Annotated in this window: 56 protein-coding genes (2 of these 56 only partly in view); 26 read left to right on the top strand and 30 right to left on the bottom strand. The window is 73.1% G+C overall.

Annotated features, from left to right (window positions below; translation table 11 throughout):
• Nucleotides 1–794, bottom strand: partial view of a phosphatidylinositol mannoside acyltransferase gene (locus ACGFIW_RS06260; protein ID WP_393311198.1) — the 5' portion only. Its footprint begins 139 nt before the window's first position; only the first 794 of its 933 coding nucleotides appear in the window; its start codon is at nt 792–794; its stop codon lies beyond the left edge, outside the window.
• A gap of 46 nt (nt 795–840) precedes the next feature.
• A complete protein-coding gene (pgsA, locus tag ACGFIW_RS06255) occupies nt 841–1,470 on the bottom strand; it encodes a phosphatidylinositol phosphate synthase (protein WP_393311197.1) in 630 nt (209 codons plus the stop codon).
• 249 nt (nt 1,471–1,719) lie between these two features.
• Between pgsA and ACGFIW_RS06250 the strand changes: the two genes are divergently transcribed.
• Nucleotides 1,720–3,876: an elongation factor G-like protein EF-G2 gene (locus ACGFIW_RS06250; protein ID WP_393311196.1), complete on the top strand. Its 2,157-nt coding sequence runs from the start codon at nt 1,720–1,722 to the stop codon at nt 3,874–3,876.
• A 457-nt stretch (nt 3,877–4,333) separates the two neighbouring features.
• Here ACGFIW_RS06250 and ACGFIW_RS06245 read toward each other — a convergent pair whose 3' ends face one another.
• Nucleotides 4,334–5,392: an aldo/keto reductase gene (locus tag ACGFIW_RS06245; protein WP_393311194.1), complete on the bottom strand. Its 1,059-nt coding sequence runs from the start codon at nt 5,390–5,392 to the stop codon at nt 4,334–4,336.
• 98 nt (nt 5,393–5,490) lie between these two features.
• Here ACGFIW_RS06245 and ACGFIW_RS06240 point away from each other — a divergent pair, with 98 nt between their 5' ends.
• Nucleotides 5,491–5,973, top strand: coding sequence for a hypothetical protein (locus tag ACGFIW_RS06240; protein WP_393311193.1), 483 nt, complete (start codon nt 5,491–5,493; stop codon nt 5,971–5,973).
• A 91-nt stretch (nt 5,974–6,064) separates the two neighbouring features.
• Here the strand turns inward: ACGFIW_RS06240 and ACGFIW_RS06235 are convergent, their stop codons facing one another.
• Entirely contained in the window at nt 6,065–6,577 is a 513-nt protein-coding gene (locus ACGFIW_RS06235; protein ID WP_172862178.1) for an HIT domain-containing protein, read from the bottom strand.
• Nucleotides 6,578–6,754: 177 nt separating this feature from the next.
• Between ACGFIW_RS06235 and ACGFIW_RS06230 the strand changes: the two genes are divergently transcribed.
• A complete protein-coding gene (locus ACGFIW_RS06230) occupies nt 6,755–7,483 on the top strand; it encodes a D-Ala-D-Ala carboxypeptidase family metallohydrolase (RefSeq protein WP_393311192.1) in 729 nt (242 codons plus the stop codon).
• Between the two features lie 140 nt (nt 7,484–7,623).
• Here ACGFIW_RS06230 and thrS read toward each other — a convergent pair whose 3' ends face one another.
• Nucleotides 7,624–9,633, bottom strand: a complete 2,010-nt coding sequence (gene thrS, locus ACGFIW_RS06225) for a threonine--tRNA ligase (RefSeq protein ID WP_393311191.1) — start codon at nt 9,631–9,633, stop codon at nt 7,624–7,626.
• A 189-nt stretch (nt 9,634–9,822) separates the two neighbouring features.
• Between thrS and ACGFIW_RS06220 the strand changes: the two genes are divergently transcribed.
• Nucleotides 9,823–10,845, top strand: coding sequence for a DUF1775 domain-containing protein (locus ACGFIW_RS06220; protein ID WP_393311190.1), 1,023 nt, complete (start codon nt 9,823–9,825; stop codon nt 10,843–10,845).
• 195 nt (nt 10,846–11,040) lie between these two features.
• On the opposite strand, the gene ACGFIW_RS06215 is transcribed toward ACGFIW_RS06220, so the two are convergent.
• Nucleotides 11,041–11,961, bottom strand: coding sequence for an ADP-ribosylglycohydrolase family protein (locus tag ACGFIW_RS06215; RefSeq protein ID WP_393311189.1), 921 nt, complete (start codon nt 11,959–11,961; stop codon nt 11,041–11,043).
• Nucleotides 11,962–12,034: 73 nt separating this feature from the next.
• On the opposite strand from ACGFIW_RS06215, the gene ACGFIW_RS06210 reads away from it, so the two are divergent.
• Nucleotides 12,035–12,724 carry a response regulator transcription factor gene (locus ACGFIW_RS06210; RefSeq protein ID WP_030489108.1) on the top strand — a complete coding sequence of 230 codons (690 nt, stop codon included), beginning with the start codon at nt 12,035–12,037 and terminating at the stop codon, nt 12,722–12,724.
• Between the two features lie 29 nt (nt 12,725–12,753).
• Nucleotides 12,754–14,157 carry an ATP-binding protein gene (locus ACGFIW_RS06205; protein WP_393311188.1) on the top strand — a complete coding sequence of 468 codons (1,404 nt, stop codon included), beginning with the start codon at nt 12,754–12,756 and terminating at the stop codon, nt 14,155–14,157.
• Between the two features lie 207 nt (nt 14,158–14,364).
• Here ACGFIW_RS06205 and ACGFIW_RS06200 read toward each other — a convergent pair whose 3' ends face one another.
• Both ACGFIW_RS06200 and ACGFIW_RS06195 read right to left on the bottom strand, forming a co-directional pair.
• Complete coding sequence (locus ACGFIW_RS06200; protein ID WP_393311187.1) at nt 14,365–15,387, bottom strand: adenosine deaminase; 1,023 nt, start codon at nt 15,385–15,387, stop codon at nt 14,365–14,367.
• Nucleotides 15,384–16,178 carry a trans-aconitate 2-methyltransferase gene (locus tag ACGFIW_RS06195; RefSeq protein ID WP_393311186.1) on the bottom strand — a complete coding sequence of 265 codons (795 nt, stop codon included), beginning with the start codon at nt 16,176–16,178 and terminating at the stop codon, nt 15,384–15,386. The genes ACGFIW_RS06200 and ACGFIW_RS06195 overlap by 4 nt, the downstream gene beginning before the upstream one ends.
• An 82-nt stretch (nt 16,179–16,260) precedes the next feature.
• On the opposite strand from ACGFIW_RS06195, the gene ACGFIW_RS06190 reads away from it, so the two are divergent.
• Both ACGFIW_RS06190 and ACGFIW_RS06185 read left to right on the top strand, forming a co-directional pair.
• Complete coding sequence (locus tag ACGFIW_RS06190; protein ID WP_393311185.1) at nt 16,261–17,244, top strand: aldo/keto reductase; 984 nt, start codon at nt 16,261–16,263, stop codon at nt 17,242–17,244.
• A gap of 82 nt (nt 17,245–17,326) precedes the next feature.
• Complete coding sequence (locus ACGFIW_RS06185) at nt 17,327–17,521, top strand: hypothetical protein (protein WP_393311184.1); 195 nt, start codon at nt 17,327–17,329, stop codon at nt 17,519–17,521.
• Between the two features lie 122 nt (nt 17,522–17,643).
• On the opposite strand, the gene ACGFIW_RS06180 is transcribed toward ACGFIW_RS06185, so the two are convergent.
• The 7 genes from ACGFIW_RS06180 to ACGFIW_RS06150 all read right to left on the bottom strand — a co-directional run bounded on the left by ACGFIW_RS06180 (nt 17,644) and on the right by ACGFIW_RS06150 (nt 22,196).
• Nucleotides 17,644–17,847, bottom strand: a complete 204-nt coding sequence (locus tag ACGFIW_RS06180) for a cold-shock protein (protein ID WP_030338233.1) — start codon at nt 17,845–17,847, stop codon at nt 17,644–17,646.
• A 286-nt stretch (nt 17,848–18,133) separates the two neighbouring features.
• Nucleotides 18,134–18,406 carry a DUF4235 domain-containing protein gene (locus ACGFIW_RS06175; RefSeq protein ID WP_393245841.1) on the bottom strand — a complete coding sequence of 91 codons (273 nt, stop codon included), beginning with the start codon at nt 18,404–18,406 and terminating at the stop codon, nt 18,134–18,136.
• Complete coding sequence (locus ACGFIW_RS06170; RefSeq protein WP_393311183.1) at nt 18,403–18,777, bottom strand: DUF3618 domain-containing protein; 375 nt, start codon at nt 18,775–18,777, stop codon at nt 18,403–18,405. Before ACGFIW_RS06170 ends, ACGFIW_RS06175 begins: the two co-directional genes overlap by 4 nt.
• Entirely contained in the window at nt 18,774–19,208 is a 435-nt protein-coding gene (locus ACGFIW_RS06165) for a phage holin family protein (RefSeq protein ID WP_393311182.1), read from the bottom strand. The genes ACGFIW_RS06170 and ACGFIW_RS06165 overlap by 4 nt, the downstream gene beginning before the upstream one ends.
• A 472-nt stretch (nt 19,209–19,680) precedes the next feature.
• Complete coding sequence (locus tag ACGFIW_RS06160; protein ID WP_393311288.1) at nt 19,681–20,865, bottom strand: mechanosensitive ion channel family protein; 1,185 nt, start codon at nt 20,863–20,865, stop codon at nt 19,681–19,683.
• A gap of 83 nt (nt 20,866–20,948) precedes the next feature.
• Nucleotides 20,949–21,770: a DUF1206 domain-containing protein gene (locus ACGFIW_RS06155; protein WP_393311181.1), complete on the bottom strand. Its 822-nt coding sequence runs from the start codon at nt 21,768–21,770 to the stop codon at nt 20,949–20,951.
• Between the two features lie 60 nt (nt 21,771–21,830).
• Nucleotides 21,831–22,196, bottom strand: coding sequence for a hypothetical protein (locus ACGFIW_RS06150; RefSeq protein WP_393311180.1), 366 nt, complete (start codon nt 22,194–22,196; stop codon nt 21,831–21,833).
• A 96-nt stretch (nt 22,197–22,292) separates the two neighbouring features.
• Between ACGFIW_RS06150 and ACGFIW_RS06145 the strand changes: the two genes are divergently transcribed.
• Together ACGFIW_RS06145 and ACGFIW_RS06140 are read left to right on the top strand one after the other, a co-directional pair.
• A complete protein-coding gene (locus ACGFIW_RS06145; protein ID WP_393311179.1) occupies nt 22,293–23,519 on the top strand; it encodes a cysteine desulfurase-like protein in 1,227 nt (408 codons plus the stop codon).
• Complete coding sequence (locus tag ACGFIW_RS06140; protein WP_393311177.1) at nt 23,516–23,803, top strand: GNAT family N-acetyltransferase; 288 nt, start codon at nt 23,516–23,518, stop codon at nt 23,801–23,803. Before ACGFIW_RS06145 ends, ACGFIW_RS06140 begins: the two co-directional genes overlap by 4 nt.
• Before the next feature lie 9 nt (nt 23,804–23,812).
• On the opposite strand, the gene ACGFIW_RS06135 is transcribed toward ACGFIW_RS06140, so the two are convergent.
• Nucleotides 23,813–25,303, bottom strand: coding sequence for a glycoside hydrolase family 3 protein (locus ACGFIW_RS06135; RefSeq protein WP_393311176.1), 1,491 nt, complete (start codon nt 25,301–25,303; stop codon nt 23,813–23,815).
• Nucleotides 25,304–25,519: 216 nt separating this feature from the next.
• Here ACGFIW_RS06135 and ACGFIW_RS06130 point away from each other — a divergent pair, with 216 nt between their 5' ends.
• The 4 genes from ACGFIW_RS06130 (at nt 25,520) to ACGFIW_RS06115 (ending at nt 28,981) form a co-directional block, all read left to right on the top strand.
• A complete protein-coding gene (locus ACGFIW_RS06130; protein WP_255421242.1) occupies nt 25,520–25,645 on the top strand; it encodes a hypothetical protein in 126 nt (41 codons plus the stop codon).
• Between the two features lie 88 nt (nt 25,646–25,733).
• Complete coding sequence (locus tag ACGFIW_RS06125; RefSeq protein WP_393311175.1) at nt 25,734–26,684, top strand: TIGR03557 family F420-dependent LLM class oxidoreductase; 951 nt, start codon at nt 25,734–25,736, stop codon at nt 26,682–26,684.
• 73 nt (nt 26,685–26,757) lie between these two features.
• The gene (locus ACGFIW_RS06120; protein ID WP_393311286.1) at nt 26,758–28,389 is read left to right on the top strand and encodes a RecQ family ATP-dependent DNA helicase; all 1,632 of its coding nucleotides are present in this window, start codon (nt 26,758–26,760) and stop codon (nt 28,387–28,389) included.
• 88 nt (nt 28,390–28,477) lie between these two features.
• On the top strand, nt 28,478–28,981 hold the full coding sequence (locus ACGFIW_RS06115; RefSeq protein ID WP_357069092.1) for a hypothetical protein: 504 nt from the start codon (nt 28,478–28,480) through the stop codon (nt 28,979–28,981).
• Nucleotides 28,982–29,121: 140 nt separating this feature from the next.
• Here the strand turns inward: ACGFIW_RS06115 and ACGFIW_RS06110 are convergent, their stop codons facing one another.
• Entirely contained in the window at nt 29,122–30,783 is a 1,662-nt protein-coding gene (locus ACGFIW_RS06110) for an MFS transporter (protein WP_393311174.1), read from the bottom strand.
• A gap of 82 nt (nt 30,784–30,865) precedes the next feature.
• Between ACGFIW_RS06110 and ACGFIW_RS06105 the strand changes: the two genes are divergently transcribed.
• Complete coding sequence (locus ACGFIW_RS06105; protein ID WP_393311173.1) at nt 30,866–31,630, top strand: TetR/AcrR family transcriptional regulator; 765 nt, start codon at nt 30,866–30,868, stop codon at nt 31,628–31,630.
• Nucleotides 31,631–31,643: 13 nt separating this feature from the next.
• Here ACGFIW_RS06105 and ACGFIW_RS06100 read toward each other — a convergent pair whose 3' ends face one another.
• The 8 genes from ACGFIW_RS06100 to ACGFIW_RS06065 are packed head-to-tail and all read right to left on the bottom strand — an operon-like array spanning nt 31,644 to nt 40,217.
• Nucleotides 31,644–32,627 (bottom strand): DNA topoisomerase IB, encoded by a 984-nt coding sequence (locus ACGFIW_RS06100; RefSeq protein WP_393311172.1) that lies wholly within the window; start codon nt 32,625–32,627, stop codon nt 31,644–31,646.
• Nucleotides 32,611–33,564 carry a glycosyltransferase family 9 protein gene (locus tag ACGFIW_RS06095; RefSeq protein WP_393311171.1) on the bottom strand — a complete coding sequence of 318 codons (954 nt, stop codon included), beginning with the start codon at nt 33,562–33,564 and terminating at the stop codon, nt 32,611–32,613. The genes ACGFIW_RS06100 and ACGFIW_RS06095 overlap by 17 nt, the downstream gene beginning before the upstream one ends.
• Nucleotides 33,561–34,262 carry an SDR family oxidoreductase gene (locus tag ACGFIW_RS06090; RefSeq protein ID WP_393311170.1) on the bottom strand — a complete coding sequence of 234 codons (702 nt, stop codon included), beginning with the start codon at nt 34,260–34,262 and terminating at the stop codon, nt 33,561–33,563. Before ACGFIW_RS06090 ends, ACGFIW_RS06095 begins: the two co-directional genes overlap by 4 nt.
• Nucleotides 34,259–35,683: a PfkB family carbohydrate kinase gene (locus tag ACGFIW_RS06085; protein WP_393311169.1), complete on the bottom strand. Its 1,425-nt coding sequence runs from the start codon at nt 35,681–35,683 to the stop codon at nt 34,259–34,261. The genes ACGFIW_RS06090 and ACGFIW_RS06085 overlap by 4 nt, the downstream gene beginning before the upstream one ends.
• 16 nt (nt 35,684–35,699) lie before the next feature.
• Nucleotides 35,700–36,371, bottom strand: a complete 672-nt coding sequence (locus ACGFIW_RS06080) for an SIS domain-containing protein (RefSeq protein ID WP_393311284.1) — start codon at nt 36,369–36,371, stop codon at nt 35,700–35,702.
• Nucleotides 36,368–37,585, bottom strand: coding sequence for a glycosyltransferase (locus ACGFIW_RS06075; RefSeq protein WP_393311168.1), 1,218 nt, complete (start codon nt 37,583–37,585; stop codon nt 36,368–36,370). The genes ACGFIW_RS06080 and ACGFIW_RS06075 overlap by 4 nt, the downstream gene beginning before the upstream one ends.
• Nucleotides 37,570–38,544, bottom strand: a complete 975-nt coding sequence (locus tag ACGFIW_RS06070) for a glycosyltransferase (protein WP_393311167.1) — start codon at nt 38,542–38,544, stop codon at nt 37,570–37,572. Before ACGFIW_RS06070 ends, ACGFIW_RS06075 begins: the two co-directional genes overlap by 16 nt.
• Nucleotides 38,544–40,217, bottom strand: coding sequence for an HAD-IIIA family hydrolase (locus ACGFIW_RS06065; protein ID WP_393311166.1), 1,674 nt, complete (start codon nt 40,215–40,217; stop codon nt 38,544–38,546). Before ACGFIW_RS06065 ends, ACGFIW_RS06070 begins: the two co-directional genes overlap by 1 nt.
• A 170-nt stretch (nt 40,218–40,387) precedes the next feature.
• On the opposite strand from ACGFIW_RS06065, the gene ACGFIW_RS06060 reads away from it, so the two are divergent.
• From ACGFIW_RS06060 to ACGFIW_RS06050, 3 genes are all read left to right on the top strand, one after another.
• Nucleotides 40,388–40,816, top strand: coding sequence for an SRPBCC family protein (locus tag ACGFIW_RS06060; RefSeq protein ID WP_393311165.1), 429 nt, complete (start codon nt 40,388–40,390; stop codon nt 40,814–40,816).
• Nucleotides 40,813–41,814, top strand: a complete 1,002-nt coding sequence (locus tag ACGFIW_RS06055; RefSeq protein ID WP_393311164.1) for an SDR family oxidoreductase — start codon at nt 40,813–40,815, stop codon at nt 41,812–41,814. The genes ACGFIW_RS06060 and ACGFIW_RS06055 overlap by 4 nt, the downstream gene beginning before the upstream one ends.
• Nucleotides 41,815–42,037: 223 nt before the next feature.
• A complete protein-coding gene (locus ACGFIW_RS06050; protein WP_393311163.1) occupies nt 42,038–42,805 on the top strand; it encodes a polyprenol monophosphomannose synthase in 768 nt (255 codons plus the stop codon).
• 161 nt (nt 42,806–42,966) lie between these two features.
• Here ACGFIW_RS06050 and ACGFIW_RS06045 read toward each other — a convergent pair whose 3' ends face one another.
• Complete coding sequence (locus ACGFIW_RS06045; RefSeq protein WP_393311162.1) at nt 42,967–44,574, bottom strand: phytoene desaturase family protein; 1,608 nt, start codon at nt 44,572–44,574, stop codon at nt 42,967–42,969.
• 72 nt (nt 44,575–44,646) lie between these two features.
• Between ACGFIW_RS06045 and ACGFIW_RS06040 the strand changes: the two genes are divergently transcribed.
• Nucleotides 44,647–46,080 (top strand): aldehyde dehydrogenase family protein, encoded by a 1,434-nt coding sequence (locus ACGFIW_RS06040; RefSeq protein WP_393311161.1) that lies wholly within the window; start codon nt 44,647–44,649, stop codon nt 46,078–46,080.
• 70 nt (nt 46,081–46,150) lie between these two features.
• Here the strand turns inward: ACGFIW_RS06040 and ACGFIW_RS06035 are convergent, their stop codons facing one another.
• Nucleotides 46,151–46,552, bottom strand: coding sequence for a ChaB family protein (locus ACGFIW_RS06035; RefSeq protein WP_393311282.1), 402 nt, complete (start codon nt 46,550–46,552; stop codon nt 46,151–46,153).
• A 178-nt stretch (nt 46,553–46,730) separates the two neighbouring features.
• On the opposite strand from ACGFIW_RS06035, the gene ACGFIW_RS06030 reads away from it, so the two are divergent.
• The 4 genes from ACGFIW_RS06030 (at nt 46,731) to ACGFIW_RS06015 (ending at nt 49,113) form a co-directional block, all read left to right on the top strand.
• Nucleotides 46,731–47,717: a YihY/virulence factor BrkB family protein gene (locus tag ACGFIW_RS06030; protein WP_393311160.1), complete on the top strand. Its 987-nt coding sequence runs from the start codon at nt 46,731–46,733 to the stop codon at nt 47,715–47,717.
• 99 nt (nt 47,718–47,816) lie between these two features.
• On the top strand, nt 47,817–48,233 hold the full coding sequence (locus ACGFIW_RS06025; RefSeq protein WP_110564927.1) for a DUF2795 domain-containing protein: 417 nt from the start codon (nt 47,817–47,819) through the stop codon (nt 48,231–48,233).
• Between the two features lie 54 nt (nt 48,234–48,287).
• Complete coding sequence (locus tag ACGFIW_RS06020) at nt 48,288–48,749, top strand: SRPBCC family protein (RefSeq protein ID WP_393311159.1); 462 nt, start codon at nt 48,288–48,290, stop codon at nt 48,747–48,749.
• A 103-nt stretch (nt 48,750–48,852) separates the two neighbouring features.
• A complete protein-coding gene (locus tag ACGFIW_RS06015) occupies nt 48,853–49,113 on the top strand; it encodes a hypothetical protein (RefSeq protein ID WP_393311158.1) in 261 nt (86 codons plus the stop codon).
• On the opposite strand, the gene ACGFIW_RS06010 is transcribed toward ACGFIW_RS06015, so the two are convergent.
• Nucleotides 49,071–50,654, bottom strand: coding sequence for an MFS transporter (locus ACGFIW_RS06010; RefSeq protein ID WP_393311157.1), 1,584 nt, complete (start codon nt 50,652–50,654; stop codon nt 49,071–49,073). The genes ACGFIW_RS06015 and ACGFIW_RS06010 overlap by 43 nt on opposite strands.
• 158 nt (nt 50,655–50,812) lie before the next feature.
• Between ACGFIW_RS06010 and ACGFIW_RS06005 the strand changes: the two genes are divergently transcribed.
• The gene (locus ACGFIW_RS06005; RefSeq protein WP_357556766.1) at nt 50,813–51,022 is read left to right on the top strand and encodes a hypothetical protein; all 210 of its coding nucleotides are present in this window, start codon (nt 50,813–50,815) and stop codon (nt 51,020–51,022) included.
• On the opposite strand, the gene ACGFIW_RS06000 is transcribed toward ACGFIW_RS06005, so the two are convergent.
• The gene (locus ACGFIW_RS06000) at nt 51,019–51,468 is read right to left on the bottom strand and encodes a hypothetical protein (RefSeq protein WP_393311156.1); all 450 of its coding nucleotides are present in this window, start codon (nt 51,466–51,468) and stop codon (nt 51,019–51,021) included. The two genes, ACGFIW_RS06005 and ACGFIW_RS06000, sit on opposite strands and share 4 nt — an antisense overlap.
• 162 nt (nt 51,469–51,630) lie before the next feature.
• Here ACGFIW_RS06000 and ACGFIW_RS05995 point away from each other — a divergent pair, with 162 nt between their 5' ends.
• Nucleotides 51,631–51,984 carry a DUF6401 family natural product biosynthesis protein gene (locus ACGFIW_RS05995; RefSeq protein ID WP_393311155.1) on the top strand — a complete coding sequence of 118 codons (354 nt, stop codon included), beginning with the start codon at nt 51,631–51,633 and terminating at the stop codon, nt 51,982–51,984.
• Nucleotides 51,985–52,056: 72 nt separating this feature from the next.
• Here ACGFIW_RS05995 and ACGFIW_RS05990 read toward each other — a convergent pair whose 3' ends face one another.
• Nucleotides 52,057–52,869 carry a hypothetical protein gene (locus ACGFIW_RS05990; RefSeq protein WP_357556768.1) on the bottom strand — a complete coding sequence of 271 codons (813 nt, stop codon included), beginning with the start codon at nt 52,867–52,869 and terminating at the stop codon, nt 52,057–52,059.
• Nucleotides 52,870–53,068: 199 nt separating this feature from the next.
• Here ACGFIW_RS05990 and ACGFIW_RS05985 point away from each other — a divergent pair, with 199 nt between their 5' ends.
• Nucleotides 53,069–54,644, top strand: partial view of a SpoIIE family protein phosphatase gene (locus ACGFIW_RS05985; RefSeq protein WP_393311154.1) — the 5' portion only. It continues 563 nt past the right edge of the window; only the first 1,576 of its 2,139 coding nucleotides appear in the window; the start codon lies at nt 53,069–53,071; the stop codon falls past the right edge of the window.

Raw genomic sequence — 54,644 nt, 5'->3', positions numbered from 1 at the left:
GTCAGCGAACGGACCCGCTGGTCAAGTGGCCCCGCGTCGGGCCCCGGCACCGGCAGCGGGCCGGCGAGCGACGCGCACGCCGCATCCGATTCGTACCACATCGAGGCCACGTAGAGCGGCGCACCGGTGTGCAGGGCGAGCAGCGCCGGCCCGCCCGGCATCCGGGTCTTCCCGCCGAAGAAGTCCACGTCCACGCCCCGGGCGGAGAGGTCCCGGTCGGCGAGCAACGGCACCACCGCACCGGCACGCAGGCGCTCCAGCAGCACGTCGAACGCCGGACGCGGCCCGCCGTGGGTCGGCAGGATCTCCATCCCCAGACCCGCCCGGAAGGCCATGAAACGCTTGTACACGCCGTCGGGCTTGAGTCGTTCCATGACCGTGGTGATCGGCCATCCGTTGGTCGCCACCCAGGCGCCCGCGGCGTCCCAGTTACCGGCGTGCGGCAGCGCCACCACGGCACCCCGGCCGGCGGCCACGTCGGCGGCGAGCAACTCCGCGCCGTCGAGCCGGAAGCCGGCCATGATCTGCGCCCGGCTCAACGCGGGCAGCCGGAACGCCTCCATCCAGTACCTGGCGTACGAGCGGAGCCCGCGTTTGACGAGATCGTCCAGCTCTGCCTCGGGCAGCTCCGGGCCGACCACCCGGCGCAGGTTCGCGCGCAGTCGGGCCGTACTCCCGCCGGGGCGGCGGTGGGCGCGGTCCGCGCCCGCCCGGAACGCGGCCGCCACCAGCGGCCGGGGTAGCGCGCTGACCATCCGCCATCCGGCGACGTAGCCCAGCTCGGTGAGGTTCACGCGGCCCGGCCGCCGGTCGTCCGGCGCCGGGCCGTCGACGCGCCGCTCACGCCTGGCCGTCCGGCTGGAGCTGCTGGGCCTGGCGGTAGACGTGCGCCATCCGCTGCCCCACCGTGAAGGTCGACACCGCGGCGAGCAGCCAGAGTGCGATCTCCAGGGCGTGATCGACACCGACGCCGGTGAGGATGCCACCGACCCCGACGATCAGCAGCCGCTCGGTGCGTTCGGCGATGCCCACGTTGCAGGTCATGCCGAGCCCCTCGGCGCGGGCCTTGACGTAGGAGACGAGGCCACCGACGGCCAGGCACACCAACGCGGCGGCCACCCCGGAGTGGTCGCCCTGCGTGGCCAGCCAGTACGCGACCGCGCCGAAGACGGCGCTGTCGGCGACCCGGTCCATGCTTGAGTCGAGGAACGCGCCGAACCTGGTGGAGCCGCCGCTCATCCGGGCCATCGTCCCGTCGAGCAGGTCGGTGAGCGCGAAAAGAGTCACGATCAACGCGCCCGCGACCAGGTGGCCGCGAGCACCGAAGCCGAGCGCGCCGACGAGCACACCAACGGTGCCCGCGACGGTGACGGCATTGGGGGTTACGCCCGCGCGCAGCAGGGCACGAGCGATCGGCTCGACGACGCGGGTCATCCCCGCGCGGGCCGACACTTGGAAGATCTTCGCCATGGCGGTCCCCACGATAACGGTCCGCCCAGGTCCGCCGATACGGCCGCCCCTCCGACCCGCCCGGGAGAGGCTTGTGCCTACCCGACAACGGGTGTGAGATCGAGCCGGAGGGTGAGCCAGCTCACCCGCCCGCCCGTCCCGTTCCCGTTGTGCAGCAGACCACCGGAGGATACTGCCGCGCACTCGCCCCGGGCCGCTTCCCGTCGCGCGGCAGTCGCCACCCACCACCGGCTGAGGGAGGTGCGCCCCATGGCGCAGAAAAGTCAGGAGAAGGGTTCCACCGGCGGCACGCCGTTGGTGACCGAGCCCGAACGGGTTCGCAACGTGGTGCTCGTCGGGCACTCCGGAGCGGGCAAGACGACACTTGTCGAGGCCCTGCTCGCGGCCACCGGCACGATCGGCCGGGCCGGTGCCGTGGTCGACGGCACCACGGTCGGCGACCACGACCCGGCGGCGGTACGCCAGCAGCGTTCGGTGAGCCTGTCCTGTGCGCCGCTGCTGCACAACGGCATCAAGGTCAACCTGCTGGACACCCCCGGGTACGCCGACTTCGTCGGTGAGCTGCGCGCCGGGCTGCGGGCCGCCGACGCCGCGCTCTTCGTCGTCTCCGCGGCGGGCGGCATGGACGCGGCCACCGTCGCCCTGTGGGAGGAGTGCGCGGCGGTCGACCTGCCCCGCGCGGTCGCGGTGTCGCGCCTGGATCAGCCCCGCGCCGACGTCGACGAGACGGTGGCACTCTGCCAGCGCCTCTTCGGCGACAACGTGATGCCCCTCTACCTGCCGATGCTCGGCGACGACGGGGTGTCCACCGAGGGCCTGCTCGGCCTGATCACCCGCCGGGTCTTCGACTACTCCGCCGGGCTTCCCGCCGACGTGCGCGACCCGGACCCGGAGCACCAGCGGGCCATCGACGAGTCGCGCGACGAGCTGATCGAGGGGATCATCGCCGAGAGCGAGGACGAAACCCTCATGGACCGCTACCTCGACGGCGAGGAGATCAGCGACGAGGTGCTCATCGACGACCTGGAGAAGGCCGTCGCCCGGGGGCACTTCTACCCGGTGGTGCCGGTCTGCGCGGCGACCGGGGTGGGGCTGGATGTGCTGCTGGAGGTGCTGACGGCCGCGTTCCCGTCGCCGCTGGAGCACGAGCTGCCGGCGGTCACCGGCGTGGACGGCTCGCCCCGCCCGCCGCTGACCTGCGACCCGGACGGGCCGCTCGTCGCCGAGGTCGTCAAGACCACAGTCGATCGGCACGTCGGGCGAGTCTCGCTGGTCCGGGTCTTCTCCGGCACGTTGCGCCCCGAGCAGACCGTGCACATCTGCGGGCACGGGATGGCCGAACGCGGCCACCCCGACCACGACGCCGACGAACGGGTGGGGCACATCTACACCCCGCTGGGCGCCACCCTGCGGGAGGTGCCGTACTGCGTGGCCGGCGACATCTGCGTGATCACCAAGTCGGGCACCGCCGAAACCGGCGACACCATCGCGGCCAAGGACGACCCGCTGCTGATCGCCCCCTGGGAGATGCCGGAGCCGCTGCTGCCGGTGGCCGTCGTCGCCCGCAGCCGCGCCGACGAGGACGCCCTGGCCCGCAACCTGGCCCGCCTGGTCGCCGGCGACCCCACCCTGCGGCTGGAACGCAACCCGGAGACCCACCAGTTGGTGCTCTGGTGCATGGGCGAGGCGCACGCCGACGTGGTGCTCGACCGGCTGCGTGCCGGCGGCGTCGAGCTGGACACCGAGCCGGTCAAGGTGTCGCTGCGCGAGACGCTGACGGTGCCCGCGAAGGGGCACGGCCGGCACGTCAAGCAGTCCGGCGGGCACGGCCAGTACGCGGTCTGCGACATCGAGGTCGAGCCCCTGCCCCAAGGCAGCGGCTTCGAGTTCGTCGACCGGGTCGTCGGCGGCGCGGTGCCGCACACCTACATCCCGTCGGTGGAGAAGGGCGTCCGTGCCCAACTGGAGCGCGGCCTGGTCGCCGGCCACCCGGTGGTGGACCTGCGGGTGACCCTTGTCGACGGCAAGGCGCACAGCGTCGACTCCTCCGACGCGGCCTTCCAGACCGCCGGCGCGCTGGCACTGCGCGACGCCGCCGACCGCGGCCAGCCGGCGCTGCTGGAGCCGATCGACGAGGTCACCATCCGGGTGCCGGACGGCTCGGTGGGCACGGTGCTTGGCGACCTGTCCGGCCGACGCGGCCGGGTGCTCGGCACCGAACCGGACCCGGACACCGAGGGCCGCACCCTCGTCCGCGCCGAGGTGCCGGCCACCGAGTTGCTGCGCTACGCCGTCGAGCTGCGCTCCATGACTGCCGGCACCGGCACCTTCCGCCGCCACTTCGTGCGCCACGACACCATGCCCGCGCACCTGGCCGACCAGATCCGCAAGGAACACACCCCCTGACCCCACCGCGCCCACCGCCCCACCGCGCCCGGGGCCGCGATCCGCGATCCGCGATCCGCGAAGCACCACAATTCGTGATCGACAGGGGCGGTGCGTCGGGTTGGCATGGCATGTTGCGCTCCCTGTAGAGCTGCCCCAGATATGGGGCAGCTCTACAGCAGCGCCGGGACCGGACCGAGCCGTCGCCCCAGGCACAAAGCCGCTTCACAGGCCACCACCCAACCAGGCCACCACCCAACCAGGCCACCGCCCAACCAGGCCACCGCCCCAGATACGGGGCAGCTCTACAGGGGGCCACACTCACAGGTGGGGTGGGCACCAAGAGCTGGGAGGAACGGCAGCACGGACCGGAACAGCAGCACGGACCGGAACGCCAACACCGACCGGAACGCCAACACCGACCGGAACGCCCAACACCGACCGGAACGGCAGCGGCGGACGGGTACGGGTGCCCCGCTCAGGGGTGGACGGTGGTGTGCGTGGGCGGGGGCCAGTGGGGGCGGTCGGCGGCTCGGAGGGCTGCGGTGCGGAGGGCTGCCAGTTGGCGTTCCACCTCGACGAACTGGTCCGCCGGCAACGGGCCCCGGTGCAGCGCGGCGGCGTTCTCCTCGACCTGGGCCACCGTACGGCAACCGGGGATGGGGATGGTGCGACCGCTGCGGGCCCAGATCCAGCCCAGCGCCCCCTGGGCGAGGGTGCGCCCGTCGGCGGTGAGCGCCGCGCGAACCGCGCCGACCCGGCGCAGCCACTCGGGCGCCGGCCGGCCACCACGGAACCACTCCAACCAGCCGGGGGCCAACCCGCGTACGTCGTCGCGGGGCAGCACCGACCCGGCCGAGTACTTGCCGGTGAGCAGCCCCATCCCCAGCGAGCCTCGGTTGACGCTGGCCAGGTCGTACTTGTCGCAGACGGCGAGCAGCTCCGGGGCGTCCCGCAGCACCGACAGGGTGTGCTGCACCGCGGTGGCGCCGGCTGCGGCGTGACCGAACACGGTGGCCCGGTCGGGGCGGTCGGTGCTCCATCCGTACGCCCGGATCAGACCCTCGGCGACCAGGTCCTCGCAGGTCCCGATGAGTGCCTGCGCCCGCGGCACCGACAGGTCGGCCAGGTGCAGCTGGTAGAGGTCGATCCGGTCGGTGCCGAGCCGCCGCAGGGAAGCCGTCACGGCCCTGCGGAGGTACGCGGGCGACGCGTCCTCCCCGGTGGCCTGCCGGCTCGCCTCGTCGAAGGTGTAGCCCCACTTGGTGGCGATCACGGCGTCGTCGCGGCGGCCGGCGAGCGCCCGGCCGAGCACCCGCTCACTGTGCCCGGCACCGTACGTGTCGGCGGTGTCGAAGAGGGTGATGCCCAGGTCGAGCGCCCGGCGTACCGCCCGCACCGACTCGTCGTCGTCGACCGCACCCCAGCCCAGCGGCTGGGTGCCCTCCGACCAGGGGCCGCCGATCGCCCAGCACCCCATGCCGAGGGCGCTGACCCCGATGCCGCTGCGCCCCAACGTCCGTGTCGTGACTGCCATCGGCCGATCGTGCCACCTCGGGAGGGCCGGGGCGTAGCAGATCCGGAGGCGGACACGCGGGTCCACGGCGACGGCCAGGGTGCGGCATGATCGGCGCCATGCGACGGCTGGGTGTGGATATCGGCGGCGTGCTCATCGAGCCGGCCGACGACGACGCGGACACGTCGTTCTTCGGCGCGCACTACCTGCGTACCCCCGCCGTCGCCGGGGCGTTCGACGCGCTCGCGGCGCTCGGCCCGGCGTTCGACGAGGTCCACCTGGTGTCCAAGTGCGGTGAGTCCACCGAGCGGCGCACCCGGGAGTGGCTGGCCCACCACGATTTTCCGGCGCGCACCGGCATCGGAGGGCAGCGGGTGCACTTCTGCCGCACCCGACCGGACAAGGCACCGATCGCCCGGCGACTCGGGCTGACCCACTTCGTGGACGACAAGCTGGAGGTGCTCGGCTATCTCGACTCGGTGCCGCACCGCTTCCTGTTCCGGCCCCGTCGGGCGGAGGTCGCCGCGCACGCCGCGCTGCTGCCCCACGTGCACCGGGTGGAGACCTGGCCGGAGCTGACCGCGCTGCTGCGCGCCGACTAGCGGGCCCGGCGCGGACAACCCGCGCGGCCCGGACGACCGGCCCGGCGCGGACAACCAGCCCGGCCCGGCGCGGACGCCGCGTGACCGGTCGTCAGGACGGCCAGGCGCGGGCGAGCAGGTCGCGGGTGTCGCCGAGCAGTTGCGGCAGGACCTTCGTGCGGCCGATCACCGGCATGAAGTTGGCGTCGCCGCCCCAGCGGGGCACCACGTGTTGGTGCAGGTGCGCGGCGATGCCGGCGCCGGCCACCCCGCCCTGGTTCATGCCCAGGTTGAAGCCGTGCGCGTTGCTCACCTTGCGGATCACCCGCATCGCGGTCTGGGTGTACGACGCCAGCTCGGTGGTCTCCGGCACGTCGAGGTCGGTGTAGTCGGCGACATGCCGGTAGGGGCAGACCAGCAGGTGCCCGGGGTTGTACGGGTAGAGGTTGAGCACCACGAAGACGTGCTCACCGCGAGCCACCACCAGGCTCTCCTCCGGAGGCAGCTTGGGGGCCCGGCAGAACGGGCAGCCGGTGGGCTTCTCGTAGCCCTCGGCCGGGCGGTCCTCGCCGGAGATGTAGGTCATCCGGTGCGGTGTCCAGAGCCGCTCCAGGCCGTCCGCCATGCCGCCGCTGTCCGTGTGCCGTTCCGCCCCTGTCACGAGCCGATCCTACGGAGCCACCCGGGCGGGCCGCGACACCCGCCGTCGGGAAAACTCGTTGCCGCACATTGTTGACGGATGAACGCCCAGACCTGAAGATTCCATGCATCCACAGGCATGCATGTTTCGATGGAGGGCTTCATGATCCGACGGCTCGGCAGGCTCCTCGCGGCACTTGCGCTGACGGCCGCCACCACAGTGACCGGCGTCACCCTCACCGCCGGCGCGGCTCAGGCGGACGGTTGCTACACCTGGGGTCGGGCCCTGTCCCAGGGAGCGTCCGGCGAAGACGTCCGGCAACTCCAGATCCGGGTTGCCGGCTACCCCGGCTACGGTGCCGTGCTCACCATCGACGGCGCGTTCGGCCCGGCCACCCGTTCGGCGGTGATCCGCTTCCAGCAGGCGTACGGGTTGTCCGCGGACGGCATCGCCGGCGCGCAGACGTTCAACCGGCTCTACGCCCTGCAGGACGACGACTGCACCCCGGCCAACTTCAGTTACGCCGAGTTGAACAGGTGCAACAGCGACTGGTCCGGTGGCGCGGTCGCGGCGAGCACCGCGCGGGCCAACGCGCTCGTCTCGATGTGGAAGCTCCAGGCCCTGCGACACGCCCTCGGTGACGTGGCCATCTCGATCAGCAGCAGCTTCCGCAGCTACGCCTGCAACAGCGCGGTCGGCGGGGCGTCGAACAGCCGGCACCTGTACGGAGACGCGGTGGATCTGGTCGGGTCGCCGTCGTTCTGCCGGCTGGCGCAGCAGGCCCGCTACCACGGCTTCGGACAGATCCTCGGCCCCGGCTACCCGGACCACAACGACCACACCCACGTGGCAGCGGTCGGCGGCTGGTCGGCACCGAGCTGCGGCATCTGACCCGCAGGCGCCGTCTCCGGGGAAAGATCGCGCTCGAACATGGAAGTAGTGGCCTCCCATACGAGGGAGGCCACTACTTCCTGGATCGAGCAGGATCATGCGGCAGGGTCGCGTCCGCCCGCGACCAGCCGGCGCGCGTGTTACTCCGCGGCGGCCGAGGGGCCGACGTTGCTGCGGGAGCTGACCACGTCCAGGACGTGGGTCACCGCCTCGGCGATCGGCACCCCGTTGCGCTGCGAGCCGTCGCGGTAGCGGAAGGACACCGTGCCGGCGGCCACGTCGTCGTCACCGGCGATCACCATGAACGGGATCTTCTGCTGCTGGGCCGTACGGATCTTCTTCTGCATCCGGTCGTCACCCGCGTCCACCTGGGCCCGGATGCCCTCGGCCCGCAGCGCCGCGACGAAGCCGTGCAGGTAGTCGGCGTGGTCCTCACGGATCGGGATGCCCACCACCTGCACCGGCGCCAGCCAGGCCGGGAACGCGCCCGCGTAGTGCTCGGTGAGCACCCCGAAGAACCGCTCGATCGACCCGAACAGCGCCCGGTGGATCATCACGGGCCGCTGCCGGCTGCCATCGGCCGCCTGGTACTCCAGGCCGAACCGCTCCGGCTGGTTGAAGTCGACCTGAAGGGTGGACAACTGCCACGTCCGGCCGATCGCGTCCCGCGCCTGCACCGAGATCTTCGGCCCGTAGAACGCCGCGCCACCCGGGTCGGGCACCAGGTCCAGACCGGAGGTCACGGCGGCGGTGCGCAGCGCCTCGGTGGCCTCCGCCCAGTCCTCGGCGGCGCCGATGAACTTGGGCGAGTCGTCCCGGGTCGACAACTCCAGGTAGAAGTCGTCCAGACCGTAGTCGCGCAGCAGGTCGAGCACGAAGGTGAGCAGCGTGGACAGCTCGTCGGCCATCTGCTCGCGGGTGCAGTAGATGTGCGAGTCGTCCTGGGTCAGGCCACGCACCCGGGTCAGGCCGTGCATCACACCGGACTTCTCGTACCGGTAGACGGTGCCGAACTCGAACATCCGCAGCGGCAGCTCCCGGTACGACCGCCCGCGCGCCCTGAAGATCAGGTTGTGCATCGGGCAGTTCATCGCCTTGAGGTAGTAGTCCGCGCCCTCCAACTGCATGGGCGGGAACATGGTGTCCGCGTAGTACGGCAGGTGACCGGAGGTGTGGAACAGCTCCGCCTTGGTGATGTGCGGGCTGTTGACGAACTCGTACCCCGCCTCCTCGTGCCGCCGCCGCGAGTAGTGCTCCATCTCGCGGCGGATGATGCCGCCCTTGGGGTGGAAGACCGCCAGGCCCGAGCCGATCTCGTCGGGAAAGCTGAACAGGTCCAGGTCCGCGCCGAGCTTGCGGTGGTCGCGCCGGGCGGCCTCCTCCAACAGCTTCAGGTACGCCTTGAGCTCGTCGCGGGTCGGCCACGCGGTGCCGTACACCCGCTGTAGTTGGGGGTTCTTCTCCGACCCGCGCCAGTACGCGGCGGCCGAGCGCATCAACTTGAACGCGCCGATCAGGCGGGTGGTCGGCAGGTGTGGGCCCCGGCACAGGTCCGACCAGCAGACCTTGTCCTCCTTGGCGTCGAGGTTGTCGTAGATGGTCAGCTCGCCGCCGCCCACCTCCATCACCTCGTCGGTGTCCAGGCCCTCGCCCTTGACCTCGATCAGCTCCAGCTTGAACGGCTCGTCGGCCAGCTCGGCACGCGCCTCGTCCAGGCTGCCGAAGCGGCGACGACGGAACCGCTGCCCGGACTTGATGATCTCCTGCATGCGCTTTTCGAGCTTGCTGAGGTCATCGGGCTGGAACGGCTTGGCGACGTCGAAGTCGTAGTAGAAGCCGTTCTCGATGGGCGGCCCGATGCCCAGCTTGGCCTCGGGGAAGATGTCCTGCACGGCCTGGGCGAGCACGTGCGCGGTGGAGTGGCGCAGCACGGTGAGCCCGTCGGGCGAATCCAGGCTGACCGGCTCGACGACGGTCTCCTCGGCCGGCGCCCAGTCCAGGTCGCGCAGCCGACCCTGCGGGTCGCGGACCACGACGATCGCCTTGGGGCCGTTCGCGGGCAGTCCGGCCGCGGCCACCGCGTCGGCCGCCGTGGTCCCGGCGGCGACGACGACGGGGTCGGCCACGGCGGGGGTACGGGGTGCGGACACGGTGACTCCTCCAAGCGGTACGAAACGGTGCCGATCCTCGGCTCCTGCCGATGCTATCGGTCCACCCACCCACGGTCGGGAACGGCACCTTCCTGTCGGTCGGCGTTGAACCTTTCGTGCCCCGGAGCCGAACTACAGGGTGTGGTCGGAAACCGGTGCCGGTCGCGTCGACAGGGATGGGGGCACAAGATGGCGAGCACGCACGGCGGTGGACGTCGGCGGCGGATCGGGGCGGTGACCGCGCTGGCCGCGGCCGGGTTGCTGTTGTGGCCCGGTACGGCGCGGGCCGTGGACGTGACGACCACCCCGACCGAGGCACGGCAGGGCGACGCCGTCCGTCTGGAGTTCACCGTGCCGGAGGAGCGGGCCGGCACGAGGACCAACCAGATCGAGGTGCGGTTGCCCGCCGACGCGCCGATCGCCGAGGTCTACCCGATGTCGGTGAACGGCTGGGCACCCAAGATCAGCTCTCGCACCCTGGACAAGCCGGTGGCCGGCATCCACTCCTCCGGAGTGAGCACGGTGACCACGGCGGTGACCTGGGTGCGGGTCGGCGAGAGCGACCCCGGGCCGGCCCGGCTGGCGCTGTCCATGGGCCCGATGCCACAGTCGGAGCGGCTCACCTTCGAGGTCGTCCAGACGTACGCCGACGGCACGGTGGTCCGGTGGGCGGACGCCGCGGGTCCGCACCGGGCCCCGGCGCTCAGCCTGCTGCCGGCGGCCCCCGGTGCGGCGCCTCCGGCCGCCCACGGCGGGCACGCCGGCCCGGCCGCCGGCGCGCCGGCCGGCGCGGACAGCGGTGTCGACGCCCCGGCCGCTGATGCGGGCGGCGCCGACGAGGAGTCCGGCAACGCCGACGGAATGCTGGCGGCCGGCCTGCTGGCCGGGCTGGGCGGCGGTGCGGCGGTCGGCTGGCTGGTCAGCCGGTGGCGCCGCCGCGACCCGGCCGAGGCCACCGCGCTCGCCGAGGTCACCGGCGGCCCGGACGAGGACGGGGCCGCGACCCTGGCCGAGATCACCGGCCGCGCGGACAAGGACGAGGCCGCGACCCTGGCCGAGATCACCGGCCGCGCGGACGAGGACGAGGCCGCGACCCTCGCCGCCCCTCAGCCCGCCGCCCCTCAGCCCGCCGCCCCCGAGCCTGCCGTCCCCGAGCCTGCCGCCCCTCAGCCCGCCGGTCCCCAGCCCGTCGTTTCTGCCGCATCGCGGTGATCCACTCGGTTTCCCGGAAACCGCGGCATCCGGGCCGCACGGACAGCCCGATTTGGCGGTGATCCACTCGGCTTTCCGAAAACCGCGGCATCCGATCCCCCCAGACACCCCGACTTGCAGGAAGCCGAGTTGATCGTGGGCGCGGCACAGCACGGGCGGGCAGCGCGGGCAGCGCGGGTAAGGCGGCCCGGGTGGTCAGGCCGCCCAGGTGGGTAGCGGTTCGCGGGCGGACAGCCACGACTCGGGTACGCCGCCGGGGGTGCCGACACCCGTGTACGCCGCCACGACCGCTCCGGCGATGGCCGCGGTGGTGTCCACGTCACCACCGGCCTGGACGCACCTCCGGATCGTCGCCGGGTAGTCGTCGAGGTGGGTGGCGGCCACCCAGAGGGTGAAGCCGACGGTGTCCTGGGCTGTCACCCGGGAGCCGTTGCCGAGTTCCGCCACCACCCGATCCAGTGGTCGGCCGAGCAACCCCGCCGCCCGGCTCACACTCCGGTGCACCTCGGTGCCCGGGTCCAGCGCGGCGGCGATCCCGGCGAGCAACCGTTCCGGGGCCGGCCGATGCCCGTCCAGGCGGGCCCGCGCGGCCAGCGCGGCGGCGACGGCCACCGCGACGGCCCCGGCGATTCCCTCCGGGTGCGCGTGCGTCACCTCGGCCGAGGCGCGGGCCTGCGCCGCGGCACGCGCGGTGGAGTCGGCGAAGTACGCGCCCAGTGGGCCGACCCGCATCGCCGCGCCGTTGCCGCAGGAGCCCTGGCCGTCGAAGGCGGAGGCGGCGGCCAGCGGCCACGGGGTGCCGCTGCGGATCAGCCGCAGGGTCGTCATCGCGCCGGCGCCGTAGCCCCGGCGCGGAGAACACCGCCCGGCGAAGGCCAGGGCCAGCCGGTCGGGGTTGATGCCGCCGGAGTGGGCCAGCTCGGCGAGGACCGAGCAGGCCATCTCGGTGTCGTCGGTCCACTCCCAGGGGGACGGCGGCAGTGCGTCCGCGGCGAGATCCGCAGGCGCCGCCCCCGGCAGGAAGAACTGTGCGCCGAGCGCGTCGCCGGTGGAGAGACCGGCGAGGCTGTCCCGGGCGAGCGCCAGGCGGGCATCGACGAACAGGGTGAACGACATCGTCGTACCAGCTTGCCCGCTCGCCAGGCACGTCGCAACGCGATCAACTTGCCAGGCCAAGTACGGTCTTGTCGTGGCCTCCGTGCTCCTGGTCGAAGACGATCACGTCGTACGCGGCGCGATGCTGCGGTCCCTCACCGACCGGGGGCACGCCGTGCACGCCGTGGGCACGGCGCTGGACGCGCTGCGCCGGGTCGCCGCGGAGACACCCGACCTGGTGGTGCTCGACCTGGGCCTGCCGGACCTGGACGGCTCGGACGCGCTGCGGATGCTGCGCGGCATCACCGACGTCCCGATCATCATCGCGACGGCCCGGGACGACGAGCAGTCGGTGGTCAAGCTGCTGCGTGCCGGCGCGGACGACTACATGGTCAAGCCGTTCACCGGGGCGCACCTGGACGCGCGGATCACCACGGTGCTGCGCCGGGCCGGACGGGCCAGCCGGACGGTGCAGCCGGCGGTGCACAGCGTCGGCGGGCTCCGGGTGGACGTGGGCGAGCGCAGCGCCCAGCTCGACGGGGAGCCGTTGGCGCTGACCCGTAAGGAATTCGACCTGCTGGCGTATCTCGCCGCACGACCCGGGCGGGTAGTGTCCCGCCGGGAACTCTTGGAGGAGGTATGGCGGCAGCCATCGGTCGGCGAGGATCAGACCATCGACGTTCACCTGTACTGGCTCCGCAGAAAGATGGGCGAGTCCGCGGCGAAGCCGCGCTACCTGCGCACCGTGCGGGGGGTCGGGTTCCGGCTAGTGGCACCGGACTGAGGACGGCGCTGGCCCTGCTCACGGCCGGCATGTGCAGCCTCGTCGCGCTCGCGTTCCTGATCCCTCTCGGGCTCAGCCTGCGGGAGCAGAGCCGGGACGAGGCCATCGCCGACGCGGCCCGGCGCAGCGCGCTGGTGACCGGCGCGCTGGCGGTGAGCACCGACCCGGCGGTGGTCGAGCGGGCCGTGGTGGCGAGCGCCGAGGGCGCACCGACCCGGCCCGTCGTGCACGGCCTGGGGCTGGACGAATCCGCTGGTCGGGCCGGCGGCGGTGACCTGGAGCGGGCCCGTGCCGACCGGCGGTCGCTTGTCGCCGACGTGGACGGGGGCGTGGTCCGGCTCGACCCGGTCGTCCTCGGTGACCGCACGGCAGTGGTCGAGGTGTTCCTCCCGGACTCGACGCTGGGCGAGGGTGCCGGCGGCACCTGGCTGCTGCTGTTCGCGGTCGGCGCGGCGATGGCCGGCGCGGCGGTGCTGGTGGTCGACCGGGTCGCCGCCCGCGCGGTGGACTCGACCCGAGGTCTGGTCAAGGCCGCGCTGTCCATCGGTGACGGCGATCTCGGCGTACGCGTCGAGCCGACCGGTCCGCGCGAGCTGGCCGAGGCCGGGTACGCCTTCAACCGGATGGCCGACCGGCTGGACGCGGCCCGCACCGACGAGCGGGAGTTGGTGGCCGACCTGTCGCACCGTCTGCGTACCCCGTTGACCGTGCTGCGGTTGGACGCGGAGGCGTTGGAGTCCGACGACACGAGCGTGGGTTCGTTCAGCCCGGCGGAGCTGGACCGGCTTCGGGGCATCCGGCGGATCCGGCAGGCGATCGTCACCCTGGAGGGTGAGATCGACGTGTTGATCAAGACGACCCGCAAGTCGGTGGCGCTCGAGGCCGGGCCGGCGATGTGCGACGTCAGCGAGGTGGTTCGGGACCGGATGGTGTTCTGGGCGGCCCTCGCTGGCGACCAGAACCGGCCGCACCGGGTCAACGGCGCGCAACTGCGCATCCCCGCGCCGGTGCCCCGGGTCGAGTTGGCCGCCGCGCTGGACGCGGTGATCGGCAACGTCTTCCGCTACACGCCGCAGGGCACCGCGTTCGAGGTGGCCGTGTCCCGGCGCGACGGCTATGTGGCGATCCGGATCGACGACGCCGGCCCCGGCATCGCCAACCCGGATCGGGCGCTGCGGCGGGGCGCGAGTGACCAGGGTTCGACAGGTCTCGGCCTGGACATCGCCAAGCGGGTGGCGTTGCAGGCCAACGGGTCGGTGAGCATCGACCGCGCCCGGCTGGGCGGGGCCAGCGTGGTGATGCTGCTCGCCGACCCGGAGGCGACGCCGCGGCAGGTCAGCCGCTTCGGTCTGGTCGGACGGATGGCCCGCGACGCCCGGGACACGAAGGCCGCCGGACGGCGCTGGCCGCGCCAGCGCCCCACCGACGACTGACCGGGTTGTGGCCCGTCGCAAGTCTTCCTTAGATCGCGGTTAACGACCGGGCCGGACCGGCCACGGGCTGACAGGATCAGAGCACGAACCCACCAGTTTCACCGGCCGAGCGGCCACGCGCCCACGACCGGTGAAGCCGCGCGCGCGGCGGGAGTCTCAGGTCCCCCCACACCAACGCTCCCGCCGCGCGCCCCGCTCCTGCCTCGCTCAGCCGGCCGTGGCGAGGTACGCGTCGATCTCGGCCGTGATCCGCTGCTTGCCGGCGGAGTCGAGGAAGGACACGGCCACGGCGTTGCGGGCCAGCCCGGCCAGCCCCTCGGCGCCGACCCCGAGCAGGCGGGCCGCCACCGCGTACTCGTCGTTGAGGGTCGTACCGAACATCGGCGGGTCGTCGGAGTTGATGGTGACCAGGAGCCCGGCCTCGACCAGCCGGGGCAGCGGGTGCTCGTCGAGACTCGCCACCGCCCGGGTCCGCACGTTGGACGTCGGGCAGATCTCCATACCGATCTGCCGCTCGGCCAGGTACGTGAGCAGCTCCGGGTCCTGTGCGGCGGCGATGCCGTGGCCGATGCGCTCGGCGCCCAGCTCGTGGAGCGCGTCCCAGATCGTCTGCGGCCCGGTGGTCTCCCCCGCGTGCGGCACCGAGTGCAGCCCGGCGGCGCGGGCCCTCTCGAAGTAGGGCCGGAACTGCGGCCGGGGTACGCCGATCTCCGGGCCACCCAGACCGAAACTGACCAGCCCCTCCGGGCGCTCCTCCAGCGCGATGCGCAGCGTCTCCTCGGCCGCGGGCAGGCCCGCCTCGCCGGGGATGTCGAAGCACCACCGCAGGTCGAGGCCGAAGTCGGCAAGGGCGCGCTTGCGGGCGTCCTCGATCGCCTCGCAGAACGCCGGGGCGGGGATGCCCCGACGCACGTGCGAGTACGGGGTGATGGTCAGCTCCGCGTACCGGACCTGTTGGCGGGCCAGCTCCCGGCCCACCTCGTGGGTGAGGAGCCAGACGTCCTCCGGGTCGCGGATGAGGTCCACCACGCTGAGGTACACCTCGACGAAGTGCGCGAAGTCGCGGAACTCGAAGTAGCTGGCGAGCGCCTCCGGGTCGGCCGGCACGGGGGTGTGCCCCTCGTGGCGGACGGCCAGCTCGGCGACGATCCGGGGCGAGGCGGAGCCGACGTGGTGCACGTGCAGCTCCACCTTCGGCAGGCCGGCGATGAAGGCGGGCAGGTCGGTCACGGGCTCTCCTTTGCACGGTCGCCGGTGCGGGCGACGACGAAGACGCGGCGGAAGGGGAAGTACACCTGGCCCTGCCGCACCGGGTAGGCGGCGCTGAGGCGTACCCCCAGCTCGGCCCGGAAGGCCGACCAGCCGGCGTCGTCCAGCACGGCCCGGACCGGGCGCAGCGCGGTGCCCTCCATCCAGGCCAGCACCGGGTGCTCGGCGGTGGGTCGAGCCGGCAGCAGGTGCACGTAGGTAGTCTCCCAGGCGTCCACCGCGCAGCCGGCGGCGGTCAGCAGCGCCGCGTAGTCGGCCGGGTCGTCGACCGGGTCGGCGCGCAGCAGCGGGGCGACGTCGGCCCGCCAGGTCGGCTGGTCGGCGACCGCCCGCAGCGCGCGGTGCGACTCGGCGGCGAAGTTGCCGGGCACCTGCACGGCGAGCCACGCCCCGGCGGGCAGCCGGGCGGCCCAGCGGCGCAGCAGCTCCTGGTGCCCGGGCACCCACTGGAGTGCGGCGTTGCTGACCACCACGTCCTCGTCGCCGGCCGGTTGCCAGTCGCGTAGGTCGGCGACGGCGAAGTCGACGGGAGCGCCGAGGGCGGCGGCCTGGTCGATCATCTCGGGTGAGGAGTCCAGGCCGCGCACCCGGCTCGTCGGCCAGCGCTCGGCGAGGGTGGCGGTGAGCTGGCCGGGGCCGCAGCCGAGGTCGACCACCGCCCGGGGGCGCTCGGCCGGAATCCGGGCGACCAGGTCGTGGAACGGCCGGGATCGCTGGTCGCCGTAGCGCAGGTAGGTCGTCGGATCCCACATCACTGCCTCCCAAACCGTACGTCCGTCTTGTAAAGATATGGCGCGCCTGGCAGCGTGGCAACCCGATCACTAGGCTCGGGGCATGGAACAGCGCAGCTTCAACCGGCTCGGCCGGACCGTCGGGACGGTCGGCCTGGGCGCCTGGCAACTCGGTGCGGACTGGGGCACCGTCAGCGAGGACGACGCGATGGCGGTGCTCACCGCCGCCGTGGAGTCCGGGGTCACCTTCCTCGACACAGCCGACGTCTACGGCGACGGTCGCAGTGAGCAACTGATCGGCCGCTTCCTGCGGTCCCGGCCGGACGCCGGGCTGACCGTCGCCACCAAGATGGGTCGCCGCGTCGAGCAGCGGCCGGAGGCGTACACCCTGGACAACTTCCGGCAGTGGACCGACCGGTCCCGGGCCAACCTCGGCATGGACACCCTGGACCTGGTCCAGCTGCACTGCCCGCCCACCGAGGTCTTCTCCTCCGACGAGGTCTTCGACGGCCTGGACATCCTCGTCGCCGAGAAGGCCATCGCCGGGTACGGGGTCAGCGTCGAGACCTGCGACCAGGCCCTCACCGCCATTGCCCGACCGGGGGTGGCCAGCGTGCAGATCATCCTCAACGCGGTCCGGCACAAGCCCCTGGAGCGGGTGCTGCCGGCCGCGGCGGCAGCCGGTGTCGGCATCATCGCCCGCGTGCCGCTGGCCAGTGGCCTGCTCTCCGGCCGCTACGACGAGCACACCGAGTTCCCCGCCGACGACCACCGCAACTACAACCGGCACGGCGCGGCCTTCGACGTCGGGGAGACGTTCTCCGGCGTCGACTACGAGCGCGGCCTGGCCGCCGTACGCCGGCTGGCCCCGCTCGTCGACGCGGACCGCACGATGGCGCAGTTCGCGCTGCGCTGGGTGCTGGACCAGGCGGGCGTCACCGTCGCCATCCCCGGGGCCCGCGATGCCGACCAGGCCCGGCGCAACGCCGCGACGGCGACCCTCTCGCCGCTGACCGACGGCCAGTTGACAGCCGTACGCGAGATCTACGACGAGCTGATCCGCCCGCAGGTGCACGACCGGTGGTGACTCGCGTGCCCGGGGTGCTCGCGCCGCGCCGCCCGACCGGCGATGCTGGAGGGCGGCGTGCGGGCGGTGGAGGGGGGACGCGATGAGGGGCTGGCTTCCGCTCACCCTCGGCCTGTTGGCCGTCGTGATCGGTGCGGTGTGGACGGTGCAGGGTCTCGGCTACGTCAGCGGCAGCATCATGACCGACGAGAAGATCTGGGCGGTGATCGGCCCGCTGGTGGCGCTGGCCGGGCTGGTCGTGCTCTGGCTCGGCCTGCGCTCACGCCGCCGCAGCTGACCCGCCGGGCCACACTGGCGTCCACCTCGTCATGGACGAAGCCCCGCATCCCGGACGGGATGCGGGGCTTCGCAACGACCCTGGCCGGGTCATCCCACTGGCCGGCGGGCCGGCCGTCTCACTCAGATGGGACGGACCTGCTCGGCCTGCGGGCCCTTCTGACCCTGTGCAATCTCGAACTCCACCCGCTGGTTCTCCTCCAGCGAGCGGTAGCCGCTGGTCTGGATGGCCGAGAAGTGGACGAACACGTCAGCACCCCCACCATCGACGGTGATGAAGCCGAAGCCCTTGTCAGCGTTGAACCACTTCACGGTTCCCTGAGCCATGTGTTTCTCCCTCTAACAACTGGTGGCCGTGCACGCCGTGCGGCCGATTGGCCGTTTTCGAGTAGCGGCGTCTGAGGCGGCCCCACGAAGGAGACTCCTCTCAACCCACGCCATCTCGCAACAGCGTGGACCAGCAAATCACGTACGCAAAAAGTCTGTCACGACCTCTGGAACGAATTTCTCCGACATGTGACCTGACGGATGCCTGAGATCCGCTGGGCGGCGTCCGATGTCATGCGAAAGCCCCCTTCCCATCGATGCGGGGAGGGGGCTGAAGTCGCACTGATCAGTCTGGCCAACTGCCGGTCATCCGTCGGACGCCGACCGCGCCACCGCGGTCCACAGCAGCCCGGACCACGGCGAAGATGGCGCCCTGCAACGCCGCCGCGGCCAGCACCTCACCCCAGCCGCGGTCCTCGTCCGTCGCGCTGGGCGCCTCACCGTCGCCCGCGGTGACCTTCCAGACCTGCCGGAAGATCGCACCCGCCACCGCGCCCGCGGCGATACCCAACAACACGCCGACCGGCCGGTACGCGACCCTGCCGATGCTCTTGCTCACCTACGCCTCCCCCGCACGATCATCAGCACCACCACGGTGGCCACCGCACCGGCCGCGATGGCCGCCCACGGCACCGGGTTGCGGCGCACCAACTCACCCTTGTCATACGCCTGCGCGCGCACCATCCCACCCTTTTCGTGGGCCTGTGCCCGCGCCCTCCCGACGCCCCGCACGGCCTGCCCGCGAACCCGGGCGACGGTCTGCGCCGCCTGCTCACGCATCCGCTCCTTGGCCTGCTCGGCGGACTCCTTCAGGCGGGCCTTGACGTCGGCCTTGGCGGCCAACGCCTCCATCGTCTCGCCCAACTCGACCCGGGTGCGACGGATCTCCTCGCGGAGGGCCTCGGTGTCGCCGGTCCCGTTGCCGGTCATTGCCGCCCCCTGTCCTTCACCGCGGCGGTGACGGTGTCCACGTCGGCCCGGAGACTGCGGACCGCGGCCGCCGGCATCGGCGGGACGGCCCGACTGACCTGCTTCTTGCCCACCAGGGCGAGAACGCCGGCCACCAGGAAACAGGCCACCGCCACGATCAGCGCGGCGGCCCAGGCGGGCAGCACCAGGTCGAGCAGCAGGATCGCCGTGGCGACCAGGGCGCCCAGGCCGAAGAACGCCAGCGCGCCGCCGCCGCCGAACAGGCCGATCCCGATGCCCGCGTGTTTGCCCTTCTGGGTCAACTCCGCCCGGGCCAGCGCCAGTTCGTCCCGAATGAGGCGGGAGACCTGCTCGGTGGCCCGCTGCACCAACTCGGCGGTGGAGGGCTCGCTCCCGTTGTGGGATGTGCGGGCGTTCGCCACGTCAGCCATGCTGTCCTCCTTTCCCTATCACCGCGCTGTATGCCCGGAGTTGCCGCTCGTCAATCCTAAAACGCGGCGAGTGGCCCACCGTTCCTGTTGTCCGAACGCCGCGCCGACAAGCTGGCGTCCGACCCACTCCGATGGCGCCAGAGAGGTCCGGCAGCACATCCCCCACCCAAGCCCGAACAAACCTCTCACTCGAACCCCGCTCCGCCCCGACCATCCACGTCCGCAGTGCCTGACCAGACCGGCGACGGGAACAAACAAGGCAAAACTGCCCACCAGTCCCATGATCGTCGCGGCCCTCCGAACAAGATCACGCTCGATCCTGGTTGTCGTGGCCTCAACAGCGACCGAGGCCACGACAACCAGGATGTTGCACGATCTTGCGCGGGGCGGGGGCGGGGCGGGGGCGGGGCAGGCGGGGCGGGGCGGGGCGGCGCGGGGCGGCACGGGGGCGGGCTCGGCGGGGCGGGGTGCGTCAGGTGCGGGATTCTTCGGGGCCCACGAAGGCTTCGCTGCGGGCGTCGCCATCGTCGCTGCCCCCGAAGACGCGGGCGTCGTCGGGTGCCTCGGTGTCGGACCGGCGGGTCGGCCGCCTCGGCTGCACCCACTGCCAGGGCAGGTTGCTGTTGGCGTCGCCCAGCTCGGTACGCATCCGGGGCATCACCGTCGGGCGATTGTCCCGGACCCAGGCCACCAGGTGCTCGCGGACGAGGCAGCGCAGGTCCCACAGACTGCCCGCGTCGGCGGCGCTGACCAGGGCACGCATCCGCACCATCCCGCCGGTGGCGTCGGTGACCTGCAGGACGCAGACCCGCCCGTCCCACAGCTCGGTGCCCTCGACCAGGCGACGCAGCTCCTCCCGCATGGTCTGCACCGGCACCGACCAGTCCACGTCGAACTCGGCGGTGCCGAGCACCGCCGACTCGGTCCGGGTCCAGTTCTGGAACGGCTTGCTGGTGAAGTAGGAGGTGGGCAGGATCAGTCGCCGGTCGTCCCAGATCTGGACCACGACGTAGCTGAGGGTCAGCTCCTCGATCCGGCCCCACTCCCCCTCGACGACCACCACGTCGTCGAGCCGGACGGCGTCGCTGAAGGCGAGCTGCAGGCCGGCGAAGACGTTGCCGAGCAGGCTCTGCGCGGCGAGCGCGGCCACCACACCGACCACACCGGCCGAGGTCAGCACACCGGCTCCGATGCCCCGCACGCTCGGGAAGGTCATCAGCATCACGCCGACGGTCAGGATGACGATCACCGCGATGGTCAGGCGACGCAGCATCACCACCTGGGTTCGGACCCGCCGGGCGTGCCGGTTGTCCGGTACGTCGACCCGGAACCGGGCCAGCGCGGTGTCCTCCACGACGATCAGCAGGGCGGCGACCAGCCAGGCGGCGGTGGCGATGACGGCGAGGACGAGCAGGTGCAGGAGCTGCCGGCGCCAGGTCTCGCCAACCGCGTACCCGGTGCTGAACCGGACGGCGAACTGCACGGCGAGGACCGTCGCGGCCACCTGGAACGGGCGGTGCGCGTGGTCGGTCAACTCGGTCAACAGCTGGGATCGGCGGCCGAACCGCCGGGTCAGCCGGTGGACGACCTCGACCAGGAACAGGGCGACCGCCGCCGCGACGAGCGCGGCGACGGCCGTTTCGAGATAACTCTGCACGGTTTCGGCGCTTCCCTTCCGCAGGACGTCGGGCACTTCGGGCAAAAGCCCAAGAGTGCCCGACGTTCCTGGAATCGACCAGCTCAGACCTTGCGGTACCGGGACTGGAGGAAGCAGTAGACACCGAAGGCGGCGATGCCCAGGGCGACCAGGGCCAGCAGGAACACGCCGTACGACTGCTCACGTAGCAGGTGCAGCGCGGCGTCCAGACCACGGGCCTTCTCCGGGTCGTAGTTCACCGCCGCCACGATGACCAGCAGACCGGCGATGCCGTACGCGACGCCCTTGGCGATGTATCCGGCCATGCCCAGCCGGCGGGCGAGCTGGCGGGTTTTCGGGCTCATCTCACCGGTCTTGAGGTGCTTCTCGAACCGCTTGACGGCCCCGTAGATGACCAGGCCGACACCGATCGCGGCGAGCACCAGCCCGGCCAGGCCGACCAGCCAGCGGCCGCCGCTGGAGGTCATCAGCTTGCCGGTCAGGGCCTCCTGCTGGTCGGCGCTGTTCGAGCCGACGTCCTTGAAGACCTTGAAGGCGGTCCAGGCGAAGTAGAGGTAGACGATGGTCCGGCCGGCCGAGGCGAGGCGCTCGGTGACCCGTTCCCTGCCGCGCTCGGCGCGGTGCCCGACCGCCGCCTCCAACGCCTGCCAGATCGCCATGGCGAGCAGGCCGACCGCGGTGGCGATGACCAGGAACTTGCCCAGGGGCTGTTCGGAGAGGGTACGCAGCGCGCCGGACTGGTCGCCGTCGTCGGACGACGTGCCGAACGCGATCTGCAACGCCAACCAGGCGAAGAGGAGGTGGACGATGCCGTAGCCGATGAAGCCGGCCCGGGCGAGGAGTTCCAGCCACCGGCTGTCCGCCGTTCGGGAGGCGGTGGCTTCGGCGCTACGGGTGAGTGACATGCCGTCACAATCTCCGATTCTGGAGATCCCCAAACGTCGTCCCGCCACCGCCCGCCCAGGTCAACTGCCCGGGTTGCGCGCCACCCGGATCTTGACCTGCTGGTCGGTGACGCTGTCCAGGGTGACGGCGAAGCCGCCGGCCTCGGCGGCCTGCTGCCCGGTGGTGAGGGTGAGCTGCTCACCGGCGACCTCGACGGTCACCTGGTCGCCCTCGGCGCCGACCAGCTTGGCCTCGACGCCCAGGATGGTGGCGCTCGCGTCGACACCCCGCTCGAAGGTGACGGTGCAGGCGTCCAGACCGCAGTCGGTGGAGGCGCCCTGCGAGCTGCAACCGGCGAGCACGGCGAGGCCGAGCGCCAGACCGGCGAACAGACCGGCGGCGCGGCGGACGGGGGGAATGGGCATGGTGGCGGGTCGGTTCGTCACCCCGCCAAGAGTACGAGACGACCGCGACGCCCTCACCCGATGGTGATCAACCGCCGGCCGACCGGGGCACCAGGAACACCGGCTAGGGTCCGGTACATGCCCTTCGACATCGCCCGCACCCGGGCCGCCTACCCCGCCCTGACCGAGGGTTTCGTGCACTTCGACGGGGCCGGTGGCACCCAGACCGCCGTCGGCGTGATCGACGCGGTCACCGACGCCATGCGGACGGCGGTCGGCAACCGCAGCGCCGCATTCGTTCCGGGTCGCCGGTCGTTGGAGCTGGTGGCCGAGGCCCGCGCGGCGGTGGCCGACCTGCTCGGCGCCGACCCGGCCGGGGTGGTGCTGGGCCCGAGTGCCACCGCGCTGACGTACACCCTGGCCCGCACGCTCGGCGCGACCTGGCGTCCGGGTGACGAGGTGGTGGTGTCCCGGCTCGACCACGACGCGAACGTCCGCCCGTGGGTGCAGGCCGCCGAGGCGGCCGGCGCGACCGTGCGTTGGGCCGACGTCGACCGGCGGACCGGCGAGCTGCCCGCGGCCCAGTACACCGACCTGGTCGGTGAGCGGACCCGACTTGTCGCGGTGACCGCCGGCAGCAACGCCATCGGCACCAGGCCGGACGTGCCGGCAATCGCCAAGATCGCGCACGCGGTCGGCGCGCTGGTCTGCGTCGACGGGGTGCACTCGGTCCCGCACGGGCCGACCGACCTGAGCGCACTCGGTGCCGACGTGCTGGTCACCAGCGCGTACAAGTGGTCCGGGCCGCACCTGGCCGCGATGGTGGCCGACCCGGCCCGCTGGGCGGCGCTGCGCCCGGCGAAGCTGGTGCCGTCCTCCGACGCGGTGCCGGACCGGTTCGAGTACGGCACCCCGAGCTTCCCGCTGCTGGCCGGTGTGAGCGCGGCGGTGGACCACCTGGCGGGCCTGGACCCGGACGCGGTCGGCGACCGGCGTACGCGGCTGCGGGCCGGGCTGGCCGCCGCCCAGGCGCACGAGGAGGCGCTGTTGGACCGGCTGCTCGCCGGGCTGGCGCGACGGCCGAAGATCACCGTGTACGGCTCGCCGGCCCGGCGCTGCCCGACTGTCTCGTTCCGGGTCGCAGGGATGTCACCGGCGGCCACCCAGGAGGCGTTGGGCGTTGCCGGGTTCTGCCTGTCCGTCGGCGACTACTACGCCTACGAGTACTTCCAGTTGATGGGTCTGCGCGACAGCGGCGGCGCGGTGCGGGCCAGCATCTACCACTACAACACCGCCGACGAGGTGGACCGGTTGCTCGGCGAACTGGACGCGCTTGCCGACGGCGCGGGGAGAATGGCCGGATGAGCACCCTGGTCGAGGACAACCCGGCGAAGCACCGCTTCGAGATCCTGGTCGACGACGCGCTGGCCGGCTTCACCGCGTACCTGATGCGTGGGGAGGTCCTGGTCTTCACGCACACGGAGGTGGACCGGGGCTTCCAGGGCAAGGGGGTGGGCGGGGCGTTGATCCGGGGCACCCTGGATGAGGTCCGCGCCCGGGGCACGACAGTGGTGCCGCAGTGCCCGTTCATGGCCGCGTTCATCGACAGGCACCCGGAGTACGCCGACCTGGTGGCCGACCTTCCGTAGGCGGGCCGGTCAGCGGACGCCGGTCAGCACCTCGGCGGCGGCCTGTCCACTGGCGCGGGTGGCACCGTGGGTGGCCAGGTGCACCGCACCGGTGACCACCTCGGGCACACCCAGCTCGACCACCACCGCGTCCGGTCGGGCGGCGAGGGCCCGTCGCACGGCGGCGCGCATCCAGTCGTGCCGATGCAGGTCCCGGACCACCAGGACCAGCGGGCGGGCGCCCGCCCCGGCACCCGGGTCGGCCGGCACGTCGGCCTCGGCGTAGCGAACGGTGCTCGTGCCGGGCAGCAGCTCGCCCAGCGGCGCGCCGATGCCCCACGGGGTCTCCGCACCGATGGCGATGTTGCGCGGCGGCTCGAACTCGACGACGTACGCCGCGCGGGTCAACGGCAGGGCCTCCCTCGCGGTCGGCGCGGCGGTGACCCGGACGGCCCGACGGGCGGCGACGAGCCCGACGTCGCCGGCACCGCGCGCCGCGGCCGATCCGGCGGTACGCGCCGCCATCGTCCAGGCCGCGAGCTGACCAACGCGCTTGGCGGCCTCGGCGAGGCGTTCCTCGGGCAGTTCCCCGGAGACGACGGCGGCCACGATGGCTTCACGCAGCTCGTGGGCAGCCTGCTCGTCGGCCCGTTCGCCGCCGATGCAGATCGCGTCGGCACCGGCGGCGAGGGCGCGGACCGTCGCACCGGCGAAGCCGTACCGGTCGGCGACCGCGCGCATCTCCACCGCGTCGGTCACCACCACCCCGGAGAAGCCCATCTCGTCCCGCAGCAGCCCGCCCAGGATGCGCTGACTCAGCGTGGCCGGCAGCCGCGGATCGAGCGCGGGCACCAGCAGGTGGCCGGTCATCACCGCCTGCACCCCGGCCGCGACGGCGGCCCGGAACGGCGCCAGCTCGCAGGTGTCCAGCCGATCCCGGTCGGCGGTGATCCGGGGCAGGTCGTGGTGGGAGTCGACGCGAGTGTCGCCGTGCCCGGGGAAGTGCTTGGCGCAGGCCGCCACGCCACCGGCCTGGAGCCCGCGCACCCAGGCGGCGGTGTGCCGGGCGACAAGCGCCGGGTCGGCACCGAACGAGCGGACGCCGATCACCGGGTTCGCCGGGTTGGAGTTGACGTCGGCGTCGGGTGCGTAGTTGAGGGTGACCCCCGCCGCGGCGAGCTCGACGCCGAGGTCCCGGGCGACCGCCTCGGTCAGCTCGGGGTCGTCGACCACGCCGAGGGCGAAGTTGCCGGGCCGGGAGCTGCCCTGGGCCGACTCCAGTCGGGTGACGTCGCCGGCCTCCTCGTCGATCGCCACGATGACGTCCGGACGCTCGGCGCGCAGTGTCGCGGTGAGAGCCGCCACCTGCTCGGGGTCGATGATGTTGCGGGCGAAGAGCACCACCGAGCCGAGGCCCGTTCCGAGCCAGCGGCACACCCAGGAGGGCGGGGTGGTGCCGACGAACCCGGGTTGCAGGACGGCGGCGGCGAGGGCCGGGAGGTGCCCGGTGGGCGTGGTCACGCCATCCCCTCCTGGCACTCGGCCTCGATCACCGGCGTCGGTGCACCCCCGTCGACCCGCTGGTTGCGCTCGCTCATGCGGCCCCCGTACCCCATCTCTCGCGCGCCCTCGGCGCACCGCCACCGGCAGGCGGTCATGCCATGGTCACACCGAGCGATTCAATAGTCAATAAACCTTACAGTTGCCCGACGGCCCACTCGGCGGGAGAGTGCGGGGATGGACCCCGCCCTGCTGGCCGACGCGACGAGCCCGGCCGACATCCCCGGTGTACGCCTGCTCGGCCTGGTGGTCGGCGCCCTGCTGCTGCTCGCCGCGATCCGGGCGATGTTCGGTCGACGCTGAGCGCTGTCGGCTCGTCGAGCCGGGTGTGACCGACCCCGCCCGGGGTACGGCTTTCCCGTCAGCGGGTCCGCGCGCCGAAGGGGAAGCAATGAAGATCGGATACTTTCTGTCCAGTGAGGAGTTCACGCCGGCCGAGCTGCTGGAGCAGGCACGTGGTGCCGAACGGGCCGGCTTCGAGGCACTGTGGATCTCCGACCACTACCACCCCTGGGTGGACGCACAGGGTCAGAGCCCCTTCGTCTGGTCGATGATCGGCGCGCTCAGCCAGGTCTGTTCGCTGCCGGTGACCACGGCGGTGACCTGCCCGACCGTGCGGATCCACCCGGCCGTGATCGCCCAGGCGGCGGCCACCAGCGCGGTGCTGCACGGCGGGCGTTTCGTGCTCGGCGTCGGCACCGGCGAGGCCCTCAACGAGCACATCTTCGGCGATGCCTGGCCGCAGGCCGACGTGCGACTGGAGATGTTGGAGGAGGCCGTCGAGGTGCTGCGCGAGCTGTGGAAGGGCGGCTTCGTCAACCACCGGGGCACGCACTACACCGTGGAGAACGCCCGGGTCTACACGCTGCCCGACACGCCCCCGTCGATCTACGTCTCCGGCTTCGGCCCGAAGGCCATCGACCTGGCCGCCCGGATCGGCGACGGCTACGTGAGCACCATGCCCGACGGCGACATGGTCCGGCGCTTCCGCGAGAACGGCGGCGGCGACAAGCCGTGCCAGGCCGGATTCAAGGCGGCGTACGCCGACAGCGAGGACGAGGGCATGCGCATCGCGTACGAGCGCTGGCCCAACGCCGGGGTGCCGGGCGAGTTGTCCCAGGTGCTCCCCTCGCCGCGACACTTCGAGCAGGCCGCCGAGCTGGTCGAGCCGGAGATGGTGAAGAAGGCGTTCGTCTGCGGCAACAGCGCCGACGCCCACCTGGAGATGATCGACAAGTACGCCAAGGCCGGTTTCGACGAGGTCTACGTCGCCAACACCGGCCCGCACCACCAGGGGCTGTTCGACCTCTACCAGCGGGAGGTCCTGCCCCGCCTTCGCTGACCCGCGGATCGTCGAGCCCATGATCGTCCGGATGCGTTTCGGCGGTCATGGGCTCGGGTACCTCCGGCCCTCGATGAAACTGTCCACGCACTCGATGACGTTGCGCCGCGCGGCCCGCAGCCTTTTCGGCTGGAAGGCGCTGCGGCCCAACCAACTGGCCGCCATGCGCGCGGTGATGAAGCGACGTGACGCCCTGGTGGTGTTGCCCACCGGTGCCGGCAAGTCGGCCATCTACCAGATTCCGGCCAGCCTGATCCCCGGCCCGACCGTGGTGATCTCCCCGCTGCTGGCCCTCCAACAGGACCAGATCGCCTCGCTCAACGAGCGGCAACGCCCGGAGCTGCGGGCGGTGCGGATCAGCTCGAACGAGTCGCCCACCCAGCAGGCCCAGGCGATCACCGAGGTCCGCGAGGGTCGGGCGGAGTTCCTGTTCATCACACCGGAGCAGCTCAGCAACCCGGACCGGATGGCCGAGGTCGCCGCGCTGAGGCCGGCGCTTGTGGCGATCGACGAGGCGCACTGCATCTCGGCCTGGGGGCACGACTTCCGGCCGGACTACCTGGCGCTCGGGCACCTGATCGAGGGCATCGGCCGGCCGCCGGTGGTCGCGCTGACCGCCACCGCGTCCCCGCCGGTACGCGACGACATCATCGCCCGGCTGCGGCTGCGCGACCCGGAGGTGGTGGTCTCCGGGCTGGATCGGCCCAACCTGTTCGTCGAGGTGACGCACTGCCCCGACGAGGACTACCGGTGGCGACGTCTGATGACGATGCTGCGCGACGAGGGGCGGCCGGGAATCATCTACGTGCCGACCCGTCGCGCCGCCGAGGAGCTGGCCACCCGGTTGACCGACGCCGAATTCCCGGCGCAGTTCTACCACGGTGGGATGCCGGCCGGCGCGCGTGCCGAGCTGCACGAGGCGTTCCTCGCCGACCAGGTCCCGATCATGGTGGCGACCTCGGCGTTCGGCATGGGCATCGACAAGCCGAACATCGCCTGGGTGGTGCACATGGCACTGCCGGACTCACCGGACAGCTACTTCCAGGAGATCGGCCGGGCCGGACGCGACGGGCAACCGGCCCGGGTGCTGCTGCTCTGGCGGGCCGAGGACGTGGGCCTGCAACGCTTCTTCAGCGGCGGCCTGCCGGACGCCGACGAGCTACGTGACCTGGCCGCGCTGCTGCGGCGCAAGCCGGCCACCAAGACCGAGCTGCGCGAGACCACCGGCCTCGGGCCGCGCAAGCTGGGCCAGTATCTCTCCCTGCTGGAGCAGATCGGCGCGGCCGAGCCGCGGGCCCGGCAGCGCGTCGGCGCTCCGCGCTACTCCCCCGCCCCGACCGAGGCCGCCGCGGCGGCGGTGGCGGAGGCGGAGCGCCAGCAGACGGTGACCCGGTCCCGCACCGACATGATGCGGGCCTTCGCCGAGACCAACGCCTGTCGGATGCAGACCCTGCTCGCCTACTTCGGTGAACAGATGACCGAGGTCTGCGGGCACTGCGACAGCTGCCACGCCGGCACCAGCGTCGCCGACCAGGGCGCGGTCGGACCGTTTCCGGTGCACAGCCAGGTGCGTCACCCGGAGTGGGGGAACGGCATGGTGCTCTCCTACGAGGAGGACAAGATGACGGTTCTCTTCGACGAGGTCGGGTACAAGACGTTGTCGGTGCGCGTGGTGTCCGAACAGGGCCTGCTGACCCTGGACTAGCCTGACCCGGGCACCGGCGCGGGGTCCGGTGGCGCGACCGAACATTGCACGAGTTGACCAAGCAGAGCAGGGCGGAAGGGGCGTTGCCGTGATCGAGCAGCCGGCGTACACCGGGTTCGGTTTCTCCGACGGGGAGTGGGGGCTGCTGGTCGGCCTGCCGCAGTCGGTGCTGACCGCGGCGAGCGCCGCCGAGTCCGACGGCACCCGCCGGACCATGGCGGAGACCGCGGCCGGGCTGGAGACCATCTCCGCTGGTCGGGAGTCGGCCAGCCCGCTGGTCGCCGCCGTGGCCGGGGAGATCGTCACCCGGGTCGGTGACCCGGACACCGGCGAGGAGTTGCCGGCCATCGCGCCCGCCGACCCCGCGGCGTACATCGACGACGTGCTGCTGCGGGCCGGCGAGGCCGGCGCCCTGCTGGCCGCTCGGGTCGACGAGGGCGAGGCCGGCGCGTACAAGCACTGGCTCGTGAAGATCGCCGAGCAGGTGGTGGGCGCCGCGTCCAGCGGTGGGCTGCTGGGCATCGGGGGCGAGACCGTCAGCGATTCCGAGCGGCGCTTCCGCGACCGACTCGCGCACGTGCTCACCGACTGACCGACTGACCGACTGACCGACCAGCCTGTCGACTTGGCCGGCCTCCTGGCGCTTGATCGACTCGGTTTCCTGAAAACCGCGGCTTCCCCACGTCTGGGACGGCCCGCTTTTCAGGAAACCGAGTCGATCATGTCGGTCGGCTACGCCTCGGCCGGTGCCCCGGCGCGCGACGCCGAAGGCGCGCCCGGCGCAGGGTCGGCCGGCAGCGCCCCGGGCACGGGCAGGTCGGCCGGCAGCGCCCCGGCCACGGGCAGGTCGGCCGGCAGCGCCCCGGGCACGTCGGCCGGGCGGACGCCGCGTAGCGCGGTCAGCGCGGCCACCGCGCCCACCAGCATCACCAGCATCGCGGCGATCGCGGCCAGGTGCAGACCGTCGGTGAACGCGACCCGGGCCGCGTGCAGTACGGCGTCGCCCAGGTCGGCCGGCAGCCCGTCGGCCACCGCCAGCGCACCGCCCAGCGTCTCCCGGGCCGCGTCGCGGGCGTCCTGCGGCAGCCCGGCGGGCAGCCCGTCGAGCACCTCACGCCGGTAGACCGCCGCGCCCACGCTGCCGAGGAGGGCCATCCCCAGCGCGCCGCCCAACTCGCTGCTGGACTCGGTGAGCGCCGATGCGACGCCGGCCTGCTCGGGTGGCGCCGCGCCGAGGACCAGCTCGGTGACGAGCGACATCACCAGCACCAGGCCGCCCGCGTAGATGCTGGCCCCGGTCAGCAGCACCCACAGCGCCGAGTCCGGCGTGACCCGGGTCAGCACCACGAAGCCGAGCGCGGCGATCGCGAAGCCCGCACCGATCAGGTACGCCCGCTCGACGCGGTGGGCGAGCGCGGCGGCGGCCGGCGCGACCCCGCCCACCGCGAGGGACGGCACCAGGCTCCACAGTGCCGCCCGCAGCGGGCTCAGGCCGAGCACCAACTGGAGGTGCTGGGTGGTGAAGATGGCGAAGCCGACAATGGCGAACATCGCCAGCACGTTGACCGCGAGCGACCCGGCGAAGCCGCGGCGGCGGAACAACGCGAGGTCGACCATCGGGTACGCCCGGGTCCGTTGCCGGTGCAGGAACAGCGCGCCCACCAGCAGACCGGCCACGATGACGAGCACCCGTGGCGCGCTGATGCCGTCGCGGGCCATCTCCTTGACGCCGTAGATCACCGGCAGCAGCGCGCCGAGCGACAGTGCGGCGCTGAGCAGGTCGAACCGCCCGGTCGCCGGGCTGCGGAACTCGGGCACCAGGAAGGGGACGAGCAGGAGCAGCATCAGCATCGCCGGGATGTTGATCAGGAAGATCGAGCCCCACCAGAAGTGCTCCAGCAGGATGCCGCTGAGCACCGGCCCGATGGCGATGCCGCCGGTGAGGGTGGCGGTCCAGATGCCGATCGCGGTGCCGCGCTGCTTCGCGTCGTGGAACATGTTGCGGACCAGGGCGAGCGTGGAGGGCATCAGGGTGGCCCCACCGATGCCGAGGAGGGCGCGCGCGGCGATCAGCGTCGCGGCGCTGTCGGCGTACGCGGCGAGCAGCGACGCCGCCCCGAACGCGGTCGCGCCGAGGAGCAGGAGTCGGCGGCGGCCGATCCGGTCGCCCAGCGCGCCCATCGTGATGAGCAGCCCGGCCAGGACGAAGCCGTACGTGTCGAAGATCCATAGCTGCTGGGTGGCGGTGGGCCGCAGTTCCGCGCTGATGAACGGGACGGCGAAGTAGAGCACCGAGACGTCCATCGAGACCAGGAGCAGCGGCAGCATCAGCACCGCGAACCCGATCCACTCCCGCCGACCCGCCCGTGGTGCCGCTGTGGTCGTTGTCGTCATGATCCATTCCCCTTCTGCGTATGGCGTACGCTGTTATGCGTAGACCATACGCAGAACTAGGATGGCGAGGCAAGGAGGAAATGTGGCGGCGAAGACAGACGACAGCGGGCCGGTTTTGCCTCCGGCCATCGAGAACGCCTGGGGGCTGCGGGACCGGCCACCCAAGGGCCCCCGACCGGGCATGAGCGTGCCCGCCATCGTGGACGCCGCCGTACGCGTGGCCGACGCCGACGGGCTGGCCGCCGTCTCGATGAGCCGGGTGGCCAAGGAGTTGGGCGCCGCCACCATGGCCCTCTACCGCTACGTCGGCTCGAAGGACGAGCTGCTGACCCTCATGGTGGACGCCGGGTACGGCCCGTCGCCCGGCCCGCCCCCGCTGGACACCGACTGGCGCGCCGCGCTGACCCGGTGGGCCTGGGCCGAGCACGACGTGCTGCGGCAACGGTTCTGGCTGCTGCACGTGCCCATCACCGGCCCGCCGCTCACCCCGCAACAGCTCGGCTGGTTGGAGGACGGGCTGCGCTGCCTCGACGGCACCGCGCTCACCGAGGGCGAGAAGATGTCGACGCTGCTGTTGCTCACCGGGTACGTGCGCAACGAGGCCACCCTCGCGTCCCAGATCGCCGAGGGCAGCCAGGCCATCGGCGCCAAGCCGAGTGAGATGATGCCGGCGTACGGCCGGCTGCTGGCCCGACTCATCGACCCGGTCCGCTTTCCGGCACTGCAACGGGTGCTGGCCGCCGGGGTGCTCAACCAGGACGACGACCCCGACGACGAGTTCACCTTCGGCCTGGACCGGATCCTCGACGGCGTCGACGTCCTGATCCGACGGCGGGCGGCGACCTGAGCCCGCGGCCCGGTCAGGCTTTCTCCAGCAACTCCAGGACGACCCGCTCGGCCTCCTCGCGGGGCGCCCGCGGATCCACCGACACCACCACCCCGTCGTGGTAGAGGTCGACCACCCGTGGGTCCACGTACGACGCACGGGCCACCGTCGGGGTGTTGCCCAGCAGCGCGGCCACCTCACGCATCACGGCGACCACCGCCCTGCGTCGGGCCGTCACCGAGCGGGCCGGGCCGGCGGTGGCCAACTCGGTGGCGGCGAGCACGGTGGCGTGCCAGGTGCGGAAGTCCTTCGCGGTCATCTCGCCGCCGCTGGCGTCGCGCAGGTAGCCGTTGACCTCGTCGCTGCGCACGTCGCGCCACTCCCGGCCGTCCCAGTAGCCGAACAGCCGGTCGGCCCGTCGCCGGCGGCGGCGCAGATTCAGCAACACCTGGCACAGTTCCGGGTCCTCGATCCGGCGTACCTGCTCGATGCCACCCTTCGCGGGAAACACGAAGACCACGCAGCCGCCCCGGGACCGGGCGTGCTCGGGGCGCAGGGTGGACACCCCGTACGTCGGGTCGTCTCCGGCCGCGTACTGGTCGCTGCCGACCCGGAACATCCCCATGTCCAGCAGGCGGGCCACCGTGGCCAGCACCCGGTCCCGGCCCAGCCCCCGGCCGTCCAGGTCACGCCCCACCCGCTCGCGCAGCACCGGCAGCCGCCGGGCCACCTCCAGCATGTGGTCGAACTTCGCCTCGTCCTGCTTCTCCCGCCACCGCGGGTGGTAGACGTACTGCTTGCGGCCGGCCGCGTCGATTCCGATCGCCTGGATGTGCCCGTTCGCGTGCGGCGCTATCCAGACGCTCTGCCAGGCCGGCGGGATCACCAGCTCCCGCAGCCTCGCCAGCACCTCCGGATCCCGGACCGGCTCGCCGGCCGGGTCGACGAAGAGCCAGCCCCGTCCGCGCCGGCGCCGCCCGTACCCCGGTCGACCCGGGTCACTACGCCGCAACCGCACCGGAGACCCGCACCACCCTCTCCACCTCCGCCACGGCGGCCAGCACCTCGTCGATGCGCAGAGCCGCCATCGTCGGGTGGCTTCCTACCCCGTCCCACCCCGGCCAATCGCCCTCGCCGGCCCAGAGCACCCGGTGCCGGGGGCGGTCCACCGGCGGCCCCCAGTGCGCCGGCGGCACCGGCCCGAACAGGACGACCGACGGCGTACCGAACCCGGTGGCCAGGTGGGCCACCCCGGTGTCCGCGCTGACCACCAGGCGGGCACCGGCCACCAGCGCGGCGAGCCCACCGAGGTCGGTCCGCCCGGCCAGCACCTGCTCGGACCCCAGCCCGGCCGCGTCGGCCACCCGGGCCGCCAGCGCCTGTTCGTCGGCCGATCCGGTGAGCAACACCCGGTGGCCCTGCTCGGTGAGCGTCCGGGCCAGCGCCGCGAACCGCTGCGCGGGCCACCGCTTGGCGTGGATCTTGCTGCCGGGGTGCAGCACCGTGACACCTGAGGGCAACCCGGCCGACCCGGGTCGACGCAGACCGAGGTCGGTGCGGTCGGCCGCGATGTCGTACCAGGACAGCAGCCGACACCACCGGTCCACCTCGTGCTCGTCGACGGACCACCGCGGACCGTCGACGTGGCCGGCGTCGACGTTGGCGAAGGCCAGCAACCGACCGGGTCGGGTGGTCGCCAGCAACCGGTGTGATCGCGGGCCGCGCCCGTGCAGGTTGACCGCGACCGACGGCGCCGACCCGACCCGCAGCTGTCGGTCCAGCCCGGTGGTGTCCACCAGCCGGTCGACACCGCCGACCAGGTCGACGAGCGGGGCCAGCCAGGCGGGCGCGGCAAGCGCCAACTCCCGACCGGGGTACGCGGCCCGCAGCGCCCGCAGCGCGGGCACCGCGGTCACCAGGTCGCCGACGCCGAGGGCGCGCAGCACGAGGATCACGGGTACGAGGTCTCCTGCTCGGCGCAGACCACCAGCTCCCGCACCGCGCAGCCGGGCGGCTGGGTGAGCGCGAACATGATCGCGGCGGCGGTGTCGACGGGGTCGTTGAGGATCGCGTCCGGCCCCGGCTTGTACTGCGGGTCGCGCTCGTCGAAGAACGACGTGCGCATCCCGCCGGGGATGAGCAGCGTGACGCCGACCTGACCGGCGAGTTCGGCGGCGAGGGCGCGGGTGAAGCCGACCACGCCGAACTTCGCCGCGCAGTAGGCGGTGGCGTCGCTTACCGCCTTGACGCCCAGTGTGGAGGCGACCGTGACGATGCGGCCCCGGGACGTCAGCAGGAACGGCAGGGCGGCCCGGATCACCGCAGCGGTGGCCAGCAGATCCACGGCGACGATCCGGTCCCAGGTCTCCCCCGGCACGTCGGCGAGTCGACCCGGGACGTCCGTTCCCGCGGCGGTGACCACCGCGTCCAGGCCGCCGGCCTGCTCGGCGAGGTGTTGGGTGGCCACCTCGGCGGCCCGGGTGTCGGCCAGGTCGCACTCGGTCCAGGACACCCCGTCGGCCGGCGGTTGCCGGTCCAGGACGACCGGCCGGCCACCGGAGGCGGCCACCGCGGCGACCACCGCCGCACCGAGCCCACTGGCACCCCCGGTGACCAGGACGGTCGGCCCGGCACCCGGCCGCGCGGCGGTCATCGGGTCCGCTCCGCGAGCGTCCGGGCGATCATGTCGGTGGTGGAGCGACCGTCCAGGTAGGGCACCACCACCGTGTTCCCGCCCCACCGTTTCAGGACCTCCGCCTCCGGCAGGGTGGCGGCGTCGTCGCCACCGCCGGTGGCGTAGTCGCCACCCTTGACCCAGATGTCCGGTCGGACCCAGGACAGGGCCGCGTCCGGGGTCGGCTCGTCGAAGATGAGGACCGCGTCCACACAGCTCAGGGCGGCCAGCAGCCGGGCGCGGTCGCCCTCGGACATCACCGGTCGGTCCGGCCCCTTGAGCCCGGCCACGCTCGCGTCCGAGTTCACGCAGACGATCAGGCAGTCGCCGAGTTGTCGGGCGGCCTGCAGGGTGGCCACGTGCCCGGCGTGCAGCAGGTCGAAGCAACCGCCGGTGGCCACCACCGTGCCGCCGGTGGCCCGTACCTCGGCAAGCAGCGTGGCGACCGGCGCGACGCCCACCCGGTCACCTCCCGGGCCGACGACGCTCGTCGGCATGGGCCGTGCCGGCGGTGGCAGTGCCGCCGCCACTCCCCCACCGGCGACGTACGCGGACGCCTCGGCGACCGCCGCCTGCACCGCCTCGGAGACCAGCGCGCCCCGGGCCAACGCGAGACTGGCGGCCGCCGCGAACCGGTCGCCGGCACCGCAGGTGTCCCCCTCGGCGCTGCCCGGGGTCGGCACCACCAGCGGTGTCGACCCGGCATGGCAGAGCAACGCGCCGTCCCCGCCCAGCGTCACCGCCACCGCACCGGCCCGCCAGCGTCGGCGCAGCCCCTGCGCGCCACGCGACGCGGTGGCCAGCCGGGAGGCACCGGGCAGGGCGGGGACCAGGTCGCGCACCTCCGACTCGTTCGGGGTGGCCAGGTGGACGCCGGGAATCGCCGCCGGGCCACGCGGGTGCGGGTCCCACACCACCGGCGCGCGGGTGGCGGACAACGCGTCACGCAGCGCGGGCTGCCGGGCCACCCCCCGCCCGTAGTCGCTGACCAGCACCGCGGACGCCGCGCCGATCACCCGCAGCACCTCGTCGGAGGGCTGACCCGGCTCCCCGGACGCGCCGCCACGGTCGTGGCGCAGCAGCACCCGGCCCCGGGCCCGCAACCGGATCTTCTCCGGCGTCGCACCGGACAGGGCCAGCGGATACACCTGCACGCCGGCCGCGGCGAGCAGCGCGCTCAGTCGGGCCCCGCCGGCGTCGTCGGCGAGCGCGGTCACCAGCACCACCTCGGCGCCCTGCGCGGCGGCGAACACCGCCGCCAGGCCGGCGCCACCCGGTCGGTCACTGGCGGCGGTCTCGTCCAGGACGGGCACCGGGGAGTCCGGGCAGAGCCGGTTCACCACCCCCTCCACGTCCCGGTCGAGCAGGGTGTCCCCGAGCACCACCACCGGTCCCCTCACGCTTGCCTCCCCATCCTCACGCGTCGACCTGCTGTCCGGGCCCACCGTCGAGTACCACCTCGACCCCGGTGCGCACCGGTGCCGGCGCGTCGTGGCCGAGCGCTGGGTCGGTGGTCGCGACCAGTTCCTGTTCGAGGTACTCGCAGAGCAGATGACTCGTCACCAGGTGCAGCTCCTGGACGACCTGGGTGTCCGGAGACGCCACGGCCAGCACCTCGTCGCAGGCGTCGGCGAGGGGATTGGGTGCCGCGCCGGTGAGGGCCCAGGTCGTCACGCCGACGTCGCGGGCGGCCCGGGCGGCACTGACCAGATTGGGGCTGGTGCCGCTCGTGCTGAGCAGCAGCAGGACGTCGCCGCGACGACCGTGTGCGCGCACCTGACGGGCGTACACGTCGGTGTAGCCGTAGTCGTTGGCGATGGCGGTGAGCGCGCTCGTCTCGGCGTGCAGCGCGATCGCGGACAGCGGCTGACGGTCGTGGTGGAGCTTGCCGACCAGCTCGGCGGTGAGGTGCTGGGCCTCCGCGGCGCTGCCGCCGTTGCCGGCCACCAGCAGGCGTCCCCCGGCGGCCAGCCGGTGGGCCAGGTCCGCACCCCAGCGCGCCAGCTGCGACTCACACCGTCGGTACGGCACCAGCGCCGCCGCGAGGTTCGTCAGGTGGGTGTCGAGCAGGCTGCCCGCCGGCATCAGGCCACCACCCGGGCCGGTCGGCGGACCGCGGCCACCTCGCTGTAGACCTCGACCAACCGCTCGGCGGTGGCCGCCCACGAGTACCGCGCCCGAGCCCGCTCACGCGCCGCCGTCGCGTACGCGAAGCGCCTGATCCGGTCATCGAGCAGGCCCTGGATCGCGGCGGCCAGCGCCTGCGGGTCCCGGGCCGGCACGAGGTCACCTGTCGTCCCGTCGACCACGGTGTCCCGGATACCGCCCACGGCGGTGCCGACGACCGGCACCCCACAGGCCATCGCCTCCAGCGGGGTCAACCCGAACGGCTCGTACCAGGGTGCGGCGACCAGCAGGTCCGCGGAGCGGTACCAGCGGCCCATCTCCTCCCGGGGGACCGCGCCGACCAGGTGCACCCGGTCGGCCACCCCGCACGACTCGGCGAGGGCCCGCAGCCGCCGGGCGTACGGGTCGGTCTCCAGCAGCCCCTCGGGTGGGCCGCCGACGACCACGCACTCGGCATCCGGCACCAGAGCCATCGCCCGGATCACCGTCTGGAAGCCCTTGCGTTCGACAAGCCGGCCCACGGTGAGGATCCGGGCGCGTCCCGGCTCGCGGTCGGCGGCCGGACCGAGCGGGGCGAACGTGGCGAGGTTGACCCCCGACGGCACCACTGTCATCCGGGACCGGGGCACCCCCATCCGGACCAACTCGCCCACCTCGTCGCGGCACTGCGCCACGATCCGGTCCACCGAGCGACCCAGCTCGCGCTCGTAGGACACCCGCCGGGCCGGGCTGGTGTCCTGGACGCCCTGGTAGCGGCGCTTCACCGTGCCCAACGCGTGGTACGTCTGCACCACCGGCACCCCGGTCTGCCGACCGGCCGTCAACGCCGCCAGGCCACTCATCCAGAAGTGCGCGTGGATCACCTCGGGCACCCAGTCCCCGCCCCGCCAACGCTCGATCAGCCACCGGCTGAACTCCCGCATGTGCGGCAACAACGCGTCCTTGGCCACCGGCTCGGCCGGGCCGGCCGGCACGTGCACCACGTCGTACCCGTCCGGGCTGCGCACGGTCACCGGCAGGTCGAGCGCGTCCCGGCGGGTGTAGACCCGCACCTCGTGCCCCGCGGCGGCGAGCGCGGCGGACAGCTCCGCGACGTGCGTGTTCTGACCGCCGGCGTCCTCCCCTCCGAGGACGGCGAGCGGGCTGGCGTGCTCCGAGATCATCGCGATCCGCATACTTCCTCCTCCAGCAGCCGGTCCCAGTCAGCGAGGAAACGGTCGAGGCCGTACCTGTTCCGCGCGGCGGTTCGCGCCGCCGCGCCGGCCTGGCGCGCGGTCGCCGGCTCGGCGATGAACCGGCGGGCGGCGTCGAGCAGGGTGTCGGTCCGGGTGGCGAGGGCCCCCGCCTCCGGGGGCACCGCCGTCACCGCCTCGGTGGTGGCGAGCGCGACGACCGGCAGGCCGATCGCCATCGCCTCGATGAGGCTGAGCCCGAGCGAGGTCCACCGGCACAGGTGCAGGTACGCCCGCCGCCGGGCCAGTTCGGCGTGCATCCGGTCCTGGGGCACGTCGTCGTGACTGGTGAGCCGGTCGGCCGGCAGCCCGAGGTGGTCGGCCAGACCGGCGACGCCCATCCCGAACACGTCCAGCGGCGCGATCTCGGCGAACTGGGGCAGCAGGTCGGTGCCGGTGACCCGACCTCGTCGTACCGGCTCGTTGATCACCACGGCGAGTCGGTCCAGCTCGCCGGTGTAGGTCGCGGAGGGAGCGACGATGCCGTGGTCGACAACTGTGGTGCGGGTGTCGCCGGTGTCCCAGAAGATCTGGTTGAACCCGGTGACGTGGGCGATGAGCAGGTCGTCGCGGTCGGCCATCGGGTGCCGGGTGTTCGGCACGTCGCCCTTCGGGGTGTTGTGCTCGACGTAGATGGCCGGGATGTCGCGACCCGGGCGGCGGCGCAGCCATGCCTGCGCCCGGTCGATCTCCTCGGGACGTTGCAGGATGACCACGTCGACGTCGGTGTCCGGCAGTTCCTCCGGGGTCACCTCGACCGCGCTGTCCGGCCACGGGTAGGTGCGGGCCCGGCCGAGGCCGTACGGGCCACGCTCGGGTGTGGTCGGGATCAGGTAGCGGTGGCTGCCGTGCACGAACGACGTGGTCCAGGAACCGTGCACGTGCCAGAGCAGGATGTTCATCACCGGCCACCACCGCTGACGGCGAGCGTCCGCAGCGCGTCGACCACGTCGTCCGGGTCGACACCACTGAGGCAGGGGTGCCCGGGGACCGGGCAACTGGCCGCCCGGGTCTCCCGGCAGGGCGCGGCGGCGTCGCCGAGCCGGACGGTGGGCACCCGGTAGGGCCCCCACTGGCCGAACGGCACGGTCGGCGCGAACAGGCTCACCACCGGTACGCCGGTCGCGGCGGCCAGGTGCGCGGGCCCGGTGTTGCCGACCACGACCGCGCCGGCGTCCGCGACGATCGCGGCCAGCCCGGCCAGATCGGTCCGGCCGCCCAGGTCGGTGCCGCCGGCCGCCGCCACCCGGGCGGTGATCCCCCGCTCGTCCCGGCCGCCGGTGACCAGCACCCGGTGCCCGGCGGCGGTCAGCGCCCCGGCGATCCGGGTCGCCACCTCGGGCGGGCAGGCCCGGCTCGACGCGGCCGAGCCCGGGTGCAGCACCACGTACCCCGGGTCGCCGAGATCGGCCGGGCGCGGCGTCACGGCGTCGCGGCGCAGCCGGAGCACGGGTTCGTCGCCGTCGGGCAGCCGATGGCCGGCGGCGGCGGCGAGGGAGAGGGCCCGTTCGGGTTCGGGGACGCCCACCGGCACCCGGTGCCGGATGTCCAGCAGCGAGCCCGGGTAGTCGTCGCTGATCGCCGCGATCCGGCCGATCCCCGCCATCCGCAGCAGCAGCGCCAGCGGCAGGGCGGACTGGTGGAACGAGGTGAACACCACCGCCTGGTCCGCACCGACCGCGCCGAGGCGGGCCGTGAGGCCGCGCACCGACTCCGGATCGACCGGCCCCGGCGTGCTGTCGATCCACGGCAGCGGGTACTCGATGATCTCGTCGACGCCGGGCAGCAGGTCGGCGGCGGCACGGCCACGGGGCCCGCACAACAGCACCACCCGCTGCGCCCCGGCCGCGACGGCGCGGATGGCCGGCCCGGTGACCAGCACGTCCCCCGCCGAATCCGACCGGACCACCAACGCGGTCCGCACCGGGTCGCCCAGCGCGGTCACCGGGTGCACGGCCCGCTGGCGGCGCAGGATCTCGTCCACCGCCGCCGGTAGATCGCTGGCCACCCAGCCGGCGGCGGCGATCTCCTCCGGCCGGGTCACCGGTGTGGGCACCAGCACCCCGGCGGCACCCGCGGCCAGCGCGGCGGCGACGTCCCGGCCGATGTCGCCCACCATCGCGCACCGGGACGCGGTCGTGCCCAACTCCCGGGCGGCGGCGTGCACCAGACCCGGTGCCGGTTTGCGGCAGGCACAGCCGTCGGCGTCGTCGTGCGGGCAGATCAGCCACGCGTCGAACCGACCCAACAGCTCCTCGACGCGGGCGTGCACCGCCCGCATCTGCTCGGCACCGAAGTAGCCCCGGGCCAGGCCCGACTGGTTCGTCACGACCGCCAGGCGCAGCCCGGCCGCCCGCAGCCGGTCCAGCGCCGCCCGCGCCCCCGGCACCGGCCGCACCTTCTCCGGGTCACCGTTGTAGGGCACGTCCTCGATCAGGGTGCCGTCGCGGTCCAGCAACACGGCGTCGTAGAGGACTCCCGCCCGGCTCTCGACGGACCTGGAACCGGCGCGGTCAGCAGCGGCGTACGCCCGGGCTGACCTGCGCTGATACGGATCCTCCTGGTCCTGTCGCACAGCCGGCGGGTTCCCTGCGCCCCGAGGAGTAAACGTCGCCGTCGGGGCGCTGGGCGCCGCCGCCAGCAGTGCCCGTGTCGGCCTTACCCGCCGTGCCGGAGAAGCTAACCCGCCAGCCGTTAGCCCCTGCCGCCTCAGGGTATGGGAGCCCAGTGGCGATTGTGGAGAAAGTGATCGACGCTCCCCCGCAGCAGGTGTTCGACGTGCTCGCCGACGGGTGGACGTACAGCGACTGGGTGGTCGGGACGGCACACGTACGCGACGTGGACGAAGCCTGGCCCCGGGTGGGCAGCCAACTGCACCACCGTGCGGGACCGTGGCCGTTCTCCCTGCAGGACGCGTCGACGGTGCTGGTCTGCGAGCCGCCGCACCGGCTCGTGCTGAAGGCCGGTCTCTGGCCGGCCGGCGAGGCGATCGTGGCGTTCACGCTGCAACCGGTCGACGGGGGCCGCACCCGGGTCCGCCTCGGGGAGGACTTCGCCGCCGGTCCGCTGCGCTGGGTCCGCAACAAGGTCAACGACCTGGTGCTGCACCTGCGCAACCGGGAGACGCTGGACCGGCTCGCCGACATCGCCGCTCGGCAGAAGGGCGCATCGTGACGCAGACCGTGGTGGTGACCGGGGCGAGCGCCGGCGTCGGTCGGGCCGTCGCGCACGCGTACGCGGCTCGGGGCGCCCGGCTGGCGCTGCTGGCCCGGGGAGCGGCGGGTCTGGCCGCCGCGGAGCGGGAGTGTCGCCTGCGCGGTGCCGCCGACGTGCGCGGATACCGGGTCGACGTGGCCGACGCGGGTGCGGTGCAGCAGGCCGCCGACGACGTGGTGCACAGGTGGGGTGGCATCGACCTGTGGATCAACAACGCGATGGCGTCGGTGTTCGCGCCGGCCTGGGAGATCCCGGCGCGGGAGTTCCGCCGGGTTACCGAGGTCACCTACCTGGGCACCGTGCACGGCACCCTGGCCGCGTTGCGGCACATGCGGGCGCACGGGCGGGGCACGATCGTGCAGGTGGGCTCGGCGTTGGCCTACCGGGGGATCCCGTTGCAGTCGGCGTACTGCGCGAGCAAGCACGCCGTCCAGGGCTTCAACGACTCGCTGCGCGCCGAGCTGCTGCACGACTGCCCGGGGGTACGGCTGTCGATGGTGCAGTTGCCCGCGGTCAACACGCCGCAGTTCTCCTGGGTCCGTACCCGGCTGCCCCGGCATCCGCAGCCGGTGCCGCCGATCTTCACGCCGGAGTTGGCCGCCCGGGCCATCGTCTGGGCCGCCGACCGGGGCACCCGGGAGCTGAACGTGGGTGGCCCGACGTGGCAGGCCCGACTGGCGGACATCCTGTTTCCCGGCCTGCTCGACCGGAAGTTGGCCCGCGACGGCTACGAGAGTCAGCAGACCGCTGAGAAGATCGATCCGCACACCTGGCGGGACAATCTCGACGAGCCCGGCGACGACGACACGGACCGGGGCACCGAGGGTGTGTTCCACGACCGGGCACGTGACCGGTCGGCGGCGCTCTGGGTCGGCACCCACAAGCCGGCGTTGTCCGGTGTCGCGCTCGCCGCGGCGGCGCTCGCCCTCACCGCCGTGGCCCGTCGCCGACGCTGACCCGCCCCGGGCGCGCGGACCGCCGCGGGCCGACGGTGACCGGCCGGGATCGGCGATGGTCGGTATCGGCTGTGGTACGCAACGCCTGCGACCAGCGGGATCAATGCCCACACCGGCACGACACCGCAGTGCGCAACGCCCGGAAGGGGTGCCTCTTCAACCCGAATGTGACAACTGGATACCCTTGCCGGGAGCCCCCTGTCCGCAAACCGAGGATGTCCGCATGATCGAGCCTGTGCAGCTGCCGTCGCCGTGGCGGGACGCACGCCTGACCGTCGTCGTGCCCACCTACAACGAAGCGGGCAACCTGCCCACGCTTGTAGAGCGGCTGCTCGCCCTGCCACTGCCCGGCCTGCGCATCCTCGTCGCCGACGACAACTCCCCCGACGGCACCGGTGACGTGGCCGACAAGCTGGCCATCGAACATCCCGACCGGGTGGAGGTCGTGCACCGCGCCGGCAAGGAGGGCCTCGGCCGGGCGTACGTCGACGGGATGACCCGGGCGATCGAGGGCGGCGCCGAGTACGTGGCGCAGATGGACGCGGACCTGTCGCATCCGCCGGAGGCGCTGCCGGGGATGCTGGGCGCACTGTTGTCCACCCAGGCGAGCGTGGTGATCGGTTCCCGCTACGTGCCCGGTGGCGAGCTGGACGAGAACTGGCCGCTGTACCGTCGGGCCCTCAGCGGCTGGGCGAACCTCTACGTGCACACCCTGCTGCGGGTACGCATCCGGGACCTGACCGCCGGCTTCAAGATCTGGCGGGGCGACGCGCTGCGCGACATCGGTCTGAACCGGGTGCAGTCCAACGGCTACAGCTTCCAGGTGGAGATGCACTACCTCGCCACCAAGCTCGGGCACACCATCCTGGAGGTGCCGATCCGCTTCGAGGAGCGGCAGGAGGGCCTGTCCAAGATGACCACCGCAACCAAGGTGGAGAGCGCCCTGATGCCGTTCCGCCTCCGCAGCAAACACCGCAACATCACCCGCTGACCCCGCCCCCGCCCCGCCCCGCCCCGCCCCCCGCCCCCGCCCCGCCCCCGGTGATCATGAGATTAACGGGCCTGTTGATCTCCAATCGCCCCGTCAACCCCATGATCAACGCGGGCGGCGGGGTGGAGGGCGGACGGCGGGTGGGGTGGGGTGGGGTTGGGTTAGGTGGGGTAGATGGCGCGGTGTGCGGTGGCGATCGCTGCGGCGTAGGCGGGGCCGGTGAGGGCGCGGTCACGGGCCAGCGCCGCGCGGGCCGCGTTCGCGCCCGGTGCGCCGTGCACCCCGCCGCCGGGGTGCGCCGAGGCGCTGGCCAGGAAGAGCCGGTCCACCGGGGTGTCCGCCCGGCCCAGGCCGGGGATCGGGCGCAGGAAGAGCTGCTGGTACGCGGCGGCGGTTCCGCCGCCCAGTGCACCGCCGACCAGGCTCGGGTTGTCGCTCTCCAGGTCGGCGGGCCCGGCCACGTGTCGGCCGACGACCAGTTGCCGGAACCCCGGGGCCGCCGCCTCCAGCACCTCCTCCATCCGCTGCACGTGCCCGGCGACGTCCTCGGCGCGCCAGTCCCGGCGAAACGGCAGGTGGGTGTACGCCCAGAGCGACTCGGTGCCCGGCGGAGAGTGGCTGGGCTCGGCCACCGACATCTGCCCGACCAGCAGGAACGGGTCGCGGGGCAGCTCGCCACGGGCCAACTCGCCCGCGTAGTAGGTCAGCCCGTCGAGGTCCGCGCCGAGGTGCACGGTGCCGGCGCCGGCCAGCTCCCGGTTGGTCCAGGGCACCGGCGCGGAGAGTGCCCAGTCCACCTTCAGCGTCGACCCGTCCCACCGGAAGTGCGCCAGATCCTCCACCAGCCGCGACGGCAGGGCCGCCGCGCCCACCAGGTCGAGGAACAACGCCGGCGCGGGCACGTCGGCGAGCACTGCCCGGCGGGCCCGCCACAGCGCGCCGCCCTCCGTGCGTACCCCCATCGCCCGGCCCCGGGCGGTGAGCACCCGGTCGACGCGGGCGCCGTAGAGGATCGTCCCCCCACGTTCCTGTAGCCGGGCCACCAGCGCGTTGGTGATCTGCTGTGCGCCACCCGCGGGCACCGGCCAACCGATCTGTTGGCCGAGCATGGCCAGCAGCCAGCCGTACACCCCGGAGCCGGCCTCCTCCGGGGACAGGTCGGTGTGCAGGGCGCAGCCGGCCAGCAGGGCCGGCCCGCCGGCGCCGTCGAAGAGTTCGTCGCCGAGCTTGCGGACCGGCACCACCAGGCGTCGCGCCAGTCGCAACGCGCCGGCGACCCGCAGTCGACGCAACAGACCCAACCCGCCGCGGACCGGCGGGAACGGCGAGGTGATGGCCGTCAGCATCGGCTCGGCCACCTCCACCCAGTCGGTGTACGCGTTGAGCCAGCGCTTGCCGTCGCCGGGCGCGAACTGCTCCAGCGAGGCGGCGGTGACGTCCGGGTCCCGGTTGATCACCGCGGCCCGGCCGTCCGGCAGCAGGTGCGCCAACACGTCCGGCGCGTGCCGCCAGGACAGGCCGTACCGCCCCAGGTCGAGGTCGCGCAGCACCGGTGAGGCGTAGCCGAGGGGGTAGAACGAGCTGTACAGGTCGCTCAGGTAGCCGGGTGCGGTCACCTCGGCGGAGCGGATCGCACCGCCGGGCACCGCTGTCGCCTCCAGCACCACCACCTCCCAGCCGGCGTCGGCCAGCAGGTTGGCCGCCACGAGACCGTTGTGACCGGCCCCGACGATGACGGCGTCCACGCTCGGCGCGGCGGTGGTAGTCATCCGATCCGCCTACCCGGGGCGCGACCGGGCGAAACGCGTTTGCCACGCCGGGGCCGGGGCATCCAGCGCCGCATGTACACGGTTGCGCAGTTGGTGGGCGGGGTGTGGGGCGCGGGCGGCGACGGCGGCGAACTTGTCGTACGTGATCCGGCGGACGACGCGCCGGTGAGCACCGTGCCGGTGGCCACGGCCGACGAGGTCGGCAAGGCGACGCAGGCGGCCCGCGACGCGGCCGCCCGGTGGGCGGCGACCGCGCCGGCCGAGCGGGCCGCGGCGCTGCACCGGGCCGCGGACGCGGTGGCGGAGGCCGCCCAGGAGTTGGCCGCGGCGGTCACCGCCGAGATGGGCAAGCCGTTGGCGGACGCCCGCGGCGGCGTCGAGGCGGGCATCGGCACCCTGCGGCAGTACGCGGAACTGGCCCCGCTGCGCGGCGGGCGGACGCTGCACGGCGCGGCGGACGCGCTGGACTTCATGACTCCGCAGCCGCGCGGCGTGGTGGCCGCGATCACGCCCTGGAACGACCCGGTGGCGATCTCCTGCGGGCTGCTCGGCGCCGCCCTGGTGACCGGCAACGTGGTGCTCTACAAACCGAGCGAACGGGCCCCCGCGACGGGTTGGCTGCTGACCCGGGCCCTGGACCAGGCGTTGCCGGCCGGCGTGTTGTCGCTGCTCACCGGTGGCGGTGCGGTCGGCGCGGCGCTGGCCGCCCAGGACGTCGACGTGGTGGCGCACGTGGGATCCACGGCGACCGGCCGGGCGATCGCCGCCGCCGCGGCCCGCACCGGGGCGAAGGTGCTGCTGGAGAACGGGGGCAGCGACCCGATGATCGTGGACGCGGGCGTCGATCCGGAGTGGGCGGCCGGTCAGGCCGCGCTCGGCGCGTTCGCCAACGCGGGGCAGATCTGCGTGGCGGTGGAGCGGATCTACGTGCACCGGGAGGTGGCCGACGACTTCGTGGCCGCGCTGGTGCGGCGCGCCGAGGGCCTGCGGGTCGGGCCGGGCCGGGACCAGGACACCGACCTGGGCCCGCTTGTCGACAGGCGGCACCGGGATCAGGTGCACGGGCAGGTCGCGGCGGCGGTGGCGGCCGGCGCTCGGGTGCGGACCGGCGGCGAGGTGCCGGACGGGCCGGGGGCGTTCTACCCGGCCACGGTGGTCACCGACTGCCGGCACGACATGCCGTTGGTGCGGGAGGAGACGTTCGGGCCGGTCGCCCCGGTGGTGGTCGTCGACTCGTTCGACGAGGCGCTGCGCTGCGCCGCGGACTCCCCGTACGGCCTGGCCGCGACCGTCTTGACCACGTCGATGAGCCACGCGCAGCGGGCCTGGCGGGAGCTGCCGGTGGGCACCGTCAAGGTCAACGCGGTGTTCGGCGGCGCGCCGGGGGGCGCCGCGCACCCGCGCCGCGCCAGTGGCCAGGGCTTCGGGTACGGCCCGGAGCTGCTGGACGAGTTCACCGCCACGAAGGCGGTGCACATCGAGGCGCCGGGCGGCGGTCACTGGTGAACGGCACGGGCGGACGCAGGGGTGGCGCGTCCGCCCGTACCGCGTCGGTGGTGCTCCCCGGTCGTGGCGGTCAGTCGCCGCGAGCCTTGCGGGTGGCCCGGTCGTTGGCCTTCTCGATCGCCTTGACCAGGTCCGGTTTGGTCATGCTGGACCGGCCGGGGACGTCGAGTTTGCGGGCCACCGACATGAGGTGGTCCTTGCTGGCGTTGGCGTCCACCCCACCGGCGGTGGGTGCGCGCCGTTCCGGCCCGCCGCCGGCGGCCTGCTGATCGCTCGGGCCCTTGCGGCCCTTCGGCTCCCAGTGGTCGCCCACCTTCTCGAACTGGTGCTTCACTGCGGCGAAGGCGGTGCGGTGCGACCGCTCCCCCTCGCCGTAGGTCTCCACCGCCGAGTCGTGCGTCTTCTCCCAGGTGCGCTGCGCCTTCTCCGGGGAGCGTCGCAGCGTGCTGGGCAGGTCCTCGCGCCCGGGCATCTCGTCCTCCTCCGTGTCGACTGCGGTCACCCTGACCGTTCCCCCGTGACGCGGCGGCAAACCCTAGCCCTACGGGTACGGCGCCGAGCGGGTTTGTCGATTTCGTGATCCGGGTACCGGGCGCCGCAGGCCCGACCGGACGCCCGGTCATCCGGTGGCCGGGGCGCAGGGAGCGGGCATGACGACCACGGAGCCCGACACGACGCGTGACGGCGCGGACGGCACCCCCGTGCCCCGGCGGATGCGCCAGTTGAGCCTGCGGACCTGGCGTGGCGTGCTGGTCCGCAGCGTGCAGAACTTCGTCAACGACAACTGCTCCGACTGGGCCGCGGCGCTCACCTACTACGGGGTGCTGGCGCTCTTTCCGTCCGCGATCGTGGTGGTGGCCCTGGTCGGCCTGGTCTCCGACGGCGAGCGGACCCTGGACACGGTGGTCGACCTGGCCAAGCAGGTGGGCGCCGGATCGGTGGTGACCGGCGACGACGGCGGCGTGGTCGGGGTGATCCGCACCGTGGTGGTCGACCAGAGCAACCCCAAGCTGCTGCTGAGCTTCGGCCTGCTCGGCGCGCTGTGGTCCGCGTCGGGTTTCATCGGGGCGTTCACCCGGGCCTCCAACGCCATCTACGGGGTGACCGAGGGCCGGCCGGTCTGGAAGTTACGGCCCATCCAGATCGGTCTGGCCGCGGTGACGCTGGTGCTGCTCGCGGTGGTCGCCCTCGCGCTCATCGTCAGCGGCCCCGTCACCGACGCGGTCGGCGAGCTGATCAACGCCGGTGGCCTGGCCCGCACGGTGTGGAGCGTGGCGAAGTGGCCGGTGCTCGCCATGGTCATGATGGTGCTGCTGTCGCTGCTGTTCTGGATCGCCCCGAACGTGCGCCAACCCCGCTTCCGCTGGCTCACCCCCGGCGGCGCGGTGGCCCTGGTCTCCTGGACGGCTGTCTCCTTCGGCTTCGGCCTCTACGTGGCCACCTTCGCCTCGTACAAGACGACCTACGGCAGCCTGGGCGCGGCCATCGCGTTCCTGGTCTGGCTCTACCTGTCCAACTCGGCGCTGATGCTGGGCGTCCAGATCAACGCCGAGGTGCAGCGCGGACGACAGTTGCAGGCCGGCGACCCCGACCCGGACGACCCGGTGCTGCCGCCGCGGAAGCCCGCGAACGCCTGACGAGGTTCGCGACCGGGTGTCCGGTGCCGGGCCCGACCGAGGGCCGGTTCGTGGCCCGGTGCCGGTTTAGCGGGCGGGGTGCCGGGTAGCGCAGAAGGCATGGAGCGTGGCAACAGCAAGCACGGACCGAGGATCGACGAACAGATGAGTCAGGAGGTCAGCGGCCTCGTGCAGGGGCCGGGGACCGGTGGCTCCCGGGTCGACGAGTCGCGGGTGCCGGAGCCGGCCGGCGAGGACCAGCCGGAGACGACCACCGCCCCCGCCGGCGACCTGCGCACCGGCACCCCGCAGGGGATGAGTTCCACGGACGTCGAGCAGCGCAGCCGGCTGGGCCGGTTCATCTCGATGAGCGCGCTGCCGGGCGACCGCCTGGTGCTCATCGCCAGCGCCCGCGAGAACGAGGCGCCGGACGACATCGTGGCGGCGCTGGAACGACTGCCCGAGGGCACCCTCTACCAGACCGTTTCCGAGGTGTGGGCCGCGCTCGGCAACAAGAACGAGACAACTCGCTGGTGAGCGGGATCGTCCCCCGATCCGACAACCACCAGCGACTGAAGGAGGTTCTAACCGATGAGTGGCGTAACCGAACACGTTGACGTTTCCGTGCCCGTACGCACCGCGTACGACCAGTGGACGCAGTTCGAGGAATTCCCCGAGTTCATGGAGGGCGTGTCGGAGGTCAGGCAGCTCTCCGACACGATGACCCACTGGACCGTGGACATCGCCGGGGTCAAGCGTGAGTTCGACGCCGAGATCACCGAACAGCTCCCCGACGAGCGGGTCGCCTGGCGCTCGACCGACGGCACCCAGCAGGCCGGCGTGGTGACCTTCCACCGGCTCGACGCGGACAAGACGCGGGTCACCCTCCAGCTCGAATTCGAGCCGCACGGCGTCGTCGAGCAGGCCGGCGACAAGCTCGGCATCGTCGACCGGCGGGCCAAGGGCGACCTGGAGCGGTTCAAGACCTACATCGAGCGGCGCGGTCAGGAGACCGGTGCCTGGCGCGGCTCGGTGGACCGTCCGCAGCCGTGAGGCTGAGCAGTGACACCGATGGCCGCCAGAGTCCTGGCGGCCATCGCCGTGTCCGAGCCCTGTCGCCCGTTTGCGATCATCGCGCCCGGGTACCGCTGAAGACATGACCGACGACGACATCAGGGTGTGGCGGGACGAGGAACGGCTTCCGTTGGAAGAGCTGGAGCAGGCGGTGTCCGGCTCCAGCCTCGACGGGCAGGCCGACGACGTGACGGCCAACGACGCAGGCGAGGAAGCCGCGTTCGGGCACGGGCCGGCCGCCTCGGACCGCGACGGGGCGACCCGGGGCACGGCCCGGGAGGCGACCGACCCGCAGCGCGCCTACCGCCCGTCCACCACCGGCCGGACCGGGCCGGACGTCTGAGCCTCCCCGCCGGGCTGAGCCTCCCCGCCGGGCTGAGCCTCCCCGCCGGGCTGAGCCTCCCCGCCGGGCTGAGCCGGCACCGTTGGCACGGGCGGCCCGGCGGTGGGTCGACGGGCACCCCACTCGTACAGCGCGATCAACGCCAGCGAGAGCACCAGCAGGGCCGCGCCCAGCACCTGCACCGACGTGTTGCCGATCAGCACACCGAGCCCGCCCGGGACGAGCGCCGCCCCGATGCCGGAGGCACCGATCTGCAACCCGATGGCCCGGTCCGCGTGCGCCGCGCCGACCCGTTCGGCGGTGGTGAGGGTGAGCAGTGGGAACACGGGCGCGGCGGCGAAGCCCACCACGACCAGGCCGAGCACCGCCAGCGCGGCCGGCCCGGGTACGGCGATCAGCGCCGCGCCCACGGCCATCCCGACCAGGCTGGCGCGCAGCACCTGCGTGGCACCGAGGCGCTCGGCCACCACGCCCTGCACCACCCGACCCAGGAAGAGACTCCCCCAGTACGCGGAGACGCAGCCGCCGGCCACCGCCGCGCTCACGCCGCGCCCCTCGGTCAGCAGCAGGAACGCCCACAGACCGGCGGACACCTCGATGGCGACGTACAGCGCGAAGGCGAGCGTCCCGGTCCACACCGCCGACAGCCGCAGTGTCGCCCCCACCGGCAGCCGCACGACCGCAGAGGCCCCGGCACCCGCGGCCCCGGCACCCGCGGCCCCGGCACCCGCGGCCCCGGCGGGCGTCGGGCCGACAGCGGCTGCCCCGGCGGGCGTCGGGCCATCAGCGGCCGCCCCGGCGGGCGTCGGGCCATCAGCGGCCGCCCCGGCGGGCGTCGGGCCATCAGCGGCCGCCCCGGCGGGCAACGCGCCATCAGCGGCTGCCCCAGCCGGCGTCGGGGCGGCGTCGGCGGGCGGCGTCGGGGCGGCGTCGGCGGGCCGCGTCCCGCCGGCAGCGGCCCCGGTCGGCGCCGGTTCGCGGTGCCAGGCCCGCGCGGAGAGCACGAACGCCACGGCCAGGGCGAGTTGGGCGGCGGCCACGATGCCGTAACCCCAGCGCCAGGCCAGCCCGGCACTCAGCACCCCCGTCATGATCAGCGGCCCGATCGCCACGCCCAGGCCGAAGAACGCGTGCAACCAGTTCATGTGGCGCGGCCCGAACGCCCCGGCGGCGTACGCGTTGAGCCCGGAGTCCACCGCGCCGGACCCGAGGCCGAGCAGCAGCGCACAGCCCACCAGCACGGCCAGCACCGGGCTCAGCGAATAGCCGGTCAGCGCCAGGCTGGCGAGCACGGTGCTGCCGGCGAGCAGCGCGCCCACGCCGATGCGGGCCAGCGTGAACCCGGCCAGGACGCTGGAGGTCAGATAGCCGACGGTGCCCGCGGTGAGCACCAGACCCACCGACTCGGTCGGTGTGTCGAAGTCGCCCCGGATGGAGGGCCAGGCGACACCGAGCAGCCCGTCGGGCAGGCCGAGGCTGACGAACGCGAGGTAGGCCAGCAGGAGCAGCGAGGCGCGGGGGCGCACGGGCGTGGTGGACACGAGACGACATCCTGCCGCAGGGGCACTTTAACGCCGGAGGCCCCCGATCGCGCGACGCGCGAAGAAGTCGTGTCCGGACGGTCGAGAAAACGGACAGCTCATCCAGAATCGGCCGATCGGGGGACGGCAAGCGGGCTGGTTCGCGTAAGAATTTCGGGATGCATCAAGGCTCCGGAATCCTCTCGACGCGTCAGCGCCGGCTCGCCTGGCTCGGCTTCCTGCTCGCCGCCCTACAGGCACCCGTGTCCGCCCGGCTGGTCGCCGACGAGTCCTGGCTGTTCAGCCTCTGCGTCGCGCTGATGGTGGCGACCGTGATCATCGCCGACGACGCGGCACGGCGCCGCCCCGCCGACGCGACGACCGACTAGAGCGTGGTGCCGGGCCGGGCTTCGTGCCCGGGCCGGCCGTGGCTGCGGCGGCGTTCCTTCATCTCCGCCTCGTAGAGGTGGCGTCGCCCGCCCACCAACTCGTCGCGCGCCTGCTGGTCCAGCTCCCGAAACAGCGCATGATAGCCGTCGTCGAAGTCCTCGACGATCTGGAACGTCCACCGCCCGGCGATGACGTTGCGACCCAGCAACTCCGTGTCGATCCGGTCGGCGAGGCGCGAATGCCCGGCGGCGCGCAACTGCTCCACCGCGTCGCCGAGCGTCAGGTCGGCGTGCCCGATCAACTGGTGCAGCGAGTACAGGTGCCCCCGTGCCCGCTCCACGCACTCCAGCGCCTCGCTGAGCCTGCCGAGCGCGGCGACCGTCGCGTCGCTCACGCCGGGCGGTCGCCGGTGCCGCTCGTCCGGTCCGTCCGGCTGCTGTCCCATCGCCTGCCTCCGTGCCGTGTGCCGTGAAACGCTCCTGGTTCTCCTGCTGCCCCGTCTGTGGCGGATCAACCCTCGCGGTCAGCACCAGTCGCCAGTGGCGCAGCCGACATCCGCCGACTGGCCGACGTCGACACCGTCACCTGTCGGTTAGCCTCGGTCACCATGCGTGTGCCGTTCAACCGGGTCGCCTCCCGTACCGCCGTCGACTCGGCGCGGTCCACCCTGGCCGCCCTCACCGTCTCCCTCGGCACCGTCGGGCTCGCGGCCGCCGCCGCGCGACCGGGGCTGTTGGCCCTCGTCGACCAGCATGCGGCCGCCGTGCGGGACAGCCTCGACGGTGACCGCCAGCCGCTGACCGCCGCGGCACTCGCCGGCTACGCCGAGGGGGTCCGGGCCGCCGCCCTGGAGCACGGGTGGGAAGCACCGGACGGACCGGTGGACTGGGGTCGCCCGGAGTGGCTGCTCACCCGGCTGCTCGCGGTCTGCGCGCTGGCCCGCTCGCTCGACCGGGCCTGACACGCGCGGGGAGGGCGCCCCGCGCATCGTCGCGCGGACCACCCTCCCCACCTGCCGTGCCGTTGCGCCTCGTTAGGCGCGGTACTGCGGAGCTTCCTCGTCCACCCGAGGCATCGCCTGGGTACGATCGCCGCCGCGGTCGGCCATCTGCCGCTCCACGTCGCTGCGCCCGGCCGCGTTGGCCTGACGCTGCTGCTGCACCGCCCGAGCTTCCCGGGCGGCCCGGTCCAGCCAGCCGTCCCAGCGGTTCTGCATCGGCTTCACGAGACCGCCACCGACGCCGACGATCAGGATGCCGGCCACCGTGGCGAGCACCGCGATCAGCACCGGAGTCGTCACCGTGGTGGCGATACCCACCTGGTTCAGCGCGGCGATCACACCGAGCGCGATGATGAAGATCGCCGTCAGGTCGGCAAGCACCTTGCCGTACGAGAGCCCGCCCAGCGCCCCGGTGACCAGATCCCGGACGGCGTTGGCGATCGCGGCGGCCACCACCACGATGACGATCGCGACGAACGCACGCGGCAGCCAGGACACCACGCCGCTGATCAGGTCACTGATCGCGTTGGGCCCCCAGACTCCGAACGCGAACTGCAGCGTGAACAGCAGAACGGCGTAGTACGCCAGTCTGGCCAGAATGTCGGAGGCGTCGTACTTCGTTCTCTCCAGGGCCCGTTTGATACCGCCACGTTCGACCGCCTGGTCGAAGTGCACCCGTTCCAGCACCGTATCCACGATCTTGAGGACGGCTCTGGCGATGAGCCAGCCGACCACCAGGATGACGATGAAGGCCACTGCCTTCGGGATGAAGAGCAGCACCGACCTCCAGGTATCGGCGATGGCATCACCGATGTCGGCCTGCCGGACCGCGAGGGTCTTCAGCATGATGTCCCTCCTGTCGCATGGACTGCGCCGGGCGCATACCCGGCTACCGGTCGGGCAGTCCGCGCAACGCGCCGCGTTTTTTCGCGGCGGGGCGACGATCAAGGGCCCGGACCTGCCCAAATGGGCATCGCGACGATGACGGCAGCGGGCCACGGCCATGATCGGATGCCTTTTCCGGTCGGCCGACTAGGCTGCGAACATGCCAGGAACGGTCGGGCGAGTCCCCACGCCAGCAACTCCGGCCCCGGGTGCGTCCACCGGCGCCGGTGTGGCCGCTGCCGTGCTCGCCCACGACTGGGCCGGCACCCCGCTGGGCCCACCGGAGAGCTGGGACGTGGCGGTCCGGGCGGTGATCGAGCTGATCCTCGCCTCGCCGATGCCGATGGCCCTGGCGTACGGCGACGACCTGGTTCTGCTCTACAACGCCGGCTACGCCGAGCTGCTGGGCACCAAGCACCCGCGCGCCCTCGGCCGCCCGGCCGCCGAGGTGTTCGCCGAGATCTGGGCGCTGCCCGGCGTCGGTCAGGTGTTCGAGCGCACCTACCGGCAGGGGGTGCCGTTCCTGGAGAAGGAGTCGACCCTGCCGCTGGTGCGTGGGCACTCCGCGACGGTGGAGCAGGCCGTCTTCACCCGGGGCTACTCGCCCGTGCGGGACAGCACCGGCACTATCGTCGGCATGTTGACGGTCGCGGCCGAGACCACCCACGTCACCGAGCAGTTGCAGAGCCTCAGCGAGGTGGCCGCGGCGCTGGCCGGCACGCTCACCCTCGACGACGTGGCCCGGGTGGCGCTACGGTACGCGATCACCACGTTCGACCCGGACCAGGCATCGTTCGCGGTCGACGAGGGGGGCGGCGGTTGGCGCATGGTGCGCCGGGTTCGCGGCGAGTTGCTGGACGAGGCCGACGAGCGGCTTCCCCCACTCTGGCGGCGCGCTCCGGCGGGCTGGTCGGCCCCGGTGGTGCAGGCGGCCGGCTCCGGCTGCCCGTCCTTCGTCCGGGACGGGCAGCCGCTGCGCGAGATCGCGGCGGACCGCCACGACCAGAAGATCCGCTCGATGGCGGCCCTGCCCCTGGGCGCCTCGGTGGTGCGCGGCGGGCTCGCGGTCGGCTACCAGGCGCCGCACGCCTGGTCGCCCGCCGAGCGGGCGCTGCTGGCCGCCTCGGCCGAGCTGATCGGCCAGGCCGCGGAGCGGGCCCGCCGGTTCGAGACCCAGCACGGCACCGCCCAGTTGTTGCAACGCAGCATGTTGCCGGAGCACCTGCCGGACCTGCCCCGGTTGCGGGTCGCGGCCCGCTACGACCCGGGGGTGGACGGCAACGCCGCCGGCGGTGACTTCTACGACGCGTTCCTCCTGCCCGGCGGCGCGCTCGGTGTGGTGCTGGGCGACGTCGCGGGTCACGACGTGCAGGCCGCCGCGCGGATGGGCCAGGTCCGGGCCGCGCTGCGCGCGCTGGCACTGGCCGACCCGGCGCCGGACGCGGTGCTGGCCGGGTTGGACCGGCTGGTGACCAGCCTGGGCGCGGAGGCCAGCACCCACGAGCTCTTCGTCACCGTGGTGTTCGGGGTCGTCGACGCGGAGCGTCGAGAGCTGACCCTGGCCAGCGCCGGTCACCCCGCGCCGCTGATCCGCCGCGGCGACCCGGCGGGCCGTTCCTTCGCCGAGTACGTCGACGTGCCGGCTGGTCCTCCGCTGGGCCTGGGCGGTCGGCCGGGCACCGTCACTGTCGCGTTCCGCCCCGGTGACACCCTGCTGCTGTTCAGCGACGGGGTGG

Origin of the sequence: Micromonospora sp. NPDC048935, assembly GCF_043197875.1 — a bacterium.
Lineage (GTDB): Bacteria > Actinomycetota > Actinomycetes > Mycobacteriales > Micromonosporaceae > Micromonospora.
Note: the sequence above shows the minus strand (reverse complement) of the source record. Positions and strands in the feature narration are given on the sequence as shown.

What these genes read in the sequence shown, in the direction of transcription:
- ACGFIW_RS06235 (WP_172862178.1), bottom strand. Translation starts at nt 6,577, where the DNA reads ATGGCGGACGGCCTGGAGCGGCTCTGGACACCGCACCGGATGACCTAC.
- ACGFIW_RS06125 (WP_393311175.1), top strand. Translation starts at nt 25,734, where the DNA reads ATGAAGATCGGATACTTTCTGTCCAGTGAGGAGTTCACGCCGGCCGAG.
- ACGFIW_RS06120 (WP_393311286.1), top strand. Translation starts at nt 26,758, where the DNA reads ATGAAACTGTCCACGCACTCGATGACGTTGCGCCGCGCGGCCCGCAGC.
- ACGFIW_RS06195 (WP_393311186.1), bottom strand. Translation starts at nt 16,178, where the DNA reads ATGTGGGATCCGACGACCTACCTGCGCTACGGCGACCAGCGATCCCGG.
- ACGFIW_RS06245 (WP_393311194.1), bottom strand. Translation starts at nt 5,392, where the DNA reads ATGGCAGTCACGACACGGACGTTGGGGCGCAGCGGCATCGGGGTCAGC.
- ACGFIW_RS06005 (WP_357556766.1), top strand. Translation starts at nt 50,813, where the DNA reads ATGCATCAAGGCTCCGGAATCCTCTCGACGCGTCAGCGCCGGCTCGCC.
- ACGFIW_RS06090 (WP_393311170.1), bottom strand. Translation starts at nt 34,262, where the DNA reads ATGACCGCCGCGCGGCCGGGTGCCGGGCCGACCGTCCTGGTCACCGGG.
- ACGFIW_RS06015 (WP_393311158.1), top strand. Translation starts at nt 48,853, where the DNA reads ATGACCGACGACGACATCAGGGTGTGGCGGGACGAGGAACGGCTTCCG.
- ACGFIW_RS06170 (WP_393311183.1), bottom strand. Translation starts at nt 18,777, where the DNA reads ATGACCGGCAACGGGACCGGCGACACCGAGGCCCTCCGCGAGGAGATC.
- ACGFIW_RS06075 (WP_393311168.1), bottom strand. Translation starts at nt 37,585, where the DNA reads ATGCGGATCGCGATGATCTCGGAGCACGCCAGCCCGCTCGCCGTCCTC.
- ACGFIW_RS06190 (WP_393311185.1), top strand. Translation starts at nt 16,261, where the DNA reads ATGGAACAGCGCAGCTTCAACCGGCTCGGCCGGACCGTCGGGACGGTC.
- ACGFIW_RS06020 (WP_393311159.1), top strand. Translation starts at nt 48,288, where the DNA reads ATGAGTGGCGTAACCGAACACGTTGACGTTTCCGTGCCCGTACGCACC.
- ACGFIW_RS06250 (WP_393311196.1), top strand. Translation starts at nt 1,720, where the DNA reads ATGGCGCAGAAAAGTCAGGAGAAGGGTTCCACCGGCGGCACGCCGTTG.
- ACGFIW_RS06215 (WP_393311189.1), bottom strand. Translation starts at nt 11,961, where the DNA reads ATGTCGTTCACCCTGTTCGTCGATGCCCGCCTGGCGCTCGCCCGGGAC.
- ACGFIW_RS06140 (WP_393311177.1), top strand. Translation starts at nt 23,516, where the DNA reads ATGAGCACCCTGGTCGAGGACAACCCGGCGAAGCACCGCTTCGAGATC.
- ACGFIW_RS06030 (WP_393311160.1), top strand. Translation starts at nt 46,731, where the DNA reads ATGACGACCACGGAGCCCGACACGACGCGTGACGGCGCGGACGGCACC.
- ACGFIW_RS05995 (WP_393311155.1), top strand. Translation starts at nt 51,631, where the DNA reads ATGCGTGTGCCGTTCAACCGGGTCGCCTCCCGTACCGCCGTCGACTCG.
- ACGFIW_RS06180 (WP_030338233.1), bottom strand. Translation starts at nt 17,847, where the DNA reads ATGGCTCAGGGAACCGTGAAGTGGTTCAACGCTGACAAGGGCTTCGGC.
- ACGFIW_RS06045 (WP_393311162.1), bottom strand. Translation starts at nt 44,574, where the DNA reads ATGACTACCACCGCCGCGCCGAGCGTGGACGCCGTCATCGTCGGGGCC.
- ACGFIW_RS06035 (WP_393311282.1), bottom strand. Translation starts at nt 46,552, where the DNA reads ATGCCCGGGCGCGAGGACCTGCCCAGCACGCTGCGACGCTCCCCGGAG.
- ACGFIW_RS06050 (WP_393311163.1), top strand. Translation starts at nt 42,038, where the DNA reads ATGATCGAGCCTGTGCAGCTGCCGTCGCCGTGGCGGGACGCACGCCTG.
- ACGFIW_RS05990 (WP_357556768.1), bottom strand. Translation starts at nt 52,869, where the DNA reads ATGCTGAAGACCCTCGCGGTCCGGCAGGCCGACATCGGTGATGCCATC.
- ACGFIW_RS06130 (WP_255421242.1), top strand. Translation starts at nt 25,520, where the DNA reads ATGGACCCCGCCCTGCTGGCCGACGCGACGAGCCCGGCCGACATCCCC.
- ACGFIW_RS06240 (WP_393311193.1), top strand. Translation starts at nt 5,491, where the DNA reads ATGCGACGGCTGGGTGTGGATATCGGCGGCGTGCTCATCGAGCCGGCC.
- ACGFIW_RS06165 (WP_393311182.1), bottom strand. Translation starts at nt 19,208, where the DNA reads ATGGCTGACGTGGCGAACGCCCGCACATCCCACAACGGGAGCGAGCCC.
- ACGFIW_RS06230 (WP_393311192.1), top strand. Translation starts at nt 6,755, where the DNA reads ATGATCCGACGGCTCGGCAGGCTCCTCGCGGCACTTGCGCTGACGGCC.
- ACGFIW_RS06220 (WP_393311190.1), top strand. Translation starts at nt 9,823, where the DNA reads ATGGCGAGCACGCACGGCGGTGGACGTCGGCGGCGGATCGGGGCGGTG.
- pgsA (WP_393311197.1), bottom strand. Translation starts at nt 1,470, where the DNA reads ATGGCGAAGATCTTCCAAGTGTCGGCCCGCGCGGGGATGACCCGCGTC.
- ACGFIW_RS06155 (WP_393311181.1), bottom strand. Translation starts at nt 21,770, where the DNA reads ATGTCACTCACCCGTAGCGCCGAAGCCACCGCCTCCCGAACGGCGGAC.
- ACGFIW_RS06040 (WP_393311161.1), top strand. Translation starts at nt 44,647, where the DNA reads ATGTACACGGTTGCGCAGTTGGTGGGCGGGGTGTGGGGCGCGGGCGGC.
- ACGFIW_RS06000 (WP_393311156.1), bottom strand. Translation starts at nt 51,468, where the DNA reads ATGGGACAGCAGCCGGACGGACCGGACGAGCGGCACCGGCGACCGCCC.
- ACGFIW_RS06205 (WP_393311188.1), top strand. Translation starts at nt 12,754, where the DNA reads ATGTGCAGCCTCGTCGCGCTCGCGTTCCTGATCCCTCTCGGGCTCAGC.
- ACGFIW_RS06185 (WP_393311184.1), top strand. Translation starts at nt 17,327, where the DNA reads ATGAGGGGCTGGCTTCCGCTCACCCTCGGCCTGTTGGCCGTCGTGATC.
- ACGFIW_RS06110 (WP_393311174.1), bottom strand. Translation starts at nt 30,783, where the DNA reads ATGACGACAACGACCACAGCGGCACCACGGGCGGGTCGGCGGGAGTGG.
- ACGFIW_RS06070 (WP_393311167.1), bottom strand. Translation starts at nt 38,544, where the DNA reads ATGAACATCCTGCTCTGGCACGTGCACGGTTCCTGGACCACGTCGTTC.
- ACGFIW_RS06025 (WP_110564927.1), top strand. Translation starts at nt 47,817, where the DNA reads ATGGAGCGTGGCAACAGCAAGCACGGACCGAGGATCGACGAACAGATG.
- ACGFIW_RS06145 (WP_393311179.1), top strand. Translation starts at nt 22,293, where the DNA reads ATGCCCTTCGACATCGCCCGCACCCGGGCCGCCTACCCCGCCCTGACC.